Genomic DNA, 57,671 nt, shown 5'->3' on the forward strand with positions numbered 1-57,671 from the left:
CATTTGACAAGTGCACGCTGTTGAGTCATTTGACAAGTGCACGCTGTTGAGTTCTCAAAGATCGGACGCACCCGCATTCCAGCTTCACAGCCATCACCGCAGGGCAACTTCACTATCTTATCCCATCGAAGCCATCCGTCAGACCGACCGGAGCTCTTCGAGCAGGATACCCATCGTCCAGCACGCAGAGCGTCTTGGAGGTGATGGGGGCGGTTCGCTACTTGAGGGGAGCCAGACCCTGAGGCCTTCCGCTCTACCCTTTGGGGCGAACAAGAAGACTCTACCCCGTGAATGCGGGTTCGCACAAATCGACGCTCTGCACGGCTGCTCGCCCCCTGCGGAGACCTCCCCGAGGGCCCGATTCCGTCGCGATCGAACCTGTCCCACACGCAGATCAGCCCTGCACGTAACAGGGCTGATCTGGTGAAGATGGGGCTGACGGTGGGATGTGAACTCACAGACCCCGACATCCGGAACGATCAGATGGGTCGGTTCACGTTGATTCAGGCGGGATCAGGCATCCGCATCGATCAGCGCGGAAGGATGTGGATCAGCGTCGATGTCGGATTGCGTTGCCACACACAGAGGACGCGATGCGCTCTATGGCGTGACGATCGGGAAGGCCGGATCGAAGTCGTCCAATACTGCGGCGAGTTCGACAAGCTGATCGGTGTCGCCGTGGAGCGCGATCTTCCCGCCCGCGGCGAGCTGCGGTGCGACGCTCGGTTTGAGAAGCACGCCGACCATCAGGGGCTTCGGTGCGCTCACGGTGAGGGGGGCATCGGTCGAGTGCCCTCGCCGCGCGTTGAGCACGCCCCGCGCGATCCAGAGATTCCACTGTTCGGCGCTGTCGGTGAAGTCCAGATTGATCCGGATGTCAGCATCCGCCGCCTTCGGGCCGTTCACGTGCACGGCGGCGAAGTCGAACAGGATGTCGATCGGCATCCCGAGCAGAGTGTCCTCGCTGGCCGTTGTGAACGCGGTCGGCTGAATCCCTTCGCGAAGCTCTCGAGCGGCCGTGAGGAAGATCCCGCGCCACTGCGGACCCTCGGCCTGGAAGCCGAGCTGCTCATACGCATCGGCCTGCAGATCCCGCGCCTCGACGTCGCCCGGGTCGGCGAAGACGAGCTTGTGCAGGATCTCCACCGCCCACCGGTAGTCGGCAGCTTCGAATGCACGCTTGCCCTCTTCCAGAACCTTGTCGCGGCCGATGAAGGCTATGTATCGCTTCGCGGATTCCACAGGCGGGTGCGGATGCAGCGACACGGGGTCGCCATCCCACATGCCGAGCTCCTTCGTGAAGACTGCGCGGACGTCGTGATGCACGGTGCCGTGGTAGCCGTGGTTGAACCACTTGCGGTCGAGCTCGTCCGGCAGGCGGATCTCCTCCGCAGCCTCCAGAGGCGTGTACCCCTGGTTCGCGAGACGGAGCGCCTGGTCGTGGATGTACTTGTACGCATCACGTTGCGAGGCGATCATTGCGGTGACGTCGGCATTGCCCCAGACCGGCCAGGTGTGCGGTCCGTAGTGCACCTCGGCCTCATTGCCCCAGCGCTCGAGTGTTTCGTCGAGGTAGCGGGCGAAGTTGCGGGCATCCCGCGTTCGCGCGCCGCGGAGTGTCTGGATGTTGTGGAGCGAGTGGTTGGCGTTCTCCGCCGTGGTCAGAGCCTTCAGCTCCGGGATCCAGATGTGCATCTCCTCCGGCGCCTCCGTGTCGGGGGCATAGAGGAACTCGAACTCGATGCCCGCGATGGTGCGCTTCTCCCCCGTCGTGCGGATGCCGTCAGTCGGTGAGATATAGGAGACGGTCGGGTTCTTCGTGGTGAGCGTGCCGATCCCGCAGCTGACGAACCCGTGCGGGCCGTGCTCCAGCAGTCCACCGAATGCGTACTGGGCGCGTCGGGCCATCGCGTTGCCGGCGACGACGTTCTCGCCGATGGCGAACTTGTCGAACGAAGCGATGGTTCCCGGCGCGAGAATGGGCACCTTGCCCGACCGCACATCCTCTTCCGAGACCACGCCCTTCACACCGCCGTAGTGGTCGATATGGGTATGGGTGTAGATCACCCCGGCGACAGGTTTGTCGCTGACGTGCTCGCGGATCAGCGCCATGCCCTGGCGAGCACTTTCGACCCCGGCCATGCAGTCGATCACGATGAGCCCGTCGACGCCCTCGACGACGGTGAGCTGCGCGATGTCGTTGCCACGCACCTGGTAGACGCCGTCAACCACCTTGAACAGGCCACCCTGGCGGATCAGCTTCGACTGCCGCCACAGACTCGCATCGACCGAATCCGGCGCGTCTCCGTCGATGTAGTCCATCGCGTGCAGGTCGAAGATCACATGACCGTCATCGCCGAGCACTGATTCGGGCAGAGGTGCGATCAGGCCACGCGCAACATCCGTGAAGTCCTGCACATCGTCCAGCGGATAGCGTTCCCGCGCTGCAGCGAGAGCGGCAACAGTGGCAGGTGAAGCTTCCTGGGGTGAGCGGGCCATCATTCTGCTTTCCGTAAGGAGTTCGAGCCGTGGGGTCACGCCTTCGATCAGCCTGGCGCACGGGCGCACTGTGTGCAAAGCGGCCGGCGCCGTCACCCCGACGTCCGAGGTCGCATCCGCACAAAGCGAAACCCACTCAAGTCGATCAGACTGATCAGCTTGAGTGGGTTTCAATGGCGGTGACGGTGGGATTTGAACCCAAAGAGGTTCGATCCATTCCAATCTGCGTCAACCGCGAGCCGCGGAATTCCGCGGCTTGCGACCTATCAGAATCTGCTGTCGTTCCTACTGAGTCCCTGCCAACCAACCTCGTCCGTGGGCACCATGTGGGCACGAGTTCCGAGGCACGGGCGCCTGGGGGTGTGCCAGCGCAATATCGAACGGCTTCCGGCCAAGGGTGGGATCGTCCTGATGGACCGGTCTTGGTGCATCAACCGGCGCGTCGCGTGATTCGCGGGCAGCGTTGTCCCGCGTGAGGCCTGACTGGCATTCCGGCTAGCGCGAGTCATACGCGGTTCGCGCCGTGATGACCTCCTCGATGTGCTGCTCGGCCCATCGCCCGAGCGCCGTGAGGGGCTCCTGCAGGGTGCGCCCGAGATCCGTGAGTTCATACTCCACACGTGGTGGCATCTCGTCATAGGCCGTTCGAGTGACGACACCGTCGCGTTCGAGATCGCGGAGTGTGTCCGCCAGCACTTTCCCCGAGATGCCATCGACGGCTGTGCGCACTTCGCCGAACCGCAGCGGGCCACCGCTGAGAGCGATCACGATCATGGCGGTCCACTTGTTTGCAATGCGTGCCAGCGACGTTCTCGACGGGCAGGAAGCGAGCATCACATTCCACTCGGGCTGAGTCACCTAGCCCTCCTCCCAGTTACCTTGAGGTAACAAGTTACCAGGTGAAACTATATGTGAATTGTTCACTATGAAGGAGACGGACATGAGCGTACAAAGTCCTGCGGCGGTTGTCGCTTCCTATTTCGAGGCCCTCGGCCGAGGCGATGTGCCTGCGGCGATGGAGCTGCTGAGCCCGGCCGTGGTGTGGCATCAGCCGGGCGCGAACCGGTTCTCCGGAGACCACTCCGGTATCGACGGAGTAGGCGCGTTGCTGGGCGGCATGATGGCTGCCAGCGAAGGGACGTTCCGTCTTGACGTGACCGGTCCCCCGATGGTCAACGGCGAGCTCGTCGCCGTGCTTGTGCGCTTCTCCGGCAGCCGCTCGGACGCGGCCATGGACATGGCAGGAGTCGACCTGCTCACCGTGCGGGACGGGAAGATCGTCGAAGTGCACCTGTTCTCGGAGGATGGGGCGACCGAAGACACGTTCTGGGGCATGCCGTAAGGGCCGCTGGCCCTCGTCGACGTGCGGGGGGCAACCTCGTGCTTTCTGGCCAGGGAGCAGCGAACAAGTCCCCGACGCCCTGACCCTCGCCTTCGCCCCCAGCGCTCAGGGCTCCCCCGCCCAGAGGAGCGAGCGCATGACTGTGCTCACTCACGTTGGCGATCATCGAGATCCGTGCCGGGCTCGATCACCAATGCGGCCGTATCCCATCGAGCGGGGCGATGGGAATCTGTATGTGGCGAACTTGTGATGAACCACGTGGAGGTTCGATGGACAGCGAACAGGCCGGCTACCCCGAGCAGGGCGCTCCGCTGGTCACCGAGGTGCGAGGCGCCCGGGTGCACAACCTCAGGAACATCGACGTAGACATCCCGTTGCGGCAGCTGGTCGCGATCGCCGGGGTATCAGGGTCGGGGAAGTCGTCTCTGGCGATGGGGGTGCTCTACGCCGAGGGGTCCAGGCGGTACATCGAAGCGTTGTCGACGTACACGCGCCGGCGCATGTCGCACGCAGCTCGCGCCACGGTGGACTCTGTGCGGCATGTCCCAGCGGCCTTGGCGCTGCGCCAGCGCCCTGGGGTTCCCGGCGTGCGGTCGACATTCGGGACGTCGACAGAACTGCTCAACGTGCTGCGTGTGATGTACTCGCGGCTCGGCTCGCACCTGTGCCCGAACGGTCACCGGCTGTCGCCGACGATCGACGTGGCAGCGAACAAAGACCTGACCTGCCCGGTCTGCGGCGCGGAGTTCTCCCCGCCGGGAGCGGAATCGCTGGCGTTCAACTCCGACGGGGCATGCCCGGCCTGTTCAGGAACCGGCACAGTACGTGACATCGACGACGCGACGCTGATCCCCGACCCTCTGCGGTCGATCGAGGACGGCGCCGTCGCACCTTGGGCGATGTTCGGGCTTTCAGTGATGCCGCAGGTCGCCGCCGCGTTCGGTGTCCGCATCGACGTCGCGTACGCAGAGCTCACCGCGAAGGAGCGGGAGATCGTGCTCGATGGTCCCGCCGAGAAGCGTGAGATCAAGGTGCCGTCGAAGACCGGGAAGCTGTTCGATCTGAACTTCACCTATCGCAGTGCGCGTCAGGCCGTGCGGGAAGCGATGAAGAACGCCACCAGCGAGAAGGGCCTGGCCCGTGTCGAGCGATTCATCACCGCGCACACCTGCCCAGCCTGTCACGGCACCCGCCTGTCCGAAGCCGCGCGCGGCACCGAGGTGGATGGCATGAATCTGGCGGAGGCAACCGCACTCACGCTCACCGAGACGATGCGGTGGATGCCGACAGTGTCGGCCACCCTGCCTGCGAACATGCGTCCGATGGCGGAGATGATCACCCGGCAGTTCACCGAGATGGGGCGCCGACTCACCGAGCTCGGCCTGGGATACCTCACCCTCGACCGGGCCAGTTCCACCCTGTCGACCGGGGAACGGCAGCGAGTGCAACTGGCACGAGCGGTCCGCAACGAGACGACCGGGGTTCTTTTTGTGCTCGACGAGCCCTCCATCGGACTGCACCCATCGAACATCGAGGGCCTGATCGGCGTGATGCGGGACCTGCTCGAAGGCGGAAACTCCGTCGTTCTCGTCGACCATGACGTGCAGGTGCTGCGCGAAGCCGACTGGATGATCGAGATCGGCCCAGGCTCCGGCTCCACCGGCGGCACGATCCTCGCCCGAGGCAGCATCACGGAAATCCAGCAGAACCCCGCATCCCTCATCGGGAAGTTCCTCACCGGCGACGAAACGGCGGTGGTCCGCGACCGTGCGACCGAAGCCGACATGTTCTCCGACGGAAGAATCGAACTCAAGACCTCACCCATCCATACCGTCGGCGCACTCGAGGCCGCCATCCCCAGAGGTCGGCTCACGGCAGTGACCGGCATGTCCGGGTCGGGGAAGACGACGTTCGTACTGGACAGCCTCGTACCTGCGTTGGCCGCCATCCACGACGGGACGCCGCTCCCCGCGCACGTCGTCTCCCTCGACGCGGCGGGTGTGACACGAGCCGACGTGGTCGATGCGACACCGATCGGCACGAACGTGCGCTCCACGGTCGCCACCTACAGCGGTGTCCTCGACGATCTCCGCCGTGCCTTCGCGGAGACCCCCGCAGCAAAGGACAGCGGGCTCACCGCAGGCGACTTCTCCTACAACACCGGCTCACTCCGATGCCCGCGCTGCGAGGGCACCGGGCAGGTCGTCCTCGATGTGCAGTTCCTCCCCGACATCGACATTCCCTGCCCCGACTGCGGCGGCACCCGCTACGGACCCGAGGCATCCGGATTCCGCCTCCCCGCGCCCGGGCACCTGTCGCTTCCAGAACTGCTCGCAATCACCGTCGCCGACGCCGCGCAATTGCTCGTCGAACGCCCCAGAGTGCGCAAGAAGCTGCATACCCTCGTCGATCTCGGCTTGGGCTACCTGACTCTCGGGGAGGACACCCCCGCCCTATCCGGCGGCGAAGCACAACGGCTGAAGCTCGCCGCCGAACTCGGACGCACCCACACCGGGACGATGTTCGTCTTCGACGAGCCGTCCGTCGGCTTACACCCCCTCGATATCCGCACTCTCCTGCGCGTGCTCGAGCGACTCCTCGCCACGGGCGCGACCGTGATCGTCATCGAGCACGACCTCGACATGATCGCCAACGCCGATTACATCGTCGATCTGGGGCCCGGCGGCGGCATCAACGGCGGACGGATCATAGCCACCGGCACGCCAGAAGCCATTGCGGCCAACCCTGCGAGCATCACCGGCCGCTTCCTCGCCCCTAGCCTGCATCAGGGGACCACAGGCCCCGATCGGGCAGCTGGCCTTTCTCACGGTGATCGACGCTAGGGCCGCGGTGGTGTGGGGCGGGATCGAGTGCAACGCGATGGGCGCCCCTCATCGCGCGCTTGCGCGACGAGGATGCCGCAGTCGACGAAGGGCCGCTCAACCGGATCGTCTGGCGAGAGTCGACAGGGCAAGCTCCCGGCTCCTAGTCTCGGGCTGCGCGCACCGCGTCAACGAAGGGCTGCACGGGTATCCGGTACGCGCCTGTCTTCGAGAACCCAATCGATCGATCCACGCCGCGAACGCGCGCGCGGTTCCGTGCGGTGATCGCTTAGCGGCTTCATTGCCCTCGAGGAGCGAAGGTTCATATCCGACCTCGGCCACTACGGGAACGCTATGCCACCGCGAAATTCCGCGGCTGCGACCGCGTGACGGAGATGCGCGAGATCTACGCCGATTCCCTGGTCACGATGGTGAAGAGATCCGCAGCGTCGGCGACGGCGGGGGGCTCATCGCCGGCGACTGCCGCGGTGACGGTCTCCACGATGCGTCTCGCCTCGGCGACATGGTCGATGGCGATTGTCGTGAGGGGCGGATACGTCAGGGCTGCGGCAGGGATGTCGTCCGCGCCGATCACCGCGAGTTCGCCCGGGATGTCGACACGCGCGAGGCGAGCACCGGCGATCAGCGCTTGGGCGACCTCGTCGTTGTAGGCGCACACCCCGGTGACGGGCAGGGGCAGAGAGCGCCAGTGCTCGATGGCGGCCGCGGCGGATGCTGCGTCCAGGGCGACGGTGCGGACGTCTGGCGAGGCGAGGCCAGCGTCGCTACAAGCGGCCCTTGCGCCTTCCAGACGGGGCCGTGCGAAGTCCTGAAGCGAAGGAAACTCCGGATAGGCGTAACCGATGCGCGAATGGCCGGCGCCGATCAGATGCTCGGCCTGCATGCGACCGATTCGACTGTCAAGTCGGACAACTTGAGCTCTGCCGTCATGGTCGGCAAAGAGGACGGCCACGGATTGGACGCCGAATGCGCGCATGGCACGCTCTGCCTCCGGGTCGACGGGTTGATAGGACAGCACGGCGGCCGGGGAGATCTCGTTCCAGACGTTGTCGAGGCTACGGACACTTGGGTCCTCGATGTGTGTCACGAGCGTCAGCCCCTGCCGACCGAACGCGGCCGTCAGTTCGGCCAAGAGCGCTCCTGCAGCTGAGCCGAGCGGCCATGGCCGGAGGATGCAGAGCACGACGTCGGAGCGGCCTCGCGTCAGCGTGCGGGCGGCTGCCGACGGCATGTAGCCGAGGCGCGCGGCGGCATCGAGAACGCGTTGACGAGTGGTGTCGGGGATGGTCTGATGCGGAGTCCGGTTCAGGACGTAGCTGACTGTCGAGCGAGCCACCCCGGCTTCTCGTGCGACATCCGCGCTCGTGACCCTCCTCTGCACCTTCGTCGCCATCGCGCTCTCCCCGGCTAGCCGACAAATTGACGTCTCTGCGGCTCCAGTGTAATACTGACAGCTGTCACTGACGCGCGTCAGTGACAGCTGTCAGTAACAGCCCTTTACAGAGCAGTAGAGAACATGACCGGCGCGTGACCACCATCTCGTACCCTCATCAGGATCCGTCTGTGGCGCCAGAGAAGCGAGCCGACGATCTCCTCGCTCGGCTCCCTCTCGGAGACAAAGCCGGCCTGATGTTCCAGCCGCTCGCGGGAGTCGGCGATTTCGACGCCCCGGGTCCGATCGGCTACCCGTCGACCCAGACGCTGCTGGACCGCCGGATCAATCACTTCAACACGCTGCAGGCCCCGGGCGCCCGAGAGCTGGCGGAGTGGGCGAACGCGGTGCAGGAGGAAGCGCGCACGCAGCCGTTCGCGATCCCGGTCACAATCTCCAGTGATCCGCGGCACGCCTTCGGGAACAATCCCGGCACGGGTCTCGCTTCCGGTCCGTTCTCACAGTGGCCGGAACCGCTCGGCTTCGGTGCCCTCGACGATGCCGAGCTCATGCAGCGGTACGGCGACATCGTGCGACGAGAGTACCGCGCAGTCGGCATCTCTCTCGGGCTGCATCCGCAGATCGACCTTGCAACCGACCCTCGCTGGTCTCGGGCAGGCGGGACATACGGCGAGAGCGTCGAGATCACCCGCCGCCTCGGCGTGGCCTATGTCCGCGGGCTCCAAGGGGAGCGGCTCGGCCCCGATTCGGTCGCTGCTATGGGTAAGCACTTCCCCGGTGGCGGGCCGCAGCTCGACGGCGAGGATCCGCACTTCGACTACGGCAGGGAGCAGGTCTACCCGGGCCGGATGTGGGATCTGCACCTGCAGCCGTTCAAGGACGTGATCGCTGCGGGTATCTCACAGATGATGCCGTACTACGGCGTCCCGATGGGCACGGAGTACGAGGAGGTGGGGTTCAGCTTCAACAGGAAGATCGTCAACGACCTGCTCCGTCAACAGCTCGGCTTCGACGGCATCGTGTGCAGCGACTGGGGCATCATCGGCGCAACCCCGTGGGGCGTGGAGCACCTGACCTTCGAACAGCGGATGATCAAGGCCCTCGACGCCGGCATCGACCAGTTCGGCGGAGAAGCCATCCCCGACGTGCTCGTCGGCCTCGTACGCGCAGGCAAGTTGAGCGAGGCGCGCATCGACGAGTCCGCCCGGCGCCTGCTGCGGGAGAAGTTCACTCTGGGCCTGTTCGACAACCCTTTCGTCGACGCGGAACGAGCCGAAGCCGTCGTCGGCGCGGCCGATGCACGCGAGACCGGGCTCGCCGCCCAGGCGGCGGCGCATACGCTGCTCGTCAACAGCCCGGGAAGCGCACGACTGCCCCTGCGACACGGCATCTCGGTGTATGTCGAAGGCATGGACCCGCTCGCCCTGGCGGGCCGGGCGAATGTCGTGGCGACACCCCAGGAGGCGGACGTCGCCATCCTGCGCACCGCCGCGCCGTTCGAGCAGCGCGGCTACCCCGGCGACCTCGAGTCCTTCTTCCACGCCGGTTCCCTCGACTTCCCGGACGAGGACGTACAGCACCTGCAGGAGATTGCGTCAGCGGCTCCCACCGTGGTCGGTGTGTACCTCGACCGCGGCGCGATCCTCACCCCACTGCTCCCTCACGTCGACTCCCTGATCGCCGAGTTCGGTGCCAGCGATGAGGCGTTCGCGCGCGTGCTCTTCGGCGAGGCGGAACCGCGGGGACGCCTACCGATGGAGCTCCCGTCCTCCATGACGGCTGTTCGAGCAAGTCGCCCCGACGTCCCCTCGGACTCCGAGAATCCCGCGTTCGAGTTCGGGTTCGGCCTGCGATACGAGGACTGGCGGCCCCGCCCGCATCCCACGGAGGAGGAACAGTTCGCGACCACGCTTGCTCGACGCAGCGGGGGCCGCTATCGCCTGAACCGGACGAGCATCGGACTGCTGCTCAAGGATCCGGACGCCCGAACGATCCTCGCCGAGGGCGTCCCCGAGCTCCTCGACCACCCGATGCTGAACGTCGCCCTCGGCATGGACGTCCGCTCCGTCCTGACGATGGTCGTCGGCGGCGCCGACGAGTCCAGGCTCCAACGCACCCTCACCCGCCTGTCGATGCTCTAGATCCACACGACGCCCCGCAGAAAGGAATCGGATGACGTCCGATGCACCACCCACCTCAGCCGCAGCGATCGTCCGACGGGTCGGCGGAGGCTTCATCACGCTCTACGTCCTCGCCTACATGGGCGTGTGGCTGGCGCTCCTCGCACCCGTCCTGGTGACGCTGCCCCTGAAGATCAACAGCCCCGTCGGGCCTGAGGCGGCACCGGCCGCCCTCGGCCTGGTCACCGGAGTCGGAGCGCTGCTCGCGCTCGTCGGCAATCCGTTCTTCGGGCGCCTCAGCGACCGCACGACAGCGCGGCTCGGTATGCGCCGCCCCTGGATGATCGTCGGCCTCATCGGGGCCACCGCCGGCCTCGTCATCGTTGCGATGGCCCCCACCGTATGGGTGGTCGTCGTCGGCTGGTCGATCACGCAACTCGCCTTCAACGCACTCCTTGCGGCGGTCGTCGCGATCATGGCAGATCAGATCCCGGAGAAGCAGCGGGGCGCGGTCTCCGGTGTCCTCGGCATCTGCGCCCCGATCGCACTCGTCGTCGGCGCCTACGTCGTCCAGCTCGTTGCACCGCTCGGTCAGCTGGCGATGTTCATGTTCCCGATGGCGATCACCAGCATGTTCGTCATCGTGTTCATGCTCGTCCTCAAGGACAGACGACTGTCAGGCGACGACAAGCCTGTGTGGTCGTTTCGCGAGTTCGTCTCGACCTTCTACACCAGCCCACGGAAGGCACCGGACTTCGCCTGGGCCTGGATCAGCCGCTTCCTGTTCGTCATGGGACAGTCGTTCCTGCTCACCTACCAGGCGTTCTACCTGCTCAACAAGATCGGGATCTCCGAGACCGAGCTTCCCGACAGCATCTTCATCGCGACCCTGGTGTCCTCGGTGTGCTGGGTGCTGTTCAGCCTCGTCGGCGGCAAGCTCTCCGACATGTCAGGCCGCCGCAAGATCTTCGTCCTCGCCTCGGCCCTCGTCTACGGCATCGGACTCTTCGTCGTCGCGATCTCGACGGAGATGACCGGGTTCCTGATCGCCATGGCGATCACCGGCGCCGGGATCGGCATCTACTTCGCCGTCGACCTCGCGCTCGTCACCGACGTCCTCCCCGACCGCGACAACGCCGCGAAGGACCTTGGCGTGTTCAACATCGCCAGCGCCCTCCCGCAGTCCATCGCACCGGCCATCGCGCCCGCAATCCTCGCCGTCGGCGGCGGGGACTACTCGGTGCTGTTCTTCGTCGCCGGCGCTTGCACGATCATCGGCGCACTCGCAGTCCTCAAGGTGAAGGGAGTGCGCTGAGATCCGGTTCGGAATACGCGGCGGGGATATCGTGGTTCCAGCAGTGGTAATACCCCCTATGGGTATCAGAATCGCGACCGAGGAGTTCTGACCGATGACTGTGCGATCCACAGAATCCGCTCGACAGACCGCAGACGACACGTCAGACAAGAGGGTGCTGATCCCGATGCTCGTCGTCTCGGGCGGGCAGCTGCTCATCGTCCTCAACGACGTCATCGCGAACGTGGGACTGCCCGCCATGCAAGCGGACCTGGGCATGTCCGCGGGGATGATGCCCTGGGTGGTCAACGCGTACATCCTGCTGTTCGGCGCCCTGCTGTTGTTCGGCGGACGCCTCGGCGACCTCTACGGCCGCCGCCGTCTGCTGCGCATCGGGCTCGTCGTGTTCATGGCCGGGGCATTGATCGCCGGCCTCGCCACCGGCGGGACGATGGTCATCCTCGGCCGCGCCGTGCAAGGCGTCGGCGCAGCCTTTATCGCACCGAACGTGCTCGCCTCGATCAACTCCACCTTCCCGGCGGGGAAGCATCGCAATACAGCACTCGCGCTCTACGGGGCGATGTCGGGCCTCGGAATCGCCGTCGGCCTGCTCGCCGGCGGCGTGCTGGCCGGCACCTTGGGCTGGAACTGGATGTTCTACCTCAACATCCCCATCGGTCTGCTCCTGCTCGCCGGCACCCGAACCCTGGTCGAAGCCGACCGCCACCAAGGAAGGCTCGACGTCGCCGGCGCGGTTCTCGGCACCGGCGCCATGGCCTCTCTGGTCTACGCCATCACCCGTGGCGGCGATCACGGCTGGGCTGATCCGGCGACCCTCGCGTTCCTCGCCGCGGCCGGCGTCCTTCTGCTCGTGTTCCTCGTCGTCGAGTCGAAGATGAATGACCCGATGCTGCCGCTGCGCATGTTCAAGAGCCGCAACCGGTCCGGTGCGTACTTCGGGATGCTCATGGTCTCGTTCGGCCCGCTGGGTATGTTCTACCTGCTCAACCTCTACATGCAGTACGTCCTCGACTTCGAACCCCTGCAGACCGGCTTGGCCTGGCTGCCGTTCGCGGTGGGCATCGTCGCCGGCGCGGCGATCAGCTCCAAGCTCGCCGCGACACTTGCGCCACGTTGGATCATCGGCGCCGGGATGCTGCTCGCCGCCGGCGGCCTGTTCTCGCTGACCTTCATCAGCACGAGCACCCCCTACTGGGCGCACCTGCTGCCGGCGATCTTCGCCACCGCATTCGGATTCGCGCTCAACTTCGTGCCCCTCACCTCCGCTGCAGTCAGCAGCGCCGCTCCCCAGGACCTCGGGATCGCTTCCGCGCTGCTCAACACCGCCCAGCAGATCGGTACGGCCCTGGGCATGGCCGTCACCTCCAGCATTGCCGTCGCCGTCACCACACGTCATCTCCCCGACGCCCTCGCCATGCTGACCCAAGGCCGGCAAGACGGCGACACCCCATTGGTCACGGAGGCCTCGCAGGCGCTCGTGGACGGCTACACCGCCGCACTCACCGTCGGCGCGGTCTCACTGGTCCTGGCGGCGATCATCACCGCGACCGCCATCAACACCCCAAGGCCCACCCAGGCCCACCCCGTCAAGACCTGAGCAAACAACGCGGAACCGAGTCTCCGCGCAATCCATCCCGCGGTAGTCCGGCACTCGGAGCCGACCGCAGATCAACGCACACCACGAGAGGAACACATGCACTCCCACGACGAGGAAGCAACGTTTATGGCCGACATCAAGGCAGCCGCACCGGAGATGGTCTCGGCATTCTTCGGATTCGACAAATCCGTGTTCAGTAAGAACTCCGGCAACCTTGACCTGGCCACTCGCGAGCTCATCGCCGTCGGCGTCGCTGTGACCACCCAGTGCCCGTTCTGCATCGAGGACCACGCAAAGCGCGCCATCAAGGCCGGCGCTTCTAAGGCCGACGTCGCGGAAGCCGTCATGGTCGTCGCAGCCCTGCGCGCCGGCGGCGGAGTCACGCACGGGTGGAAGGCGATGAAAGCCATCGCCGAGAGCGACTGACCGCTTCCGGTCATCTCGGTCATTCGCTGTTCGTCCAGAGGAGGCACTCCACGCAGCGTGCGTGTCTCGAGCTGCGCTCCCCTGCATTGCGTGGACTCCCCCGCTGACCTTGCGGTCGCGGACGCGGATAGAATCCAGCCGGAGGTACAAGCATGGCAACGGCCAGCGACGTGGCGAAGCTCGCCGGAGTCTCGCAGAGCACCGTCTCGTACGTGATGAGCGGCACTCGGACGATCTCGCCGGAGACTCGCGCACGCGTCGAGGCGGCCATGCGCGAACTCTCATATCACCCCAACGCAGGAGCCCGAGCCCTCGCCGGGAGCCGCACGAACGTCCTCGGTCTGGTCACCCGATTCACAGCGACCACCGAGGTCGGCGCGTTGCTTCCGTTCATCGACACGATCACCGGCTATTGCCGCGAGCGCGATTACGACGTCGTGCTCGTCACGGCAGACGAGGGACCCGCAGGTCTCGAGCGGCTGGCCGGAAGGGCCATCGTCGATGGCATCGTGTTGATGGACATTCGCCGTGACGATGATCGCGTCGCGACCGCACGAGAGCTCGACGTCCCGGTCGCGCTCATCGGAATCCCCGACGATTCCGCCGGCCTCGACTGCGTGGACTTCGACGTGCAGGCCGCGGGCAATCTCGCCGTTGAGGAACTCGTCGCCGCTGGGAGTTCGCGCATCGTGCTGATCGGAGAGGCTCCCGAGGTGCGTGCTCAGGGCTTCGGGTTCGTGCATCAGTTCGCGGACGCAGTTCAGGATGCCGCGCTGCGCGCCGGACTGCGATGCGACACCTTCGAACCCAGCGCGGAGGGCTGGGTGGGCTTTGGAGCCTTCGGCGGTCTCGTCGCGGATATCCGAGCGGACCGGGCCGGGATCGTCGCGCGCACGCCTCAGGCGATTGACATGACGATGCAGATCCTGCTGTCGGACGGCGTAACACCGGGTCGTGAGGTACCACTCGTCGGACTGTGCCCCGACGATACGGCGGAGGCGTTCCGCATTCCGGTGACGAACGTGTCGCCCGAACCGCGCGACGTTTCGCGACTTGCTATGGCGACTCTTTTCTCTCGACTCGGCGGGAGCGACGCACCTCGCGAGGTGCTCCTGGTCGCCCCGCGATTGACGCGACGCGCGACCACTGCGGCGACATCCGACTAATCGTCACTTGTTGATTCGACCGTCTTGGTCTAACCTGTCGATGCGCATCGAATCGATGCGCATCGACACACTGACGCACCATTTCGCCGCCGCCGCCGCCGCGGACGGCACGGAAGGACAATCCGATGACTCAACGTCGAGCCGGGACACGCATGGCCGCCGCCGCCATTGCCCTGGCAACCGCATCCATCTCGCTTGCCGCCTGCTCTTCGGGTGGAGGTGAGGTAGGCGGTGCCGCGACTGTCACGATCGCCTCGTGGTACGAGGAGAACGTGATCGGCACGTCCCTCGAAGCCGCGAACGACATCCTCGCGGAGGAGGACATCACGCTGGAGTACACACAGATCCCCCTGGATCAGTACAACACCTGGCTAAGCACACAGCTCGCGTCAGGCGAGGGTCCCGACATCATCATGGACGGTGCGAGTTTCCCGGCCCGTGTTGCAGCCGGCAACCTGGTCGACATCAGCGATGACGAGGTCGTGGCCAACTTCACTGCAGAAGGTCTCGCGCTGTCCACTGACGCGAACGGCGCGGTGTATGGAGTCCCCTCCTACGGGTGGTTCTCCGGCGTCTTCTACAACAAGAGCCTCTTCGAACAGGCGGGCGCCGAAGTTCCCAGCACGTTCGACGAATTCCTCGACGCGGCGGACACCCTCGCGGACGCCGGCATCAAGCCGATGGCCGCTGGCCTGGCGGACAGCGACAAAGCCGTGCACTCGCTGATGGGATTCCTTGAGAACGCGTACTACCACAACGGTGATGGCAGCCCCGAGATCGACTCTGAGTTCGCGTTCGGCGAGACCACGCTGGACGGCAATTGGAACGACGCCGTCGAAGAGTGGAGCCAGGTCATCGATCACGGCATTCTCACACCCGAGATGCTCGGCACCCCTCTTACCCAGGCCGTGGCGGAATTCACGAGCGGATCGGCCGCCATGTTCATCAGCGGCGCGTGGGACTACGAAACCATCAAGGAATCGGGCATCGACTTCGGAATGTTCTCCCATGTCGGAAGCGATGCCGGCAATCAGTGGCTGCTCGGCGGCCCCGCCGCCAGCTTCGGCGTCAACGTCGACAGCAAGCACCCTGAGGCAGCGCTCGCGGCTCTCCACGCACTCGCCTCGCCTGAGGCGATGCAGGCGATCCTGGACTCCAACCCTGGCGCCTTCAGCTATTTCAACGGCGTCGAAGGATCCTTCCCCGCCGAGTACGAGCTCGTCGCGCCCCTCCTCGCGGAGGGCCACGTTGCCGTCGCTTGGGACCGCTGGGGAGTGAACATGCCCGCCCAGACGATGATCGACACGCTTCTCAAGGGTCTGCAGAGCGTCGTGGGGGGCCAGGAGGGCACCGACGACCTGATCACTCAGCTCGACGATCAGGCAGATTCCATCCGCTACTGACCCGGAAGGCGTGCGCCCGGACCGCCGGGCGCACGCCTCGGACAGGACTCACATCATGCGTTCCACCACAGCGCCGCCGCGCCTAGGCGCGGAAGTCGGCACGACGGATGCGTGGACGCCGCCACGTCGCCCGAACACTCGGACGACGCGTCGGCGGATGCCACTGCCGGCTCGACTGCGGTCTCGGCTGCCATACATCCTGATGGTGGCGCCGGCCCTGATCATCTTCGGGGTCTTCTTCATCATCCCGGTGATCCGCACGGCCGTGCTGAGCCTGACGGACCAGAGCAACCACAGCCGCGAGGTCAACTTCGTCGGGCTCGAGAACTACGTCGAAGCACTGACCAGTCCGCAGATGCTGGCCGGCATCCAGCATTCACTCACCTATGCCGTCGTCGTCGTCGTTCTGCAGAACCTGATCGCCTTGCCGATGGCGCTCCTTCTGCACTCGAAGATTCCGTTCCGAGGTGCCTTCCGCACCATCTTCTTCGGCCCGGCCGTGCTCAGCGTCCTGGTCGTCGGGTACCTGTGGAGCTACATCTTCTCCTCGAACGACTTCGGCCTCATCAACACCGTGTTGCGCTCGATCGGGCTCGCCAACGTCAACTGGCTGGGCGATCCCAACCTCGCGCTGGGCACCATCATCGTCACCCAGGTCTGGCAGTGGTTCGGTTACCAGATGGTGATCTACCTCGCCGCACTGCAGACCATCAACAACGACCTCTACGAGGCCGCTGCGCTCGATGGCGCAGGCCGGTGGAAGTCCTTCCTCACCGTCACGCTGCCGGGCCTCCTCCCCGCCTTTCAGATCACCATCGTCACCGGCCTCATCGCCGGCCTGAAGGTGTTCGACATCGTCATCTCCATGACCAACGGCGGACCGGGATACGCCACCGAAACAGTGCTCACCCTCATGTATCGGAAGTTCTCCGAGGGCAACTACGGTGTGGCCGCCGCCTTCGGCATCCTGTTCCTCATCGTCAGCCTGCTGATCGGCGGCTTGCTACTGCGCGTGTTCCGTCGACTCGAGGCGAGGTACTCATGACCCCCACCGCCACCAGGCTGACGTCGATGCGACGCACCCGTCGCCGCACCAACACCCTCGTTCTCATCGTGCTGATCGCATTCAGCATCGTGATGCTGATTCCCATCTACTACTTGATCGTCACGACGTTCAAGACGACTGCCGAGGCGGCGGCGAATCCGATGGGACTGCCGTCCTCGTTCGACTTGTCGATCTACGTCGACGCGTTCATCCGGATGGACTATCCGCGCGCGTTCCTCAACACATTCATCATCACAGCGGGATCCGTCATCGGCGTCGTCCTCTTCGCATCGATGGCCGGGTATGCGCTGAACCGCAAGGCGAACAGTCGTATCGCTGCGATCGCGTTCCTCGTCCTGCTGTCCGGGCTGATGTTCCCCTACCAGATGTCGATCCTGGGGCTATACGAGGTGATCAAGTCGCTCGGGCTGATGAACAGCCTGCTCGGCGTCATCCTGATCAACGTCGCGGTCAACCTGCCGTTCGCCACGCTTCTCTTCTACGCCTTCACCTCGACGATCCCGAGAGAACTCGAAGAGGCCGCGAGCATCGACGGCGCCGGGGTGCTGCGCACCTTCGCGACAATCGTGTTCCCCCTGCTGCGACCGGCGGTCGTCACTGTCGCGATCCTCAACACGCTGAGCGCATGGAACGACTTCATGGGCCCGCTGTACTTCCTGCAGTCCCGCGAAAAGCAGGTGATCCTGCAGGAGGTCTACCGCAACATCGGCCAGTTCTCCATCGACTGGGCGTCCCTCTTTCCGATGATGGTGCTCGGGGTCCTTCCGCTCGTCGTCTTCTACGTCATCCTGCAACGCCACGTCATCGGCGGCGTCGCCGGCTCGATCAAGGGCTGACGCCCGTCACCGGAGAACATCACATGACTGTCACCCATACTCCCGCCCTCGCCTCACCGTCCCTCGTCGAGACGACGATCCACACCGACACGACAATTCCGACCATGGCAGTGGAGACCACCACGCTGCGGCTCGGAAATGGATCGGTCACCATCGACGCTGCCCTCGGCGCGCCCATCCAGTTCACCGCCCCCGACGCTCCGAACCGGACCTTCCTGTTGGATGCGACCATCCCATGGCACTCCGTCGAACATGCGTGGGGAACCGGCTACGTCATCAGCGACACCTTCGCCGGGCGGTGGAGCACGCCCGCCTCGATCAAGACGACACCGGATTCTGTGATGACCCAATATCGCGTCGGCGATCACCTCGCCGTCGAGATCGAACGCCACGGTGGCGACGTCCTGCGCGAGACCTACCGGTTCCGCAACACCGGGGACCAGCCGATGCGCATCACCAGCCTCGGCATCCAAACGCCCTTCGCCGACCTCTACCCCGGCGCCCTCGATGCACTCAGCCGACGCGTCCACGCCCACATCTTCACCGGAGGCGCCTGGTCCTGGGTGGCCGCCCAGCCCATGGATGGGACGGGGCGCATCCTTGGACTCACCGTCCGCGAAGGCGCTCTCTGGGGCTACTCGGTGGAGACCCGCAACACCACCACCATTTCGAACGCGCGCGGACACCTCGTCCTTCACGTCACCGACAATGCACGCAATCCCAACGCCTTCGGTGGGCAGCCCGTGATCGAACTCGCACCCGGAGCCGACTACCTGCTGTCGTGGGATCTCGCCTGGTACGAAAACATGTCCGCCCTGGAAGCCGGGACGCGGGCCCCCGCTCAGTTCTCTTCGTTCAGTGCCACCGTCGGCGATGTCATCACCGTGCATACCGACCGCACGGTCCGCGCAGAGCACGGGGTGGAAGTCAGACCCACGCAGGAGGGTGCGAGCCTCACGTCGCGAAAAGCCGGAAACTACTGGGTCCAGATCGGCGATGACGCACGCACCGAGGTGCTGTTCCACGAAGGGGTTGAGGCGACGGTGCGAAAGCGCAGCGCCTACGTGCTCGACCATCAACTCAGCAATGAGCGGCCAGGGCTGCTCACTCACGCCATCGTCCCGGTCGACACGACCACCGGACTCACCCAGACCACGAATGGATGGTCGGATTGGAGCGACGGCTCCGAGCGCATCGGCGTGGCAATCATGCTTCAACAGGCACTACTGCGGGGGTGGCTCGACGCCTCTGTCGACGTCGAACTGGATGGCTGGGCGGCGTTCGCGCGCACTCACCTCATAGACGCCGACGCCGCACCCCGGCGCGGCTCGCAAGCCCAGCACTCCGGCATCCGGCTATACGACTCGCCCTGGCTCGCACGATTCTTCCTGCTACGCCACGAGCAGCACCTCCGCCGCGAGGACCTCGATCTCGCCGCACGACTTCTGGAGCGTGGATTCGAGCTCGGCATCGGCCGCTTCCTCACCATCGGGTTCTCCGAGATCGTCGTCGACGTCGCCGCAGCCTTAACGGCATCTGGAGACCAGACTCGGGCCGCGGACCTGCGGGAGGCACTACTGGACAGTGCCCGTCATTTCACTGAGATCGGCACGAATTTGCCCGGGCACGAGGTCGCTTACGAACAGTCGATGGTCGCACCTTTGCTGAACCTGCTAATCGACGCCCACCGCCTGTCCGACGACCCCATCTTCATCGAGGCCATCCGCGCGCGTCTGCCGTGGCTGGCGGCGTTCGGCGGACCGCAGCCGCATGCCCGTCTGCACGGTGTCGCGGTCCGCCACTGGGACGGGTACTGGTTCGGCCAGCGCCGGCAATGGGGAGACGTGTTCCCGCACTACTGGAGCGCGCTCACCGCGACCGTGCTGCTCAGACTTCCTGAACCGCTCCGCACGGACCAGACCCAAGCCCTCGGATACGCGATCCTCCGCGCCAACATGGCGAACTACTTCGCCGACGGCTCCGCGACCTGCGCCTTCGTGATGCCCACCTCGGTCGACGGGGTTCCGGCGCACTCGGCGGATCCGCTCGCGAACGACCAAGACTTCCACTTGGCGCTGTGGCTGCAGCTCGAGGCCGACGGATACGCATCACTCGCCTGAACCACGAACCTCATGCGCCACGTAACCAGTCGGCGCCGAAGCCGCGACTGAGGGCGCAGCAGCGTTGAGCGGCGGACCTGCCGTGGGCAATCGCGCCACATGAGAAGTTGTGGGCGATCCGTGGGCACGGCCCATCTCGGCGTCGTTCTCGATCGCCGTCGATCCGCCTCAGCCGCCCTCGACCCGCTCCGGTCCTACGCCGGCGACGTCGGCCCGCTCAGCAAGAAAGCCCTGACCAGGGGGTGCCCACATCCGAGGCTGATCGAGACGGAACTAAGGGAATGGGCCAGATCGAGACCGTCCGAGAAGGACGTCGATCTGGCCCAAATTGGCGGTGACGGTGGGATTTGAACCCAAAGAGATTCGATCCTCATCGATCCGTTCGCGTCGTTGAAGCGCGGGAATTCGCGCTTTCGACCAGTCCAGGCGTCGTTCTGAACCCGCCTCGTTCGTGCTCGATCCCTGACGGACGTGGGCACGATGTGGGCACGCGCCTCCATCGGTGTGAAGTCTGCGCAGGTAGTCGCCGTAGGCGAAGGGCGCTCGTGCGCTGCAGTGTCGGCCGGGCACGCGATGTCATGCAGGGATCGTTGCCTCAAGTTCGTGAGCCCAGGGCAAATCAGCGCCGGTGCGCGAGACGGTGATTGCCGCGGCGGCTACCGCGGCCCGACCGACGTGCTCCAAGGTTGGGCGGTCGAGGTTTTCACTGCCGATGCCGAGGACGGCGTGGATTAGTGCGGCCATGAATGTATCTCCGGCACCGATGGTGTCGACGGCGGTAACAGGCAACGCGGGGATCCGGACGCGATGTTCCGCGTTGGCAATGATCGCTCCCTCCGATCCCAGAGTGATCGCAACCATGCGGGCTCCCAAGCCCAGCACGGCGTCCAGGACGTCGTCGGCTGCTAATTCGGGATACAGCCAGACGGCGTCTTCGTCGCTCATCTTGACGACGGTGCCCAGTCGGGTCATTTCCTGGAAGACAGCGAGGGCAACCGTGTGCCCGCCGATCAACGCGGGACGGATGTTGGGGTCGAAGGTGACCTCTTTTGCCGCGGTGTGGCGCAGGAGGTCCTGGACGGTCGTTGCTCCTGGTTCGAGAAAGGCCGCGATGGAGCCGGCATGCACGACGCGTGGGTTCACCGCATCGGGTGCCCGGACATCCCACATGACGTCGAAGTCGTACTCGGCTTGTCCGTCGGGACCGATTGTCGCCACGGCCGTTGACGTAGTTGCAGCGCTGATCGACTCGGCGAGTATGTGAACGTTGGAGGCTTCGAGGTGCCGAACGATGGTGTGCCCACGTGGGTCGTCGGCCAGGTGAGTGAGCAGCCCCACCTTCGCGCCCCGGCGTCCCAACCCGAGCGCGACGTTGGCCGGGCTCCCTCCGACGTGTTCAGTCCGGCCGGAGCCGGACTGGACGATGTCGATGAGAGCCTCGCCGATGACCAGCACGTCGAGGCTTTGCCTGTGGATCATCCTGTTGTACCCCTAACACCACTTCTGGCTCGTCCTGATGGTCGTTGAGTCATCCGATCAGTGCGCGTCAGGCACTCGACGGTTCGCGTCGCCCGTCGCCATGTCAACTCAGCGCGAAAAGCTCGACATCTCCTCGGTCCGCCGCGATCTGAAGCGACGTACCGCCGAGATCCGTCGGCAGGCCGAGGAGGCCACCTGCCGAGGACAGTTCGAGGATCGGCCCGTCGATAACCACTCGAACGGCCCCCGAGACCGGCACAGAGCACGTGGTGTTCAGAGCGTGCGCGGTTCGTTCGACCACTGTTGCTTCGCCCGGCTTCCACAGGATGCTCACGACCGCCTCGGTTGACGCGATCGTGAGTTCTCCGCCTTCGCCGTCGCTCCAGACCACGTCGGCTGCGGTCCCTTCGACTCGCACCGACTCCGCCCGACCGCCCCGGTGCTTCTCGACGTCCGGGTGGACGCTGGCCACGAGTCGGTCGTCGTCGAGGGAGAGGAGATACGGAATGCTGTGCGCGCTCGCCCATTCCGCTTGCTCGTCCGCAATCCCCCGCATCCAGAACAGCAGACAAGGGCGGCCTTCTGAGTCGGAGAACAGCGAAGGCGCGTAGTAACTGTCACCGAACGTCAACCGTCCCCAGTTGTCGGCGACGAATCGGCCGTCGTTGTATGAGCCGACGGCGTACCCGGCGTAGTGCAGCACGTCGTTGTCCCAAATGGAAGAGACCATGATGGCGCGGCCGTCGATGCTCAGAATCTGCGGGCATTCCCAGAGCGCCCCCATCCAGACGGGTTCGGTCTCCGCGGTGGACCGTTGCAGCGCGATGCCCGAGTACGTCCAGTGCTGCAGGTCGTCCGAAATGTACGAGAGCGCGACGGCTGTGCCGTCTCGCAGCGCACCGCCGACGAACATCCTCCAGCCTGTCTCCTCCCGCCGGACGAACGGGTCGCGATAGGCGATGAGGTCGAGGTCTGCAGGAGCCTCCACGACGAACTCGTCTTTCGACCACGCCAGCCAATCATCGTCGACGGGTGTAGCCACGCGGATCCGGCCGATTCCGAAATCCGGTGTTGTCGTCGAGGTGTAGAAGGCTCGCGTGTTGTCCTCGTCATCGGTGACCACGCATCCCGTCCAGATGCCGTCATCGCCGTCGCCGGGGACGATCGCGACAGGGAGTTCGCGCAGACTCAGCAGATCCGGACCGGCGGCGTGGCCCCAGTGGCAGTTGGGTCCCCATACCGTCTGGCCCGGAACGTACTGATAGAACGCGTGGTACTGGCCATCGCGATACGTGACACCGTGAGGGTCGTTGATCCATCCGCTGGTGGCGGTGAAGTGCAGTGCGGGTCTCATCCGCGTTCCTCTCTCAATGCGGCGCCAGTGGAGGCGCATCGGCGTCAGCCGACACGCGAACCTTCCGGGTGGTGAGCGGCGGCGCTGCCGTCACGGCGACCCCGGGGCCCGCGTGGCTCAGATGTGTGTACCGGCGGGCGGTGGCGCTACTGACTCCCGCTCCACGAGCGGGCACGCCAACACCGTCGGGTGCGCGGCCAGCAGGGCTTCTTCGCCTTTGCCGTGGACCAGCGCGGCCAATGTGGCCACCGCCCAGGCGCCCATCTCGTAGTGCGGCAGCGATACGGTCGTGAGCGTCGGGAACAGGCTGTCGGGGATGGGCGCCTGGTCGTCGAATCCGACGATGGATAGATCGGTGGGGATGACGAGTCCGCGTTCCCCGGCCGCGCGGTAGGCGCCGATCGCCATGCGGTCGTTGTAGCAGAACACCGCGGTGGGGCCGCGGTCGAGCAATTCGACGGTGGCGCGGTATCCGCCCCGCGCGTCTGCAGTGCCCGACAGGATGAGGTCCCTGGTCGACAGACCCGCCGCCTGCATTGCGTCGCGGTATCCCAGCAGGCGACCCCGGGTGGCGGGGACGTCGTCGCCGCTTGCGGCGAACGCGATCCGACGGTGGCCGGCCCGTGCGAGCATTTCCACGACCGCGGCTGCACCGGCGCGCTCATCTGGGAGCACCGCGGGGATGGTTCCTGCAGCGTCTCGCGCGCCGATCAGCGCGGCCGGCCGCGACCGCATGTTGTCGGGGGCGATGATCTCATCGTGGTAGACCGTCGCGTAGATGATGCCGTCGACCTGTCGATCCAGGAAGGCCTGGATCGGTGCCGACCCCACTTCCGGGTCTGGATTCAATTCGGAGTTGATGATGGCGAGAGTGAGGTTGCGGCGGCTCGCCTCCTCCTGCGCGCCGAGGATGATCCGGCCGGCGTGCGGGGTCGTGGCGATCTCCTCCGTGAGCAGACCGATCATGTCCGACGCCTGGGTGCGCAGCCCGCGGGCAAGCCGGTTGGGGCGATAGCCCAGTTCCTCCGCCGCCGCACGGACGCGGGCCGCGGTGTCTTCGCTTACCCGTGTATGCGGGGTGGCGTTGAGCACGTGCGACACGGTCGTCTGCGAGACGCCGGCGTGTGCCGCGACGTCTCGGATCCCGGCGGTCTTCTCCGTCACCCGGCTTCCTGTCATCGATTCCCCCTCACGTTCGTACCACTTTTCGGGCGGCCTCGTCGGCCGCGAGAGCCGCGGACCCGAGCGACGGCGTGGCACGGAAGGCGTTCACGGCCCGGTTCAGGACGACCTGATCGTCGCGACCGGAGTCGAGGATCGTGTTCCTGGTGGATGCGGCATCCACCATCACGGTGGTGACCGCGAGAGCCTGAGAGGATCCGGTCGTGAGCAGCGCATCAACCTGCGCCTCGAATGCGGAGTCGCTCGAAGCGGTGGCGACATCCTTCGCCACGACATGGTTGGTCGCGACGTGGTTGTCGTTTCCGCGGAGGATCCGGATGATGACCGGGCTGGCGTCAGCCGGCTGGATGCTGCGCGAGTCGACGACTTCGGAGAAGTGGTTGCCGATGACCGAGTTGTCGCTGCCATCGATGGCCAGCAGCCCGGCGAGGTCGTCCACGCCGTTGTCGACGCCCAGGAACGGCGTCCAGGGTTCGTGGTCGCGCAGGAAATGATTGGACGCCACGAGATTCTCTGAGCTTCCCGCCGCCAGCACCACCATTCCCGGGTAGAACGAATGCAGGCGATTGTTGGTCACGCTCGACCGGGTGACCCCGTGAAGGTGAACGCTACTCGAACCCCTGGGGAAGACGTTGTTCGCGGTGATCAGCAGCCCGCCGTGGTTCTCGGCATAGATCGAGCGGCCCTCGGGCCCGGCTCCGATCAGGTTGTCAGAAATCTTGGATGCCTGACCCCAGCCGCGCAGTTCAATGCAGCTGCCGCATTCGGCGACGAAGTTGTCGTGGATGGACAGTGCGTCCGCGTTGTAGATCGTCAGGGCATGCTCGAGGTAGACGAACCCCATGCCGGTGACCCGGAACGAGTCGTTCGCGTCGGCGATATAGATACCTGTCTTGCCGTTCGCGTAGGAATTTTCCGGGTTGTTCGCCGGGCCTTCAGCGGTGAAGTGCAAACCGTCGATGCAGAAGTTGGAGAACTCGACGGAGCTGATCCGCGGGCTTCCGGTCCTCGCAACGAGGAACGCCGCGCCCTCGGATTCGTCACGGGCATGGTCGACAGGGATGTCGACGAGGATTCGGCTGCCGCCCGGCCACAGTTCATGCAACCCGGGCCATTCCTCTTCCGGGACGTTGAACCGGATGCTCGACGATGTGAAGCCATGCCCTGACCCGTGTACCCGCAGGAAGCTGATGTCGATCAGCACCTGCGTGCGAAGGCGGTAGTCCCCAGGCGGAATGTAGATCACCGCCCCTGGCTTCCCACCGTCATTCACATCGGATGCTGCCTGCCTTGCCTTGACATCAGCGATGATGCTGTTGAAGACCTCGCCGATGTCGTCATGGGGATCGCCATGAGGCCACGTGGTCACGTCGTAGGTGTTGTCGTTCGACATTCTTTTCTCCGTTCGCGTCTGCGGCCCTCAGCCTTTGACTGCGCCGAGGGTGAGGCCCGCGACGATCTGGCGTTGGAGGAACAGGGTGAGGAGGATGACCGGGATGGAGTAGACCGCTGCGAGTGCCGTCATGCCGCCCCAGTCCAACCCGAACTGGCTCTGGAAGTTCGCAATCACCACAGGGGTGGTCTGTGCGCGGACGGAGGTCAGCAGCAGAGCGAAGAGGAACTCGTTCCAGGATGCGAGGAATGCGAAGATCGCCGTCACCGCGAGCCCACCCGATACCACCGGCAGGACGACACGCCACATCGCCTGGAGCCGGCTGCACCCGTCCACTTCCGCGGCTTCGCTGAGCTCGTCGGGCACCGCCTCGAAGAAGCTGGCCATCAGCCAGATCGACAACGGCAGCGAGATGGTGGTGTGTGCGAGCGCAAGCCCGAAGGACGTGTCGGTCAGACCGAGAGTGCGCATCACCTCGATCAGCGGGACTCCTACGGCGATCGTCGGGACCATGCGTGTGACGAGGGCGGCGACGATGAAGACGCGCCCGCTCGGTGTCCGGAACCGGGTGATCGCATATGCGGCGGGCACAGCGAGGACCAGTGACAGCGCGGTCGAGATCACCGCTGTCACGACGCTGTTGATGAGTGCGGCCGGCACGCCTTCGCGGGTGAGTGCAGACACATAGTTGTCGAGGGTCCACGTCTCCGGCCATACCGATGGCGGCACGGCGATCGCGTCGAGCGGTGGCTTGAACGACGTCAGCAGCAGGTACAGGAACGGGAATCCGTAGAGGATGATCGCTGCGGCGAGGAGAGCCCACAGCAGGATGCGGCTCTTTCCCTGGGTGACTAGAGGATTCATCGCGTGCTGCTCCCTGGGCGCCAGATCAACATGATTGCGGTGATTGCCACGGCGAGCATGACGATGAGATAGACGGTTCCCATGGCGCTGGCGAGCCCAGGGTCGCCGAAACGTGTCATGGTCCGGTAGATGAGAAGGCTGAGGGTGGTCGTGCTGCCCTGTGGGCCGCCGTCCGTCTGGATCAGGATGATGTCGAATGCTCGAGCGGCGTCGATTCCACGGATGATCAGCGCGACGGCGATCACGGGTCGCAGCAGCGGGATGATGATGCTGAACAGGATCCTCGGGTAGCGGGCACCGTCGATGCGGGCTGCTTCGATCACGTCGCCCGGGATGTTCTGCAAGCCGGCGAACAGCACCAGTGTGATGAACGACGTCGTGAGCCAGATGTCCGGGATCGCGACGGAGAACAGCGCGATGTTCGGATCACTCAGCCAGTGGATCTGATCCGGGCTCGAGAGGAGGTGCGCCTCGTAGAGCAACTGGTTGACGATGCCGAAGTTGTCGATGAGGAGGAACCGCCACAGCAGTCCAGCGACGACGGGCGCGATCATGAGCGGGTACATGAAGGCGGTGCGGAACACCGCGGACCGTTGACCGAGCGCCGTGAACAGCAGCGCGACGGCCAGCCCGAGCACGAACTCGGCGCCGACCACGAAGACGGTGTACACGATCGTGCGGATCGATGCGGACTGGAACGCTTCTGACGCGAACGCGGTCACGTAGTTCGCGAAACCCACGAACTCGCGTGGGGCACCCGCGAACGGTGAGATCTCGAAGAAGCTGTCGTAGACGAACCGGATGAGGGGCCAGAGGACGAAGGCGGCCAGGAACAGCGCGGCCGGCGCCATGAGCAGCAGCGCGAACCGGCGGTCGCCGCGTTCCTTGCTGACATGCCGACAGGTGTGTCGGGTCCCCCGCGTCGGGGCGGCCGAGGCCGCCCCGACGCGGGTGGGAGAAGTTATTGTCTCCATGGAGTGCTTCCTGAAAGGGACCGTCTACTCGACGATCGACTCGATCTGGGACTTCGCGTCCGACAGCAGCTGCGCGGTATCCGCCCCAGGCTCGACGGCCTTCTGGAGCATCGGGATCAGCACCGAGTCGACGATCTCCTGCCACTGCGGGGTCGCGGGCCGCGGCAATGACTGGGGGGCCTCCAGCGTCGCTACGAGCGCGGGGTAATTCTCGAATCCGGCTTCAGCCTCTTTGCTCTCGAAGGCGCTCTTACGGGCGACGAGCCCGAGGGAGGTGTCGGCCGAGAGATCGTTGTGCTCGTATGCGAACTGGATGAAGTCCTTCGCGGCGTCCTGCTTGTCTCCAGATGCCGGAACGGAGAGGTACCAGGCTCCGGGAACTCCGGCCACTCCGCCGGACCCGCCGATCATGGGCGCGACGCCGATCTGGTCCTTGATGGGTGAGTCGTCCGGCGTCTGCCGGTAGGCGTGGCCCCAGAACCGCATCATCGCGAGCTTGCCCTGGTAGAAGAGGTTTTGCGCTCCAGCCCAGTCCAGTTGTGCCGCTCCGGAAGGAGCGTAGGGAAGGAGACTCACGTAGAAGTCCAGTGCCTCTTTGTGCTCGGCATCATCGATCGTCACCTCGCCAGCGTCGGCATCCAACACCATGCTCTCTTCGCCGGCCTGAGACACGGTCGCCAACCACTCCGTCTCGACCGCACCCTTCACGTCGGTGCCGTACAGATCGATCGCACCGTCGCCATCGGTGTCGCGGGTGAAGAACTCTGCGATATCGCGGTACTGCTCCCAGGTCGTCGGGGCGGCCAGCGCGTACCCGTACTCTGCCTCGAAGTCGGCCATGTTGGCGGGGTCCTCGAACAGATCCGTCCGGTAGAACAGGATCTCCGAGTTCGTCCAGACGGGCATGCCAACGAAGGTCCCGTCCACCTGCGCTTCGCTGACCAGTCCACCGAACAGGTCCGACTCGACTTCATCGGTGTACAGATCATCGAGGGGCGCCAGCCCGGGGGCGAATGCGGGCAGCCAGATCGCATCGAGCGCCGCGACATCGAACGATGGCTCTCCGGCCTGCAGCTCCGACGAGATCCGGTCGTACAGCCCTGCGTACGGCAACTCCACCAGAGTCACCTCGGTGCCCGTCTCTTCTTCATAGAGATCAGCGATCGGCTGCAGCTCAGCCTTGCCGCCTCCCTCGACGACAACATTCAGACCAGCGCTGTCGGATGCGTCGTCTCCGCCGCCTCCGGCGCCGCAGCCGCTGAGAGCAAGAGCAGCTGCACTCACCGCTGCTGTCGCGACCAGGGCGCGGCGCGCGCGCCCGGTCAGTTGCATGCGAAGCTTCATCACTTCGACTCCATTCGTTGATGTGTGGTCAGGGTTGGAACTTGGTGCCAATACGATTTGCCAAATCGTCTTGGCATGAGAATAGCCGCCGAACTTGGAGGCGTCAAGACGACGATCTCGACCACAGGTGTCCGCGGAGGGACGCGCGGAGCCGGTGAACACTCGCCAGTAAGCGCCTCCGCGCCCAGCAACCTCGGCCAAGGCCATCGCGTGTCGCGTCTTGGTCGCGCCCTATCGACCAATGCGCCGTCGGCGGCTCGGCCGCTACCGAACGGCGAGGATCAGTCGGTCGAACGGTCGCGTCCGCGACGGAATCCGCGTCGCGACCGTCCACCCGAATGGGTCGATCAATGCACGCGGCACGATCTTCAAGTGCAGCTACCCGATGCGCGGGAAAGACGTCGACCTCGCGTGCGAAGCCGGCGGCATCATGATCTTCGACGACCGCGGCACGCCCGTCGCCGAGCACAACTGGCCAGCGCGAGGCGTCACCTACATCAGCAACGTCAAGCCCCGAGGCCCCAAGAGCAGGAGGTGTCACCGATGTCGTTGACACCCTGCGGTTGGCCGGATGCCCACGGTAGGGACGGCGGATCACAGCCGCCCGTGCCCGCGTGCGATCAGCGGCATGATCTCAGACTCGCGGAATTCCGCGGACCGAGGCGGAAGATCCGTTCGATGAAGCCCGGCAACCGGCCGCGGAGGATCGCCTCTGAGGCGGTGGAATCGCGGCAAAATGTGGGCGCGGTGTGGGCACTCAGCGGTTACGCAAATGGAAAAACCCCTGACAATCAGGGGTTTTTCTGGCGGTGACGGTGGGATTTGAACCCACGGTAGGGGGTTACCCTACACAACTTTTCGAGAGTTGCACCTTCGGCCGCTCGGACACGTCACCGCCGACAAGCTTACGACACGTCGGCGGATGCTGCGAATCGGCGCCTTCCCCACTCCGCCGGCAGCATCGAGCAGAAGCGACGGCCGCCGTGTCGCCGTGTCGGTCTAGCGTGGGAATCGTGACCGACGAGCACCCGGGCGAGGCGCCGACATCCGTCACAGGCCGCATGGCCACGACGCAGCGGTACGTGCTCTGGATCGCGGTGCTCGCGTCGTTCGTGGCCTTCCTCGACGGCACGATCGTCAACGTCGCACTGCCGGCGATCAGTGAGGAGCTCGGCGGCGGCATCACGACGCAGCAGTGGGTCGTCGACGCCTACCTCATCACCCTCGGGGCGCTGATCCTCGTGGCGGGATCCGTGAGCGATGCCTACGGTCGGGTGCTGGTGCTGCGCATCGGGCTCATCGGGTTCGGCATCGCCTCCCTCGCGATCGCCGCGGCTCCGACCGCGGAGTTCCTCATCGTCGCGCGGGGGTTCCAGGGCGCGGCCGGTGCGTTCCTCGTGCCGAGCTCGCTCGCGCTCATCACGTCGAACTTCAGCGGCTCGGCGCAGAGCCGCGCCATCGGCATCTGGACCGCCATGACCACGTCCGCCATGATCGTCGGCCCGCTGATCGGCGGCATCCTGGTCGACTTCGTGTCGTGGCGCTGGGCGTTCCTCATCAACGTCGTGCCGATCGGCGTCACGCTCATGCTGCTGGCGCGCGGCGGCTTCCACGACACCCGGCATCCCGATTCCTCGATCGACTGGATCGGCGCGGCGCTGTGCACCTTCGGTCTCGGCGGCATGGTCTACGCCCTCATCGAGCAGCCGGACCAGGGCTGGGGATCCCCCGCGATCTGGGTGCCGCTCGCCCTCGGCGCGGTGCTGTTCGTCGCGTTCGTGCTGCGGCAGCGCACGGTGCGGCATCCGATCCTGCCGCTCGATCTGTTCCGGGTGCGCAACTTCTGGACCGGCAACGTCGCGACGACCTTCATCTACGGGGCGCTGGCACTCAACGGACTCGTCGTGGTCGTGTACCTGCAGGAGGGCGCCGGACTCTCCGCGACGCTGGCGGGGCTCGCGAGCCTGCCGATGACGATCCTGATGATCCTCTTCAGCTCGCGTGCCGGAGCGCTCAGCGGGAGGTGGGGTCCGCGGTTCTTCATGACTGTCGGACCGATCACGATGGGGATCGGCGCTCTACTCCTGCTCACCGTCGGCACGGACTTCTCCTATTGGTGGCAGGTGCTGCCGAGCATGATCGTGATGGGCGCGGGCCTCGCGCTCACGGTGGCTCCGCTCACCTCGGCGATCCTCGGGGCGATCGGCCCCGAGCGCTCGGGCATCGCCTCCGCCGTCAACAACGCGGTGGCGCGCGTCGCAGGACTGATCGCCATCGCCCTGCTCGCCACCATCGTCGGCGGCGCGCTCGACCTCGACGGCTTCCACCGGTCGGCCATCGTCACGGCCGTGCTCATGATCGCCGGCGGGATCACCTCGTTCTTCGGGATCCGCAATCCCGAGCGCCCACCCAAGGATGCATAGACCCGGCGATCCACGCTGGCCCGAGGCACGGGCACACTGCAAGACTGGCCGCATGGCCGTCATCGAGAACTCGAAAGTCACCATCGTCGGAGCCGGCAGCGTCGGCTCGAGCGCCGCGTATGCCGCGCTCATCCGCGGTTCCGCCCGCCACGTCGCCCTCTACGACATCGCCACCCAGAAGGTCGAGGCCGAGGTGCTCGACCTCGCACACGGCACGCAGTTCACGGGCACGAGCGACATCATCGGCGGCAGCGATCTGTCGGTGGTCGAGGGTTCGCACGTGGTCGTGATCACAGCGGGCGCCAAGCAGAACCCGGGCCAGACGCGCATCGAGCTCGCCGGCGTGAACGCCGGGATCATGAAGAAGATGATGCCGCAGCTGCTCAGCGTCGCGCCCGACGCGGTCTACGTCATCGTCACGAACCCCTGCGACGTGCTCACGGTCCTCGCGCAGGAGGAGACCGGCCTGCCGCCCGAGCGCATCTTCGCCTCGGGCACCGTGCTCGACACGTCGCGGCTGCGCTGGAAGCTCGCCGAGCGCGCGGGCGTCTCGACCTCGAGCGTGCACGCGTACATCGTCGGCGAACACGGCGACACCGAGTTCCCGCTGTGGTCGAAGGCGACCATCGGCACCGTTCCGATCCTCGAATGGGTCACGCCTGGCGGCGACCGCCTGTCCGTCGAGGAGCTCGACCAGATCGCCATCGACGTGCGAGACGCCGCCTACAAGGTGATCCAGGGCAAGGGGGCGACGAACTACGCGATCGGCCTGTCGAGCGCGCGCATCATCGAGGCCATCCTGGGCGATGAGCGCGCGGTCATGCCCGTCTCGCCGGTGCTGCGCGACTTCCACGGCGTCGACGGCGTGGCGCTGTCGGTGCCCTCGGTCGTGAGCGCGGCCGGTGCCGTGCCGATCCGCGAGACGCAGTTCGACCACCAGGAGCTCGAGCTGTTCCACGCCTCCGCCGACGCACTGAAGCAGGTGGCCGACTCGCTGCGCGGCTGAGCTCTCACTCGATCGCGGAGGGCGACCGCCGCCCGCGGGCGGAACCGGGCTCCCGTGAGGAGTCCGATGTCCGCCCGCGGGCCGTCGCGAGGAGACTGGCGATGATGGTTGCCGCCAGGGACAGGATCACGAACAGGAGCGGCCACACGTCCGAAGGCTCGGTCACGAGACTCCGTGGCTCTCGGCGCGGGCGGTCGTGGCCCGAGCGTGCGCCGTGGTGGGGATGGGCGCGAGCACGATCGGGCCGTGTGCGCGCCGGCGCCACCAGAGGTAAGCGCCACCGATCGCGAGGCTGAGGCCGATCGTGATGAGCGCGCTCCACTGCAGCAGCGGCGAGTCGCCCTCGAGATCGTAGATCTCGGGCCGCGGCCACACGAGGTTCACGATCATCGCGATCTGGAACGCGACGGCGACGGCGTTCACCGATACACCCCAGCGTCCGAGGGTGAACAACGGCTTGCCGTCCTCGTCGACGCCCGAGGGCAGGCCTCCGGTACGGCGCTGACGGATGCGGGCGATCAGCAGCGGGGCGGTCACGCCGAGGTACGCGATGTAGATCATCGCGATGCCGATGCTCGAGAGCGCCGTGAACAGCGCGGGCTGGCCGAAGTTCACGGCGAGTGCGATCGCGGCGCCCGCCCCCACCACCACCGATGCCGTGATCGGAGTGCCGGTGCGCGGCGAGACGCGACCGATCGCGCGGTGGAACGGCAGGGCGCGCTCGCGCGACATCGAGAACATCATGCGTGCGCCGGCGGTCTGCACGGCGAGGGTGCACGCGAACACCGCGACCGCGACGGTGCACAGCATGAGGCGTCCACCGGTGTCGCCGAGGACGGCGGTGATGACGTACGAGAGTCCGTAGATCGCGAGGTTGCCGTCGGTGAGGCTGGGTGCGGCGAGCAGGGCGCCGACGATGAGGAGCGCGCCGCCGAGGCCGGAGAACACCAGCGCGCGCAGGATCGTCCGGGGCGTGGTGCGGCGCGGATTGTGGGTCTCTTCGGCCAGTTCGCTCGCCGAGTCGAAGCCGACCAGCACGTACGCGGCCATGAGCGACGACGCGAGCCACGCGAACAGGTACGGCTCGGTGCCGACGCGGCCCTCGGTGGTGAGGAGGATCGACGGGTCGCGCTGCGGCAGCAGGAACAGGATCGCGATGAGCACGATCGCGCCGATGATCTCGACGACGACACCGAACGACGTGATCCGCGCCATGAGCCGCACGCTGAGGATGTTCACCGTGGTGGTCGCGGTGAGCATGATGATGCCGAGCACGATGGCGTTCGCCGCACCGGTCGGAGACGCGATCGATGGATCGGCGCCCGGGCCGCCGACGATCTGGAAGCCGTCCCAGATCGCCGGGAGCACCGCCTGCACGGCGATCGCCGCGACGGCGACGGTGATGATCTGGCCGATCACCATCGTCCAGCCCGCCATCCAGCCGAAGACGGTGCCGGCCAGGCGGCTGGACCAGTGGAAGATCGCGCCCGAGATGGGCCACCGCGCCGAGAGCTGAGCGAAGTTGAGGGCGACCATCAGCTGACCGAGGAACACGGCCGGCCAGGTCCAGAAGAAGGCCGCTCCCCCGAGCCCGAAGCCGAGCGCGAAGAGCTGGAAGACGGTCGTGAGGATCGAGACGAACGAGAAGCCGGCAGCGAACGACGAGAACGAGCCCACCCCGCGGTGGAGCTCCTGCGTGTAACCGTGGTCGGTGTCGGCACCGGAGTCATGCAGCGAGGATCGGCGAGCGGTCAATGCCATGGCGGGCCCTTTCGGAGGTGGCGTGCTGATGCGTCCGGACAGGCGATGGAGCCCGATACCTGTCAGGCGATAGTTATCGTTGGTTCGAGTGTGAAGGCCCGCGATTCCACACCGATTGCCGCCCCGTTTCAGGCGTGTAACAGTGTTCCGGCCGTGGCCGGATGCGCGCCGGAGAGCCCTCGGAACGGGCTCAGCGCCCGGTGGCGGCGGCGATCGCGGCGTCGTCGAGGCCGCACAGCCGCAGGCAGGCGTCGGCGATGCGGACGGCGTCGATCATCTCGCCCTCGCGACGCAGCGGGATCACGATCTCGACGAGATGGATGATCGCGGCGCCCAGTTCGGCGAGCGTCCAGGTGGCGCGCAGCGCGTCGGTCGCAGCATCCATCGCGAATGCGCCGTAGGCGTCACGCAGCTCGCGCCGCGACGCACGGAAGCCGTCGAAACGGTCTCGGTTCGCCTCGGGCAGCAGATAAAGCGTGCCGATGTTGTGCGGTGCGGCGGCCAGAGTCCCGACGTCGCGAACGGCCAGCATGTGGAGCGCGGCAGCGGAGGCGAGCGACGGATCCTCGCGCAGCGTCTTCGCGAACTCGACGCTGGGACGCACGGTGCGCTCCAGCAGTTCGACGAGGATGTCGTCCTTGCCGGCGAAGTGATAGTAGAGGGACGCCTGACGGATGCCTATCCTCTCGGCGATCGCACGGGTCGTGGTGGCGGCGAACCCGTTCTCGACGAAAAGCGCCGCGGCGGCATCGAGGATCTCGTCGCGAGGTGCCAGCTGGGTGGAGCCGGCGGTGGCCCGGGGCCGGCCCACGCGGGCTCGGGGCGTCGTGCTCATACCGGCATCCTCGCACGATCGCGCGAGGATGCCGGTCGAGCGGATCACGCCCTGGCGAGGTGGGCGCGCCAGCCGCCGAGTGCCGAGATGTCGGTGGCACCCTCGAGCGCAGCGGGCGTGGCGAGGAAGCCGGCGACCCTCGTGCCGTCGTGGAGCAGCACCGAGCCGATCGCGAGCGGCGGGGGCACGGCATCCACCACCGCCGCGAATCCGGCGGCCGGGAGGTCCCACACCTCGCCCGCGATCGACGTGCCGCCCGCGCCGATGTGCACGAGGCCGGGCTTCGCGGGCGTGGTGGCCAGCGCGTGGAACGTGTATTCGGCTGCGGTGGACGCTACGCCGATCAGGCGCCCGCCGGCGGCGACGAGCTGACGGTTGAGCGGCTGGCCGCTGAGGTGCGCGCCGACCACGAACAGGTGCCGCGGCGCCGCGGCGATCCGCTGCGCGATCTGCGCGAGCACGCGATCGGTGAACGCGGGTCCGGTCAGCATGATGCCGAACGGCAGGCCGTCGACGACGCCGGCGGGAAGCGCGAGCGAGGCCAGGTCGAGGAGGTTCGCGAAGTTCGTGAACCGGCCCATGCGCGAGTTCGCGCCGACCGGATCGGCCGCGACCTCGGCGAGCGTCGGGTGCCAGGTCGTCGTCGGGGTGAGCAGCGCGACGCAGCCGTCGAGCGCCTCTGCCCCGCGCAGGCGCAGCGCGTCGAGCCGCTCGAAGTCGTCGAACAGCTCGTGCGCCGTCGGCGCCGCGCCGGCGAGGATGATGCCCGCGACCGTCTCGTCGAGGTCTGCGCCGATCAGCTCGCGGTGCGCCGCGATGTGCGCGCCGACGGCGCTGTACCGCTCGGCAACGAACGCGCCGTCGTACAGCAGCCGCGCCGCATCCAGCAGCGCCGAGATGTCGCGCTCGACGACGTCGAAACCGGCGGACCGCGCCACCTCCGCGGCAGCGCCGAAGGCTTCACGCCAGCCGTCCGCGAGTCCCTCGAGCTGGGTCGGCAGCGGCACGGCGAGCCGTGCGTGCGCGGGCAGCGCCGCGTGCGCAGCATCCGTCCTCGCAAGCGGATCCCGCCCGTCGACACCGGTCATCATCTCGACCGCCGACCTCGCGAGGTCGAGGTCGCGGGCGAACACGGTCACCACGTCCTGCGTGCGGCACGCGGGCACGACGCCGGTCGTGGGCACGAGCCCCTTGGTCGGCTTGACGCCGACGATGCCGTTGAGCGCCGCCGGGACGCGGCCCGAGCCGGCGGTGTCGGTGCCGAGCGCGAGGTCGACGATGCCGAGGGCTACCGCGACGCCCGAGCCCGACGACGAGCCGCCGGAGATGCGCGTCGGATCCCATGCATTGCGCACGGCACCGAACGGTGAGCGCGTGCCGACGAGTCCCGTCGCGAACTGGTCCAGGTTCGCCTTGCCGACCACGATCGCACCCGCGGCGCGGAGGCGGGCGACCGCGGTCGCGTCGACGACGGGTTCATACGCGAAGGATGCCGCTCCCGCCGTCGTCTGAAGGCCGGCGACGTCGATGTTGTCCTTGACCGCGACGGTGAGGCCCGCCAGCGGCAGGTCGTCACCGGCCGCGACGCGCGCGTCGACGTCGACGGCTTCCGCGACCAGATCGGCCGCGGGCCGCAGCGAGATCCAGATCTCGGGTCGGTCGACCTCGGCGATCCGGGCGAGGGAGCGCTCGACGGCGGCGCGGGCGGTGGGCTGGTGGCGGGTCATGCGTGTGCGCCGATCGCGGCGAGGATCTGACCCGGGACGACCTGCTCTCCGGGTGAGGCGTACAGCTCGAGCACTCGGCCCGCGCGCGGGGCGACGACCTTGGACTCCATCTTCATGGCCTCGACCGACAGGATCGGATCGCCCGCGGCGACCGCGCTGCCGACGTCGACCGACAGCTGCCACACGGTCGAGGCGAACGGCGCGTACACCGGCTCGGCACCGTCGGGGATCGTGATCTCGGCGGGAGCCGGCGGTGCGGGCGGCTCGTCCGAGCGCTCGAACTCGCCCGCGAGGCGCCAGCGCTCCCGCTCCTCGGCGAACGCCGCGCTCTGGCGATCGCGGAACTGCGCGATCGAGGCGGCGTTGTCATCGAGGAACCGCGAGTACTCGGCGATCGAGAAGGTGCCGTCGACGGTCTCGTACTCGCCGCGGCCCGCGTCGGTCTCGGCGCGCAGCTCGAGCAGCTCCTCGGCCGAAACCGGGTACCACTCGATGCGGTCGAAGAAGCGCAGCGCCCACGGGTTCTCCTGGAACAGCCCGCCGCGGCGGAAGCGGTTCCAGATCTGCACGGTGCGGCCGACGAACTGGTAGCCGCCCGGGCCCTCCATGCCGTAGATGCACATGTACGCGCCGCCGATGCCGACGGAGTTCTCGGCGGTCCAGGTGCGGGCGGGGTTGTACTTGGTCGTGACGAGCCGGTGGCGCGGGTCGAGGGGGGTCGCCACCGGGGCGCCGAGGTAAACGTCGCCGAGTCCCAGCACGAGGTAGCTCGCGTCGAACACGGTGCGGAACACGTCGTCGACCGAGTCGAGGCCGTTGATGCGGCGGATGAACTCGATGTTCCACGGGGTCCACGGGGCGTCGTTGCGGACGCCGTTCATGTACCGCTCGATCGCCAGCCGCGTCGCGGGATCGTCCCAGCTGAGTGGCAGGCGCACCGTGCGCGAGGGCACGACGAGCTCGCTCGTGGGCGGCACCTCGGCCTCGAGCTCCTGCAGGAGCGCCGCCATCTTGGACGCGGGCAGGACATCCGGGTCGGTGTGCACCTGGAGGGAACGGATGCCGGGGGTGACGTCGACGATGCCCTTCGGGGCGTGCGCGGCCAGCGTTTCCTGCAGAGCGTGGATGCGCATGCGCAGCGCGAGGTCGAGCTGCATCGGGCCGTACTCCACGAGCACGTTGGAGTCGCCGTCGCGGCGGTAGGTGACGCTCGGACCGGTCTCGGTCTCCGCGCGGCGCGCGTACACGCCGTCATCGCCGTCGCCGCCCGCCGTGACGAGCGTCGGGGCGGCGCGCCGCGTGATGAGCGACGGCGCCTCGGCCTCGACGACCGGCGCGAACCGCACGCGGTCGCCGGGGCGCAGCTGCCCCACCTTCCAGAGCTCGCCGCTCGCCACCACGGCCGGGCACACGAATCCGCCCAGCGACGGGCCGTCAGGCCCGAGGATGATCGGGGTGTCACCGGTGAAGTCGATCGCGCCCACGGCGTACGGGGTGTCGTGGATGTTCGACGGGTGCAGCCCCGCCTCTCCCCCGTCGGGCCGGGCCCAGCGCGGCTTCGGCCCGATGAGCCGCACGCCGGTGCGCGCCGAGTTCAGGTGCACCTCGTAGTCGGTGGCGTAGAACGCATCGAGGTCGTCGCGCGTGAAGAACTCGGGCGCGGCGTGCGGACCCTCGGTCACACCGATGGTCCATGCGTCGGTGAGCGCCGGGCGGCGGTCGGCCGGGGTCTCGTCGCCGAGCTCGGCATCGACCACGGGCGCCTCGACGCCGCCGAGGCGCAGCACGTCGCCGGCCAGGAGCGCCCGGCCGCCGTGGCCACCGAAGCCGCCGAGCGTGAAGGTCGACGCGCTGCCGAGGTAGGTCGGCACGTCGAGCCCGCCGCGCAGGGCGACATAGGTCCGAAGCCCCGGGCCGCTCGCGGGCCCGATCGCCAGCGTCGCACCGGCAGGCACGCGCACCGGCTCCCACAGCGGCACGCGCTCGCCGTCGACCGTGACCGCGGCCGGAGCGCCGGTGACGGCGACGACCGCGGCGTGCGAGAACCGCAGGGTCGGCCCGGTGAGCGTGATCTCGAGCGCTGGTGCGCCTTCGGGGTTGCCGACGGCGAGGTTCGCCTCGGAGAACGACACGCGGTCGAACGGGCCGCTCGGCGGAACGCCGATCTGCCAGTAGCCGACGCGACCGGGCAGGTCCTGCACCGTGGTCATCGCACCGGGCGCGATGACGTCGATGCGCGGATCGGGATCCTCGGTGACGTCGAGGGTGGAGGTGCTGTGGGTCGCGTCGACAAGCGCGGGTGTCTCGGCGAGCGCGCGCAGCAGCCCGAGGTTCGTGACGATGCCGTCGACGCGGCTGGCGTCGAGCGCATGGCCGAGCAGCTCGAGCGCCGCGGGCCGGTCGCCGGCGTGCGCGATCACCTTCGCGAGCATGGGGTCGTACGACGCCGTGACCTCGGTGCCGTCCTCGACCCAGCCGTCGATCCGCACCCCGGCGATCGCTTCCGCACCCTGGCCAGGGAACGCGGCACGCGTCACGAGTCCCGTCGAGGGCAGCGAGCTCTTGCCCGGGTCTTCGGCGTACACGCGCGCTTCGACGGCGACTCCCCGCGGCATCCAGTCCCGCGTGAACACGTCTTCGGCAAGCCCCGATGCACCGTCGCGGGCGAGGGTGAGCATCATCGCGACCAGGTCGACACCGAACACCTCCTCGGTGACGGGATGCTCGACCTGCAGGCGCGTGTTCACCTCGAGGAACGACGCCTCCTCACGCACCGGGTCGTACACGAACTCGACGGTGCCGGCACTCCGATAGGAGACGGATGCTGCGAGCTCACGCGCCGATCGGTGCAGCAGGTCGCGCACGTGGTCGGGCAGGGCGGGCGCGGGGGCCTCTTCGACGACCTTCTGGTTGCGGCGCTGGAGCGAGCAGTCGCGGTCGCCGAACACCGCGACGCGGCCCTCGCCGTCGCCGAACAGCTGCACCTCGACGTGACGGGCTGGGCGGACGAAGCGCTCGAGGAAGATGCCGGTCGACCCGAAGTTCGCCGCGGCGAGCGCCGCGACCCGGGCGAAGGCGTCGCGCACCTCGGTGGCGCTGAAGCAGGCCTGCATGCCGATGCCACCACCACCGCCTGTGGCCTTCACCATGACGGGGTAGCCGATCGCGTCGGCGGCCGCGACGGCCTCGTCGGCGTCGGCGAGCAGGCCCGTGCCGTGGAGCATGGGCACCCCCGCGCGCTGCGCGAGCTCACGGGCGGTGTGCTTCTCGCCGAACGCGGCGATGTGGTCTGCCGAAGGCCCGACGAACCGGATGCCCGCCCCCTCGACGGCGGCCGCGAACGCGAGGTTCTCGGACAGGAACCCGTAGCCGGGGTGGATGAGCCCGGCGCCGGCGGTGAGTGCCGCCTCGAGCACGGTGTCGGCGCGGAGGTACGACTCCTTGGGCGCGGCCGGGCCGAGGCGCACCGCCTCGTCGGCCTCGCGCACGTGCGGCGCGGCGCGGTCGGCGTCGGAGTACACGGCGACGGTGCGCATGCCGAGGTCGCGGGCCGAGCGGATGACGCGCCGCGCGATCTCGCCGCGGTTGGCGATCAGGACGGTGTCGCGCGAGAGAGCGGTCATCGGGGGGCCTCCTCGGTGCCGGCCGCTTCACGCGGCTCGACCGTGATCACGCGCAGCGGCGTGGGGTTGAAGTCGTTGCAGGGGTTGTTCATCTGCGGGCAGTTCGACACGATCACGAGAACGTCGCGCTCGGCGCGCAGCGCAACGCGTTTGCCGGGGGCGCTCATGCCGTCGACGATGCCGAGGCTGCCGTCGGCCTCGATGGGGACGTTCATGAACCAGTTGATGTTCGAGACGAGGTCGCGCGCGCCGAGCCCGTGCACCGCCGCCTCGGTGAGGAAGTTCTCGCGGCACGCGTGCTGGAACGCGACGTGGTGCCCGTAGCGCAGCGTGTTGGACTCCTTGGAGCACGCCCCCCCGATGGTGTCATGACGGTCGATCTCGTTCACCACGACGGTCATGAGCGGCAGCGACTCGTTCGAGAGCAGCACCGACCCCTCGCGCAGGTAGGCGTTGCCCTGCGCGACGAGGGTGTCGGGTGCGCTGTAGCGGTGCGCGGTGTCGTGAGCGTCGTACACGAGGAAGTCCGCTGATTGGTTGCCGCCGACGTCGACGATGGTGAGCACGTTGCCGGCGGCGACGACGGCCGACCACGACGCGTTGGACGCGACGCGCTCGTCCGCGACGATACGGCCGGGGATGGCGCTGGAACTCCAGTCCAGCGCCGAGTCGGGAGCGGCGACGGCGCCGACGGGCACCGCGCTTTCGAGGGGCGTTGCGACGAGGGTCATGCGCGGGCCTCCGCGTAGTCGAGGGTGTTCAGGTAGGCACGGCGCGACTCGGGCGAGGCGTCGAATCGCGGGCTGCCGGGCAGGGTCGGCGAGCCGCGCCACGCGTGCACCCGCAGCGGGCCGCTGCGGTAGCCGGGCGCCGGGTCGGCGGGATGCATGACGTTCGCAATGAGCACGATGAGCGGCAGTTCGGCCACGAGCGTGACCGAGGTGCCGGGTCCGGCCGACCCGAGCCACTCGATCGCACCGTCCGGCCCGACCCTCACGCCCTGGAAGAACGAGATGTTCGGCGGCAGGTCGCGCGCGGCGAGGCCGTGCTTCGCGGCCGCCTTGAGGAACAGCGCGCGGCCCGACGGCGCCGGGCCCTCCGGACGTGCCTCGCCGAACCGCGCCAGGTTCGCAGCATCCGTCGACGTTCCGAACAGTGCGTCATGCCGCCCCGAGGTGTCGGCGACGATCGTGGCGAGCGCACGGCCGTCGCCCGAGAGCAGGGGATGCCCCGTCCCGAGGTAGGCCTGCCACGGGATCTTGACGGTGTCGGCGGCGTTCAGGCGTTCCCACGGCTCGTCGGCATTGAACAGCAGCACGTGCGCGTTGGCGTCGCCGGTCGGGTCGTCGAGACGCAGGTGGGTGCCCCGGGCGATCACGCGGTGGGTATAGCCGCCGGGTGCGACCGTCTCGGCCCACGTGAGCGTGGCCGGGTCGACGCCGGCGGGGACGTAGGGGGAGGCGGATGCCGGCAGGTACGGCATGAAGTCGCTGGTCAGGCCGGTCTGCGCGCGGGCATCGGCGCGGGCGCTGCCGACGGTGTCGGTGACGTGGAGTGTGGTCATTCCCGGGGCTCCTACCTATATCTGTCGAACGACAGGTATTCGAAGTATGGGACGGCCCCGTGTCGGCGCGATTGTGCTCACGTTTCGCCCGTGTAACGGATCTGGGCGAGGGATGCTGCGACTGCTCGCCTTCGTCCCGCGCGGGCTCAGCGGGGCTCGGCGGCGATGTCGCGGGCCGGACGTAGGCTCATCGCATGCCCGCTGCCCGACGCCCGACGCAGACAGCCCCCTACCGGTGCACCGAGTGCGGCTGGACCACGCTCAAGTGGGTCGGGCGCTGCGGCGAGTGCCAGCAGTGGGGCACCGTGGTCGAGGCCGCCGAGCAGACCGGCATCCTCCGCTCCGTGACGCCGGTCTCCCCCGGTGCGGGGCGCGCGGCGCAGCCGATCACGCGCATCGACACGTCCGACGCCCCGCGGCGCACCACGGGCGTCGGCGAGTTCGACCGCGTCCTCGGCGGAGGTCTGGTGCCCGGGGCTGCGATCCTGCTCTCGGGCGAGCCGGGCGTCGGCAAATCGACCCTGCTGCTCGAGGTCGCCGCGCAGTCCGCCCAGGCGGGGCGGCGCGTTCTCTACGCTTCGGCAGAGGAGTCGACCGCTCAGGTTCGGCTGCGGGCCGAACGAACCGGCGCCCTCCATGACGAGCTGTACCTCGCGAGCGAGACCGATCTCGCGACGATCCTCGGGCACGTCGACGATGTGGCGCCCGACCTGCTCATCGTCGACTCGGTGCAGACGGTGTCGTCCGCGATGTCGGAGGGCATGGCGGGGCATCCGTCGCAGGTGCGCGAGGTCGCCGCGACGCTCATCCGGGTCGCGAAGGATCGCGGACTGCCGACGATCATCGTCGGCCACGTCACGAAGGACGGCTCGATCGCCGGTCCGCGCATCCTCGAGCACCTGGTCGATGTGGTGTGCCAGTTCGAGGGCGATCGGCAGACGTCGCTCCGGTTCGTGCGCGCGCTCAAGAACCGCTTCGGGCCGACGGACGAGGTCGGGTGCTTCGACATGACGGGCGCCGGCATCGCCGAGGTGCCCGACCCCAGCGCCCTGTTCCTGGGGCACGGCAGCACCGAGCCGGGCACGTGCGTGTCGATCGCGCTCGAGGGCCGCCGCGCGCTGCCGGTCGAGGTGCAAGCCCTCACGATCGACAGCAAGTCGGGCAACCCGCGCCGGATCGTGAACGGCGTCGATGCGGCGCGCGTCGCGACGGTGCTCGCCGTGCTCGAGAAGCGGATGAAGATCAAGACCTCGGATCAGGACGTCTACGTCTCGACCGTCGGCGGTGTGAGGTTCGCCGAGCCTGCGGCCGACCTCGCGATCGCGCTCGCCGTCGCCAGCGCGGTCGAGGGCTGGACGATTCCCCGACACATCGCCGTGGTCGGCGAGCTGAGCCTGGCCGGCGAGGTGCGGCCCGTCACGCAGGCGGCTCAGCGACGGAGCGAGGGCGCGCGTCTCGGTTACCGCGACGTCATCGACCACCGCTCCGGATCGCTGGGCGGCGCCGTCAGCGACGTGCGGGTGCGCTCGAAAGGCCGACCCGGGGAAGACATCCCGGAGTTCTGATCCCGGCCGGTCGGCTCAGCGTCCGCGAGGCCGGCGTCGACGCCCAGGGTCGACGTACCCGAGCACGATGGGGATCACGAGGCCGGCCGCGCACACGATTCCGACGAGCAGGAATTCCACCCGGCGAGTCTGCCCCGTCGTCCCCGGCGACGCAAACCTGTCGCCCGGAGTGTCGCCGGGTCGTCGAACGAGGGCACTTGGTCGGGGGGGCGTCGCGTCCCGACCGCGGTCAGGCGTCGAGGGCGGCGATCAGGTCGGCGGGCGAGGCCTGCAGCGGGTGGGGCCCCGCGATGTCGAAGAAGACAGTGGTGATCTCGTCCTCGTGCGCGCCGAGGAAGGCGCGCAGCCACGTCGGCGATTGCAGCGCGACGCCCGGCGGCAGCGTCTCGGGCTTATGGGCGGCGTCGCTGAACAGCAGCAGCGCGATGTCACCGGTCTTCGCGTCACGGTAGGTCCACACCTCGCCGACATCCAGCGGGTTGTCGCGGTGCCCGGGCCGCATCAGCGGCACGACGGTGGGGCCGTGACGCAGCGCGAAGGCGACGGCTGCCATGTCCTGCGTCTGGAGCGCGTCGCCGAGCTGAGGATTGCGGAAGTCCGCCGCTGCGGCCTTCTTCACGCGCTTCTTGCCTGCCACCTGTCCAGCGTAATCGCCCGACGCAGTGGTGACGCGGCGGTCAGTCAGGCGAGGAAGCCGCGCAACAGGGCCTCCGAGCCGGCGAGGTGTTCGAGGATCGCGGCTTCCGCAGCATCCGGTCGCCCCGCGAGGATCGCCGTCACGATGCGCTCGTGCTGCACGTTGGAGTGCTCGATGTTGCGCGGCAGCAACGGGAACGTGTCGAGCCACTCGTTCACGCGCGCGCGGTTCTCGGCGGCGAGCGCGACGAGCGACGGGATGGCGGCGAGCTCGGCGATCGTCAGATGGAGCAGGGTGTCGAGCCGGCGATAGTCGGCTTCGGATGCCTCGGCCACGACCTCGTAGCGAGCCCACAGCTCGTCGCGGGCGGCGGCGTCGAGCGTGCGTCCGGCGGCGGCGCGCGCCGCGCCCGCCTCGAGCACGCGGCGAAGGCCGAGGACGTCCTCGAGCTCGGCGGCCGTGACGTCGCGGGGGTGCGGCGGCTGCGGCAGCGGGTCCGCGACGAACGTGCCGCCGTAGCGGCCCCGGCGCCGCACGAGGTAGCCGGTGTCGGCGAGCTCACGGATCGCCTCGCGCACCGTGTCGCGGCTCACGGCGTAGAGCACGGCGAGCTCGCGCTCGGACGGGAGCGACTCCCCCGGCGCGACGACGCCGAGCCGGATCGTCTGCACCAGACGCGCGACGGTGTCTTCGAGCGCGTTGCCCTCGCGCACCGGCCGGTAGACGGCCTTGCGCACCTCCTGCAGCGGGGCATCGGTCATGGCGAGACCTTACAGCGGGGTGACGTAGGCGTTCGTGATGCCGCCGTCGACGACGAACGTGCTCGCGGTGATGAACGACGCGTCGTCCGACGCGAGGAAGGCGACCGCGGCCGCGAGCTCCTCGGGTTCGGCGAAGCGGCCCATCGGCACGTGCACGAGCCGGCGCTGCGCGCGCTCGGGGTCCTTCGCGAAGAGCTCCTGCAGCAGCGGGGTGTTCACCGGACCCGGGCACAGCGCGTTCACGCGCACTCCCTGCCGCGCGAACTGCACGCCGAGTTCGCGGGTCATGGCGAGCACGCCGCCCTTGGACGCGGTGTACGAGATCTGCGATGTCGCCGAACCGAGCAGCGCCACGAACGAGGCGGTGTTGATGATCGAGCCCGTGCCGGCCGGCACCATGTGCCGCAGCGCCGCGCGCGAGCACAGGTACACGCTCTTGAGGTTGACGTCCTGCACGCGATCCCAGGCCGGCAGCTCGGTCGTCTCGATCGAGTCGTCGTCGGCGGGTGAGATGCCGGCGTTGTTGAAGGCGATGTCGAGGCGCCCGAGGTCGCCCGCGACCGAGTCGAAGAGCATGTTGACGGATGCCTCGTCCGCGACGTCCACGAGCCTGAACAGGCCGTCCACCTCGGCGGCAGCACGCTCGCCCGTCGCGGGGTCGAGGTCGGCGATCACGACGCGTGCGCCCTCGGCGGCGAACCGCCGTGCGGTCGCGAGGCCGATGCCGGATGCCCCGCCCGTGATGACGGCCACCCGGTCCTTGAGCCGCTGGGTCAGATCCATGCTGTTCCCTTCCATTTCAGCCGTGCGAAGTCCGGACTTTGCAGGATTCCGCGCCCCGCAGGCCGCGAAGTCCGGACATCGCAACGGTGGTGAATGCCGATCACGAGGCGTCCGTCGCGAAGAAGACGTTCTTGGTCTCGGTGAAGTGCTCGGCGGCGTCGGGGCCGAGCTCGCGGCCGAGCCCCGACGCCTTCATGCCGCCGAACGGGGTCCAGTACCGCACCGAGGAGTGCGAGTTGACCGACAGCACGCCGCTCTTCACACCCCGAGAGACGCGTACGGCACGGCCGAGGTTCTCCGTCCAGATCGAGCCGGCGAGACCGTAGATCGTGTCGTTCGCGAGACGGATCGCTCCGGCTTCGTCCTCGAACGGCAGCACCGCGACGACGGGTCCGAAGACCTCCTCGCGCGCGATGCGGTCGGCGGGGTCCGCCAGCACCACCGTGGGCGCGAACCAGAAGCCGTCTCCGGACGGCGCGGACCCACGGAACGCGACGTCCGCACCATCGAGGAACCCTTCGACGGTCGAGCGATGCGAGGCCGAGATCAGCGGGCCCATCTCTGTCGCCTCGTCCGCGGGGTCGCCGACGCGCCAGGCCTGCACCGCGGGCTCGAGCAGCTCGAGGAACCGGTCGTACACCGATCGCTCGACGAGGATGCGGCTGCGGGCGCAGCAGTCCTGCCCGGCGTTGTCGAACACCGCACCCGGTGCCGATGCCGCGGCCTTCTCGAGGTCGGCGTCGGCGAACACGATGTTGGCGCTCTTGCCGCCGAGCTCCAGGGTGACGGGCTTGAGCTCGCGCGCACAGCCGGCCGCGACATCCGTCCCCACCGAGGTCGAGCCGGTGAAGACGACCTTGCGCACATCCGGGTGCGAGACGAACCGCTGCCCGACGACCGAGCCCGACCCGGTGACGACCTCGAACAGCCCCTCGGGCAATCCGGCGAGAAGCGCGAGCTCCCCCAGCCGGATCGCCGTGAGCGGAGTCAGCTCGGCGGGCTTCAGCACGACGGCGTTGCCCGCGGCGAGCGCCGGCGCGAACCCCCATGACGCGATCGTCATCGGGAAGTTCCACGGCACGATGATGCCCACGACCCCGTACGGCTCGTGGAACGTCACGTCGAGCCCGCCGGCGACCGGGATCTGCTGCCCCGACAGCCGCTCGGGCGCCCCGGCGTAGAAGTTCAGCACCTGTGCGACGTGCGACGCCTCCCAGCGCGCCGAGCCGATCGGGTGACCCGAGTTCAGCACCTCCAGCTGCGCCAGCTCCTCGATGTGCGCCTCGACCACCCGCGCGAACGACCGCAGCGCGTCGGCGCGCGCGACCGGCGGCAGCGACGCCCACGAACGCTGCGCGACGACGGCCCGCGAGATCGCAGCATCCGTCTGGTCCACGCTCGCGCGAGCGACCTCATGGATCGGCAGCGCGGTCGCCGGGTTGATGACGGTGAACACGCTCATGCGCTCGGCACTCCTCGCGATGCATAGACGGATGCCTCGGCCACGAGCCCCGCGAACAGCCGACGGTCCTCCTGGTTCTGCTCGGGGTGCCACTGCACGCCGAGCACGTAGCCCTCGCCGTCCGACTCGAACGCCTGCACGAGTCCGTCGGTGTGGGCTGTCGCGACGAGTCCTTCGCCGAGGCGGTCGACGCCCTGGTGGTGGTAGCTGTGCACCTCGAGCGCACCGGGTCCGACGAGCTCCGCCAGACGCGACCCTTCGTCGACGATGACGTCGTTCGTCGCGAAGATGCCCCCGCCGACACGGAATCGTTCGGTGCCGAGCGCCTCAGGCAGATGCTGATGCAGTGTGCCTCCGCGCGCGACGTTCACGAGCTGCAGGCCGCGGCAGATCGCGAGCACCGGAAGCCGGCGCTGCTCCGCGCCTCGGAACAGCGCGAGCTCCCAGGCGTCGCGATCCGGACGCGGAGCGTCGGTGCGCGGATGCCGCTCTGCCCCATAGAGCTCCGGCTGCACGTCGAGCCCTCCGGTGAGGATCAGGCCGTCGAGCCCGTTCAGCACAGCTTCGGCGGCGATCTCGGGGTCCGGCTGCGGCGGCAGCAGCACGGCCACACCGCCCGACGCCGTCACGGAGTCGAAGTAGACCTGCGGGAGGAACGCCGCACGGACGTCCCACACGCCCTGCTTCGCCTGCTCGAGGTAGGTCGTCAGACCGATCACGGGCTTGCGTCCTTCAGAGGCGTTCGAAGCCACGGACCCTCTCCCAGTCGGTCACGGCGGCGTCGTAGGTCTCGACCTCGATGCGCGCCTGGTTCAGGTAGTGGTCGACCATGTCGTCGCCGAACGCCGCCCGGGCGATGGCCGATTCGTCGAAGAGCTGCGCCGCCTCGCGCAACGTGGTCGGCAGGTGGTCGACGCCGGCCGTATAGGCATTGCCCTCCAGCCGGTCGGGCAGGGGCAGTTCGTGCTCGATGCCGTGGAGGCCTCCCGCGATGATGGCGGCGATGCCGAGGTACGGGTTGACGTCGCCGCCCGGCACGCGGTTCTCGACGCGCAGCGACGAGCCGTGGCCGACCACCCGCAGCGCGCACGTGCGGTTGTCGACGCCCCACGCGACGCCGGTCGGGGCGAACGAGCCCTTCGCGAAGCGCTTGTACGAGTTGATGTTGGGCGCGTAGAGCAGCGTGAACTCCCGGAGAGTCGCCAGGACGCCGGCGATCCAGTGCTCCATGAGCGGGCTGAAGCCGTGCGCGCCGTCGCCGGCCATCACGGGGTCCCCCGTCGCCGAGCGCACCGACAGGTGGATGTGGCAGCTGTTGCCCTCCCGCTCGTTGAACTTGGCCATGAACGTGAGCGACTTGCCGTGATGTCCGGCGATCGCCTTCGCGCCGTTCTTATAGATCGCGTGCTGGTCCGCCGTCTGCTGCACCTCGGCGAACCGGAACGCGATCTCCTGCTGGCCCAGGTTGCACTCGCCCTTGACACCCTCGGTGTAGAGGCCTGCCCCGTCCATCGACAGGCGGATGTCGCGCAGGAGAGGTTCGAGGCGGCCCGAGGCGAGCAGGTCGTAGTCGACGTTGTAGTCGGTGGACGGTGTGAGATCGCGATAGCCCTTGGCCCAGGCATCCCGATACGTGTCGTCGAAGACGATGAACTCGAGCTCCGTCCCGGAGAAGGCCACGAGACCGCGGTCGGCGAGCCGCTCGCGCTGGCGGTTCAGGATGTCGCGCGGCGACTGCACCACCGGATCGCCGTTCTCCCACGTGAGATCGGCCATGACCATCGCGGATCCGGGCAGCCACGGAATGCGTCGGAGGGTGGAGACGTCGGGCCGCAGCATCATGTCGCCGTAGCCGGTCTCCCAGCTCGACATCGCGTAGCCGTCGACGGTGTTCATATCGACGTCCACCGACAGCAGGTAGTTGCACGCCTCCGCACCGTGCGGCAGCACCTCCTCCTGGAAGAGCCGCGCCGATACCCGCTTGCCGACGAGCCTGCCCTGGGCGTCGGCGAACGCGACGATGACGGTGTCGATGTCACCCGCGGCGATCGCGGCGTCGAGATCGGAGACGCTGAGAGGGGCCTGGGCCGTCATGAGTCCTCCATTGGTGGGCAAGGCGTCCTTTTCGCCCCGCCCATTCCACCGTATCGGGCGTCGCGCGGGACGAAGTTGCTTCTAAAGGTAGACACGAAGTACCTTTCGCGCCATTCTCTTGCCCAGAGGCGATACATCCGTAGAAATCGCGCGCGCTTTCCCGAGAGCGAGGAGCCCGTCATGTCAGATTCCCGATCCGTCGGCGGCGTCACCTACACGCAGGCCGGCAGCGAGTACTTCCAGAAACGCCAGCTCACCCGGGCAGCCGGATTCTGGGGTCTGTGGGGCCTCGGCGTCGCTGCGGTCGTCTCGGGCGACTTCTCGGGCTGGAACTTCGGCCTCGGAGCCGCCGGCTGGGGCGGGCTGCTGATCGCGACGCTGATCATCATCGTCATGTACTTCGGCATGCTCTTCTCGATCGGCGAGATGTCGGCGGCGCTGCCCCACACGGGCGGTGCCTACTCGTTCGCCCGATCGGCGATGGGCCCCTGGGGCGGCTTCGTCACCGGCTTCGCCGAGACCATCGAGTACGTCTTCACCACGGGCGTGATCGTGCTCTTCTCCGCCGACTACCTGAACGGCATCTTCTCGATCCTCACCAGCGGGGCGTTCGACCTGAAGGCGGCGGGACTCCAGTGGGTCTGGTGGATCGTCCTCTACGCCGTGTTCATCGGTCTCAACACGGCGGGGGCCGCGATCTCGTTCCGTTTCGCCGTCGTCGTGTCGATCCTGACCATCGGCATCCTCGTGCTCTTCGGCGTGCTCGCGTTCGCGAACGGCGCCGTGGACTTCTCCCGCGTGTGGGACATCGCGCCCGATGAGTCCGTCGCCGGATCGTCGGAGTTCCTGCCCTTCGGTGGCATGGGCATCCTGTTCGCCCTGCCGTTCGCGATGTGGTTCTTCCTCGGGATCGAAGAGCTCCCCCTCGCGGCAGAAGAGGCGCACAACCCTCAGAAGGACATCCCCCGCGCGGGCATCTGGGGCCTGCTGACGCTCATCTTCACCGGCGCCATCGTGCTGTTCCTGAACCCGGCGGTCACCGGCTCGGCCGCGATCGCGGCGAGCGGCGAACCGCTGCTCGACGGCTTCCGAGCGTTCCTGCCGCCCCAGCTGGCCGCGGTGCTCGCCCTGTTCGCCCTGATCGGCCTGCTCGCCTCGCTGCAGGGCATCATGTTCGCGTACGGACGCAACATGTACTCCCTGTCGCGCGCGGGCTATTACCCCAAGTTCCTGTCGCTCACGGGCAAGCGCCAGACGCCGTGGGTGGCTCTGCTCACGGGCGCGATCATCGGCTTCGTCGTGCTCGTCGGCGTCGACCTCATCACGAAGGCCAACGAGGACATCGGCGCCGTCTCGAACGCGATCGTGCTCAACATCGCGGTGTGGGGCGCTGTCATCTCCTACCTGCTGCAGATGGTGTCGTACATCGTGCTCAAGGTGAAGCTGCCGAACGTCGCGCGCCCGTACCGCAGCCCGGTCGGCATCGCAGGCGCCGCCATCGCCGGTGTCATCGCACTCGCGACGTTCATCGGCCAGTTCATCAATCCCGGATACACGGCCGCGATCATCGCGATCGGCGTGCTCTATGTCATCGGCCTCGTCATCTTCGCCCTCGTCGGCCGCCACCGCCTCGTGCTCTCTCCGGAAGAGGAGTACGCGCTGTCCGGCGGCCAGCACCGCGATCCGCAGGCGGAGGGCTACGACGCGATGGAGAAAGAGGTCTTCGACAACAAGCCCTAGGTGTTCGGCCAAAAACACCTTGTGCAGGGGAAGAGGAGCGGGGCGGCCTGGGGGACGCCCCGCTCCACTGCGTCACACGGACGATCTGGAACACGGATGCTGTGCCCCGCGGCATCCGTCATCGGTCCGAGGTGTGCGTCAGTAGAGCAGGAACTGCTTCGGCTCGGTGGAGGGGATGCCGCCGATCTCGACCGACAGGTGGTACGAGGCGCCGCCGCCGGGAGCCATCGGGCGGTTGCCGTCGGCGCAGGTGCCGACCGCGGAGCGCGTGCGATCCCACGAGAGGGCCGTCGCACTCGACACCGTCTGCCCGGCGGCGATCAGCACGATCATGTCGCTGGGCTCGCTCTGGCAGTCGGTCGAGCGCCACCAGATGTCGTCGCCGCTGGTGACCGTGAACGACTGGGCGCTCGTGCCGACGTTCATCGTGCAGTCGGGACCGTTGTTGGTGAGCGTGATGGTGAACTGCGGCTGCTGATCGCCCGCATAGGTGTCGGCGCTGGTGACCGGCTCGACCGTGATCTCGCTCGCGACACAGGGCTGCGCAGTGGGAGTGGCGCCGGGCGTCGGGGTCTGCCCTTCGACGACAGCACCTTCGACGGCCCCGGTGGCGGTTCCCCCGGTCGTCGCCTGCGACGACGGCACCGGCAGAGCCTCGGCCGTGTTCTTCGCCGGGGACTTCTCGTCGGACGAGGTCGTCGCCGCCCCCGCCCACGGCTGCGCGATGAGCAGCCAGACCACCGCGGCGATGACCAGCAGCCCGATGATCAGCACGAGCCGCCGGCGACGGTAGACCGCCTGGGAGGGGCGACGTCGGGGGCTGGTGCCGGTCATGCTCAACAGGCTAACGGCGGGCGTCGCCTTCTCCCGTCGGCGCGCCCCGGATGCCGCGACCCGGCGGCCGCGCGAGCGTCAGAGACGCTTGATCATGCGGGTGTTGCCGAGGGTGTTCGGCTTCACGTGCGCGAGATCGAGGAACTCCGCGACACCCTCGTCAGGAGAGCGGATGAGCTGCGAGTACACGTCGGGGTCGACGACCTGCTCGCCGATCTGCTCGAACCCGCGACGCGTGAAGAAGTCGACCTCGAACGTCAGGCAGAACAGGCGAGAGAGGCCGAGCGTGCGGGCGTTCGTCTCGAGGCCCTCGACGATCGCGCGACCCACACCGTGGTGCAGCCAGCCGTCGGCGACGATGAGGGTGCGGACCTCGCCGAGGTCCTCCCACATGACGTGCAGCGCGCCGCAGCCGATCAGGTCGCCGTTCGCATCCTCGGCGACGAGGAACTGCTGCGTCGCCTCGTACAGCACGACGAGGTCCTTGCCGAGGAGGATCCGCCGCTGCACGAACGGCTCGAGGAGCGCCTGAATGCGGCGGACGTCGCTCGTGCGCGCCGGCCTGACTGTGAACTCTGCCACCCGTCCAGCGTAAGACCCCCCGCTCGCCGACGAACGCACCCACGAACGACGAAGAGCGGATGCCGCAGCATCCGCTCTTCGTTCCGATCAGGGTTTACGCGTTCGCAGCGAGATCCGGCGTCGCGGTGATCTCGCCGTTGTGGACGACGCCGACGGCGACCTTGTCGCCGCGCGGGCCGTGCTCGAAGACGAACTCGCCGTTCTGCGCGTCGACCTTCACGTGGTCGCCCGCATCGAGCTCGCCGTGCAGGATCTTCTCCGACAGACGGTCTTCGACCTCGCGCTGCATGGCGCGGCGGAGGGGACGGGCGCCGAGCGCGGGGTCGAAGCCGATCTCGATGAGCTTGTCCTTCGCGGCATCCGTCAGCTCGATCGTCATGTCACGATCCAGCAGACGCTCACCGAGACGCTTGGTGAACAGGCCCACGATCTGGCGCAGCTCGTCCTTATCGAGCTGCGGGAAGACGATGATGTCGTCGACGCGGTTGAGGAACTCGGGCTTGAAGTTGCGCTTCAGCTCCTCGTTGACCTTGCCCTTCATGCGCTCGTAGGTCGTGCCGCTGTTGCCCTCGACCTGGAAGCCCACGGGGCCACCGGCGATCGCCGACGAACCGAGGTTCGTCGTCATGATGATCACCGTGTTCTTGAAGTCGATGACGCGGCCCTGACCGTCGGTCAGGCGACCCTCTTCGAGGATCTGCAGGAGCGAGTTGAAGATGTCGGGGTGGGCCTTCTCGATCTCGTCGAAGAGCACGACCGAGAAGGGCTTGCGGCGCACCTTCTCGGTGAGCTGGCCGCCCTCTTCGAACCCGACGAACCCGGGAGGGGCACCGAACAGACGCGAGACGGTGTGCTTCTCACCGAACTCCGACATGTCGAGCGAGATGAGTGCGTGCTCGTCGTCGAAGAGGAACTCGGCGAGCGCCTTGGCCAGCTCGGTCTTTCCGACGCCCGTGGGGCCGGCGAAGATGAACGAGCCCGACGGACGCTTCGGGTCCTTGAGGCCCGCGCGCTGGCGGCGGATCGTCTTCGAGAGGGCGGCGATCGCCTCCTCCTGGCCGATGACGCGCTGGTGCAGCGCCTTCTCCATGAAGACGAGACGGCTCGACTCCTCCTCGGTGAGCTTGAACACCGGGATGCCGGTCGCCTGGGCGAGCACCTCGGCGATCAGGCCCTCGTCGACGACGGCGTGGCTGGCGACGTCACCCGAGCGCCACTGCTTCTCGAGGCGCAGGCGCTCGGCGAGCAGGGACTTCTCCTCGTCGCGCAGCGACGCGGCCTTCTCGAAGTCCTGGTCCTCGGAGGCGCGCTCCTTGTCTTCGCGCACCTTGGCGATCTTCTCGTCGAACTCGCGCAGCTCCGGCGGGCTGGACAGGATCGACAGACGCAGGCGGGCGCCGGCCTCGTCGATCAGGTCGATGGCCTTGTCGGGGAGGAACCGGTCCGAGATGTAGCGGTCGGCGAGGTTCGCCGCCGCGACGATCGCGCCGTCGGTGATCTGCACCTTGTGGTGCGCCTCGTAGCGGTCGCGCAGCCCCTTGAGGATGTTGATCGCGTGGGGCAGGCTCGGCTCGGCGACCTGGATCGGCTGGAAGCGACGCTCGAGCGCAGCATCCTTCTCGAAGTGCTTGCGGTACTCGTCGAGCGTGGTCGCGCCGATCGTCTGGAGCTCGCCACGCGCGAGGAGCGGCTTGAGGATGGACGCGGCGTCGATCGCTCCCTCGGCGGCACCCGCACCCACGAGGGTGTGGATCTCGTCGATGAAGACGATGATGTCGCCGCGCGTGCGGATCTCCTTGGTGACCTTCTTCAGTCGCTCCTCGAAGTCACCGCGGTAGCGGGAACCGGCGATGAGCGAGCCGAGGTCGAGCGAGTAGAGCTGCTTGTCCTTGAGCGTCTCGGGCACGTCGCCCTTGACGATGGCCTGGGCGAGGCCCTCGACGACCGCCGTCTTTCCGACACCGGGCTCGCCGATGAGGACGGGGTTGTTCTTGGAGCGGCGCGACAGGATCTGCATCACGCGCTCGATCTCCTTCTCGCGCCCGATGACCGGGTCGAGCTTGTTGTCGCGCGCGGCCTGCGTGAGGTTGCGGCCGAACTGGTCGAGCACCTGCGAGCCGCCCTGCGTCGTGCCCTGGGTCTGCTCGCCGGCGCCGCTTGCGACACCCGCGGGCTCCTTGCCCTGGTAGCCCGAGAGCAGCTGGATGACCTGCTGGCGCACCTTGTTGAGGTCTGCGCCGAGCTTGACGAGCACCTGGGCGGCCACGCCCTCGCCCTCGCGGATGAGGCCGAGGAGGATGTGCTCGGTGCCGATGTAGTTGTGACCCAGCTGCAGGGCCTCGCGGAGGCTGAGCTCGAGCACCTTCTTGGCGCGCGGCGTGAAGGGGATGTGGCCGGTCGGCTGCTGCTGGCCCTGGCCGATGATGTCCTGCACCTGCTCGCGCACGGCGTCGAGCGAGATGCCCAGGCTCTCGAGCGCCTTGGCGGCGACCCCTTCGCCCTCGTGGATGAGACCGAGCAGGATGTGCTCGGTGCCGATGTAGTTGTGGTTCAGCATCTTCGCCTCTTCCTGGGCGAGGACGACCACACGACGGGCACGGTCGGTGAATCTCTCGAACATCGTTCACTCCTCCAGGGCGGTGTGGGTCTGCTGAGCCCATCTCGCCTTACATCGAGGGTAGCCAGCGGGTCGGGAGCGCACGGCCGTGTTCGCCGTGGGCATAGCGCTCGCGAAACGGAACGGATGCCTTGCGCCGCAGCATCCATCGGGCTTATCGTTTTTCGATAACAACGTTTATCGATATGGAGCGAGCGATATGGATCCACTCTCCGCGAACCTGCTGACGATCGCGGTCCCCGTGGTCGCGGTGGTCGGCGCCGCGTCGCTGTTCATGGTCCGCCGCAAGCGAGCCGGTGCGAGCGGAGGCCTGAATCGCGCGGAGTCGTGGATCGCGTCGCTCATCGGTGCGGGAGCGATGATGAATGCCCTCCTGTGCGCGCTGGCGCTGTGGGGCAACGCCTCCTGGATGTTCACCGTCGAACCCTTCCGCGTCGACGGTCTGCACTACTCCGGAGTCACCACGCCGGAATCCCTCGAGGGCGTCGACCACGTCGCCGCCGCGGGCTACCAATCCGTCTGGATCGACGTGATGGGACTTCCCGACGGCACGCGATGGCTCTTCTACATCGAGGAGGGGCTCCCGCTCGCCGCGTCGCTCACGATCAGCATCGTCGTCGCCTGGCTGTCGTTCACCGTGGTGCGGGAGCGCCCGTTCGCGCGCGCGTTCCCGATCGCGATCGGCGTAGCGTCGATCGCCGTCATGATCGGCGGGCTCGGCTCGCAGTTCGCCGGCGCGCTCGCGCGATCGTCGGTCATCGAGTACCTCGGCGCGGACCGACTCGTGAAAGACATCAGCACCGCACCGGCAACCGAGTCGTTCGCGACCTTCTGGGTGAGCCTCGACCTCTCACCCGTCGGCTGGGCGTTCGGGCTGCTGCTCGTCGCGGCGGCCTTCCAGATCGGAGTCCGCATGCAGAAGGACACGGAGGCCCTGGTCTGATGATGACGGAAGCCGCAACCAAAGGCGCACCCGGCGCACTCGATCTGGTGCTGTACTCGGTCGCCGTCGCAGTCGGCGCGGTCGTCTGGGCTGTGATTCGCATCGCCGCGGTGTTCGACCCGGCAGGAGTGCCGTTCGCGCTGCCGGTGACCGACACCCCGGTCGACGTGCAGCTCGAGGGTGAGGCGTCGCCTGCTTCGCGGGTGCTCACCCAGGCCGCGGTACTCGTCCCCGACCTCGACGTCACCGGAATGGTGTTTCTGGTCGTGTCGGCTGTCCTGACGGTGATCGGAACGCTCGTCGTGGTCGGTGCGCTCATCCGAGTTGCGCTCGCCTTCCGCGCCGGCGACTTCTTCGCCCGCCGGGTGACCCGCGGCCTCACCCTCATCGGCGCGACCGTCTTCGCGACGGCCCTCCTCGTGATGCTCAGCGACGCGATGGCCCGACGCAGCGCGATGGAAACGCTCGGGCTGGTCTACGAGCCGCTCGGCATGCTCGACCTGGTCGCGTTCGCGCCGGCGTGGATCGCGGCGATCGTCTTCGGCGTGCTCGCAGGCGCTTTCGCCCACGGCGAGCGGCTCCAGCGCGACGTGCGAGGCCTCGTGTGACTCCCGCCGACGACGACGGCCCCTCCGGGGTGCACTGCCGGCTCGACGAGCTGCTCGAGGAGCGCGGCATGACCCTGACACGGCTGTCGGAACTCGTCGGGGTCTCGGTCGTGAACCTGTCGATCCTCAAGAACGACCGCGCGCGAGCGATCCGCTACTCGACCCTCTCGGCGATCTGCCGAGCGCTCGACTGCGAGATCGGCGACCTGCTGGTGCGGGCGGATTGAGGATTCCAGCCGCCCACCGCCGCAGCATCCGTCCCCGCTCCGCCCCCGTCCCCCACACCCGTTCTGCCCCGTGCCCCGTCCCGTCCCGCCCGCTCCGCAGTCACTTTCGGTCACTTGACGGTGCAGCGATCGACCCGAAGTGACTGCGGAGCGGCGGCAGCGGAGGTCGCCGTCGGCGACGGGAACGGATTGCCGACCGCACGCGGCGGACGAGGCCCGCCCGCCCGTCGAACACGTCGTTCTTCGTGACACGGATCACGAACCAGCCGGCGCTGGCCAGCGCCTCGTAGCGAGCGATGTCCTTCGCCCATTGCTCGGGATCGCGAAGATGGTGTTCGCCCTCGTACTCGATGGCGATCCTCAGCTCGGGGTACGCGAGGTCGACGACTCCGATGAGTCCCCCGATCGAGTCGAACACTGCATGATTCAGGAGTGGCTCGGGCAGACCCGCGTCGACGATGATCAGCCTGCAGCGCGTCTCCGTTCGCGACGCCGAACGGGTGCGCACACGGGGCAATGCCTCCCTCAACGCCCTGATGCCCACCCTCCGGCCAGACCGCACCGCCGATTCGAGCTCGGAGAGAGTGCCGAGCGGCTGCGCGTCCCCCGAGAACATCTGCTCGCGGACGACCCCGTCGGCGAGGGCTACGAGGTCGTACTCGTCGCGCACGACCGCCGCCAGCATCACCCACGTGAATGCGGGACTCGTCAGCGGAACGCCGTGGGTCGCGTGATCGACGACCGCGACGCTTCGCTGCTTCACCTGGTGGCCGAGAACTCCGTCGTGCCGCGGATGCCGCAGCGGAGCCCGCACCGCGATGTCGAGCATCCGGGGACGACCGAACGCATCGGTCAGGACGCGAGACGGAAGTGGCAGCTCCCACAACACTGCAGCGGTCACGTGCGAGAAGAACTGATTCGCGGGCATCACCCGCGCGTAGAGGAGGGCACGTTCGCGAATGGCTGCGGTCGCCGCCTCCGCCTTGGACCGCGTTCCCGGCGACGCGGGGGCTGCGTCGCACACCACGCGGAGCCCGCGGAAGGGGCTGTCGAGGTCGAGAGCCCGCAGCCTCGACCTCGGGACACCGGCACTCCTCGCCTCCGCGATCGTGAAGACCGTCCCGAGACCGTGTGGAAGCGGCGTTCTGCGCATGCCGCCCGAT

The 57,671-nt window shown here is 67.6% G+C and carries 44 protein-coding genes and 1 tRNA gene; 18 read left to right on the forward strand and 27 right to left on the reverse strand.

Features of this window, described 5'->3' with window-relative positions:
* Positions 1-600 precede the first annotated feature (600 nt).
* Complete coding sequence (locus ASF40_RS19850; RefSeq protein WP_200919541.1) at positions 601-2,595, reverse strand: alkyl/aryl-sulfatase; 1,995 nt, start codon at positions 2,593-2,595, stop codon at positions 601-603.
* Between the two features lie 399 nt (positions 2,596-2,994).
* Complete coding sequence (locus ASF40_RS19855) at positions 2,995-3,357, reverse strand: winged helix-turn-helix transcriptional regulator (RefSeq protein ID WP_235560301.1); 363 nt, start codon at positions 3,355-3,357, stop codon at positions 2,995-2,997.
* Positions 3,358-3,424: 67 nt separating this feature from the next.
* Here ASF40_RS19855 and ASF40_RS19860 point away from each other — a divergent pair, with 67 nt between their 5' ends.
* Positions 3,425-3,841, forward strand: a complete 417-nt coding sequence (locus ASF40_RS19860) for a nuclear transport factor 2 family protein (protein ID WP_200919542.1) — start codon at positions 3,425-3,427, stop codon at positions 3,839-3,841.
* A 155-nt stretch (positions 3,842-3,996) separates the two neighbouring features.
* A complete protein-coding gene (locus ASF40_RS19865) occupies positions 3,997-6,684 on the forward strand; it encodes an excinuclease ABC subunit UvrA (protein WP_235560302.1) in 2,688 nt (895 codons plus the stop codon).
* Between the two features lie 385 nt (positions 6,685-7,069).
* Here ASF40_RS19865 and ASF40_RS19870 read toward each other — a convergent pair whose 3' ends face one another.
* Entirely contained in the window at positions 7,070-8,077 is a 1,008-nt protein-coding gene (locus tag ASF40_RS19870) for a LacI family DNA-binding transcriptional regulator (protein WP_056372421.1), read from the reverse strand.
* A 236-nt stretch (positions 8,078-8,313) separates the two neighbouring features.
* Here ASF40_RS19870 and ASF40_RS19875 point away from each other — a divergent pair, with 236 nt between their 5' ends.
* From ASF40_RS19875 to ASF40_RS19915, 9 genes are all read left to right on the forward strand, one after another.
* Complete coding sequence (locus tag ASF40_RS19875; protein WP_200919543.1) at positions 8,314-10,218, forward strand: glycoside hydrolase family 3 protein; 1,905 nt, start codon at positions 8,314-8,316, stop codon at positions 10,216-10,218.
* Positions 10,219-10,249: 31 nt separating this feature from the next.
* Positions 10,250-11,512 carry an MFS transporter gene (locus ASF40_RS19880; protein WP_056372423.1) on the forward strand — a complete coding sequence of 421 codons (1,263 nt, stop codon included), beginning with the start codon at positions 10,250-10,252 and terminating at the stop codon, positions 11,510-11,512.
* Positions 11,513-11,606: 94 nt separating this feature from the next.
* On the forward strand, positions 11,607-13,109 hold the full coding sequence (locus ASF40_RS19885) for an MFS transporter (protein WP_056372425.1): 1,503 nt from the start codon (positions 11,607-11,609) through the stop codon (positions 13,107-13,109).
* Between the two features lie 126 nt (positions 13,110-13,235).
* Positions 13,236-13,535: a carboxymuconolactone decarboxylase family protein gene (locus tag ASF40_RS19890; protein ID WP_056372427.1), complete on the forward strand. Its 300-nt coding sequence runs from the start codon at positions 13,236-13,238 to the stop codon at positions 13,533-13,535.
* 152 nt (positions 13,536-13,687) lie between these two features.
* A complete protein-coding gene (locus ASF40_RS19895) occupies positions 13,688-14,701 on the forward strand; it encodes a LacI family DNA-binding transcriptional regulator (RefSeq protein WP_056372429.1) in 1,014 nt (337 codons plus the stop codon).
* Between the two features lie 152 nt (positions 14,702-14,853).
* Positions 14,854-16,104 carry an ABC transporter substrate-binding protein gene (locus ASF40_RS19900; protein ID WP_056372431.1) on the forward strand — a complete coding sequence of 417 codons (1,251 nt, stop codon included), beginning with the start codon at positions 14,854-14,856 and terminating at the stop codon, positions 16,102-16,104.
* A gap of 202 nt (positions 16,105-16,306) precedes the next feature.
* Entirely contained in the window at positions 16,307-17,149 is an 843-nt protein-coding gene (locus ASF40_RS19905; RefSeq protein WP_200919545.1) for a carbohydrate ABC transporter permease, read from the forward strand.
* Positions 17,146-18,006 carry a carbohydrate ABC transporter permease gene (locus tag ASF40_RS19910; RefSeq protein ID WP_056372435.1) on the forward strand — a complete coding sequence of 287 codons (861 nt, stop codon included), beginning with the start codon at positions 17,146-17,148 and terminating at the stop codon, positions 18,004-18,006. Before ASF40_RS19905 ends, ASF40_RS19910 begins: the two co-directional genes overlap by 4 nt.
* A 23-nt stretch (positions 18,007-18,029) precedes the next feature.
* Positions 18,030-20,126, forward strand: coding sequence for a hypothetical protein (locus ASF40_RS19915; protein WP_157549850.1), 2,097 nt, complete (start codon positions 18,030-18,032; stop codon positions 20,124-20,126).
* A 576-nt stretch (positions 20,127-20,702) separates the two neighbouring features.
* Here the strand turns inward: ASF40_RS19915 and ASF40_RS19920 are convergent.
* The 8 genes from ASF40_RS19920 to ASF40_RS19960 all read right to left on the reverse strand — a co-directional run bounded on the left by ASF40_RS19920 (position 20,703) and on the right by ASF40_RS19960 (position 29,611).
* On the reverse strand, positions 20,703-21,605 hold the full coding sequence (locus tag ASF40_RS19920; RefSeq protein ID WP_056372439.1) for a carbohydrate kinase family protein: 903 nt from the start codon (positions 21,603-21,605) through the stop codon (positions 20,703-20,705).
* A 103-nt stretch (positions 21,606-21,708) separates the two neighbouring features.
* The gene (locus ASF40_RS19925) at positions 21,709-22,998 is read right to left on the reverse strand and encodes a glycoside hydrolase family 32 protein (protein ID WP_082497232.1); all 1,290 of its coding nucleotides are present in this window, start codon (positions 22,996-22,998) and stop codon (positions 21,709-21,711) included.
* Between the two features lie 78 nt (positions 22,999-23,076).
* Positions 23,077-24,138: a LacI family DNA-binding transcriptional regulator gene (locus ASF40_RS19930; protein WP_056372443.1), complete on the reverse strand. Its 1,062-nt coding sequence runs from the start codon at positions 24,136-24,138 to the stop codon at positions 23,077-23,079.
* A 10-nt stretch (positions 24,139-24,148) separates the two neighbouring features.
* Positions 24,149-25,534 carry a NosD domain-containing protein gene (locus ASF40_RS19935; protein WP_056372445.1) on the reverse strand — a complete coding sequence of 462 codons (1,386 nt, stop codon included), beginning with the start codon at positions 25,532-25,534 and terminating at the stop codon, positions 24,149-24,151.
* A 27-nt stretch (positions 25,535-25,561) separates the two neighbouring features.
* Positions 25,562-26,398, reverse strand: a complete 837-nt coding sequence (locus tag ASF40_RS19940) for a carbohydrate ABC transporter permease (protein ID WP_056372447.1) — start codon at positions 26,396-26,398, stop codon at positions 25,562-25,564.
* Positions 26,395-27,249 carry a carbohydrate ABC transporter permease gene (locus ASF40_RS19945; protein WP_056372449.1) on the reverse strand — a complete coding sequence of 285 codons (855 nt, stop codon included), beginning with the start codon at positions 27,247-27,249 and terminating at the stop codon, positions 26,395-26,397. The genes ASF40_RS19940 and ASF40_RS19945 overlap by 4 nt, the downstream gene beginning before the upstream one ends.
* A 147-nt stretch (positions 27,250-27,396) precedes the next feature.
* The gene (locus ASF40_RS19950) at positions 27,397-28,716 is read right to left on the reverse strand and encodes an ABC transporter substrate-binding protein (protein ID WP_235560303.1); all 1,320 of its coding nucleotides are present in this window, start codon (positions 28,714-28,716) and stop codon (positions 27,397-27,399) included.
* A gap of 804 nt (positions 28,717-29,520) precedes the next feature.
* Positions 29,521-29,611 (reverse strand) — tRNA-Ser (locus ASF40_RS19960).
* A 166-nt stretch (positions 29,612-29,777) separates the two neighbouring features.
* On the opposite strand from ASF40_RS19960, the gene ASF40_RS19965 reads away from it, so the two are divergent.
* Positions 29,778-31,139 carry an MFS transporter gene (locus ASF40_RS19965; protein ID WP_056372571.1) on the forward strand — a complete coding sequence of 454 codons (1,362 nt, stop codon included), beginning with the start codon at positions 29,778-29,780 and terminating at the stop codon, positions 31,137-31,139.
* Between the two features lie 52 nt (positions 31,140-31,191).
* Positions 31,192-32,145: an L-lactate dehydrogenase gene (locus tag ASF40_RS19970; RefSeq protein ID WP_056372453.1), complete on the forward strand. Its 954-nt coding sequence runs from the start codon at positions 31,192-31,194 to the stop codon at positions 32,143-32,145.
* Positions 32,146-32,307: 162 nt separating this feature from the next.
* Here ASF40_RS19970 and ASF40_RS19975 read toward each other — a convergent pair whose 3' ends face one another.
* The 6 genes from ASF40_RS19975 to ASF40_RS20000 form a co-directional block, all read right to left on the reverse strand.
* Positions 32,308-33,906 (reverse strand): APC family permease, encoded by a 1,599-nt coding sequence (locus ASF40_RS19975; RefSeq protein ID WP_056372454.1) that lies wholly within the window; start codon positions 33,904-33,906, stop codon positions 32,308-32,310.
* Positions 33,907-34,096: 190 nt separating this feature from the next.
* Complete coding sequence (locus ASF40_RS19980; RefSeq protein WP_056372456.1) at positions 34,097-34,741, reverse strand: TetR/AcrR family transcriptional regulator; 645 nt, start codon at positions 34,739-34,741, stop codon at positions 34,097-34,099.
* A 44-nt stretch (positions 34,742-34,785) separates the two neighbouring features.
* Complete coding sequence (locus tag ASF40_RS19985; RefSeq protein WP_056372458.1) at positions 34,786-36,468, reverse strand: allophanate hydrolase; 1,683 nt, start codon at positions 36,466-36,468, stop codon at positions 34,786-34,788.
* A complete protein-coding gene (uca, locus tag ASF40_RS19990) occupies positions 36,465-40,091 on the reverse strand; it encodes an urea carboxylase (RefSeq protein WP_056372461.1) in 3,627 nt (1,208 codons plus the stop codon). Before uca ends, ASF40_RS19985 begins: the two co-directional genes overlap by 4 nt.
* Positions 40,088-40,822: an urea amidolyase associated protein UAAP2 gene (locus ASF40_RS19995; protein ID WP_056372463.1), complete on the reverse strand. Its 735-nt coding sequence runs from the start codon at positions 40,820-40,822 to the stop codon at positions 40,088-40,090. The genes uca and ASF40_RS19995 overlap by 4 nt, the downstream gene beginning before the upstream one ends.
* Entirely contained in the window at positions 40,819-41,655 is an 837-nt protein-coding gene (locus tag ASF40_RS20000) for an urea amidolyase associated protein UAAP1 (RefSeq protein ID WP_056372464.1), read from the reverse strand. Before ASF40_RS20000 ends, ASF40_RS19995 begins: the two co-directional genes overlap by 4 nt.
* A gap of 194 nt (positions 41,656-41,849) precedes the next feature.
* Between ASF40_RS20000 and radA the strand changes: the two genes are divergently transcribed.
* Positions 41,850-43,220 (forward strand): DNA repair protein RadA, encoded by a 1,371-nt coding sequence (gene radA / locus ASF40_RS20005; RefSeq protein WP_056372466.1) that lies wholly within the window; start codon positions 41,850-41,852, stop codon positions 43,218-43,220.
* 229 nt (positions 43,221-43,449) lie between these two features.
* Here the strand turns inward: radA and ASF40_RS20010 are convergent, their stop codons facing one another.
* From ASF40_RS20010 to ASF40_RS20035, 6 genes are all read right to left on the reverse strand, one after another.
* Positions 43,450-43,857 (reverse strand): hypothetical protein, encoded by a 408-nt coding sequence (locus ASF40_RS20010; RefSeq protein WP_056372468.1) that lies wholly within the window; start codon positions 43,855-43,857, stop codon positions 43,450-43,452.
* 44 nt (positions 43,858-43,901) lie between these two features.
* Positions 43,902-44,618, reverse strand: coding sequence for a FadR/GntR family transcriptional regulator (locus ASF40_RS20015; RefSeq protein WP_056372470.1), 717 nt, complete (start codon positions 44,616-44,618; stop codon positions 43,902-43,904).
* Positions 44,619-44,627: 9 nt separating this feature from the next.
* Positions 44,628-45,401 carry a 3-oxoacyl-ACP reductase gene (locus ASF40_RS20020; protein WP_056372472.1) on the reverse strand — a complete coding sequence of 258 codons (774 nt, stop codon included), beginning with the start codon at positions 45,399-45,401 and terminating at the stop codon, positions 44,628-44,630.
* A gap of 100 nt (positions 45,402-45,501) precedes the next feature.
* Entirely contained in the window at positions 45,502-46,863 is a 1,362-nt protein-coding gene (locus ASF40_RS20025) for an aldehyde dehydrogenase family protein (RefSeq protein ID WP_056372474.1), read from the reverse strand.
* Positions 46,860-47,615 (reverse strand): gamma-glutamyl-gamma-aminobutyrate hydrolase family protein, encoded by a 756-nt coding sequence (locus ASF40_RS20030; RefSeq protein WP_056372475.1) that lies wholly within the window; start codon positions 47,613-47,615, stop codon positions 46,860-46,862. The genes ASF40_RS20025 and ASF40_RS20030 overlap by 4 nt, the downstream gene beginning before the upstream one ends.
* The gene (locus ASF40_RS20035; protein WP_056372478.1) at positions 47,596-48,957 is read right to left on the reverse strand and encodes a glutamine synthetase family protein; all 1,362 of its coding nucleotides are present in this window, start codon (positions 48,955-48,957) and stop codon (positions 47,596-47,598) included. The genes ASF40_RS20030 and ASF40_RS20035 overlap by 20 nt, the downstream gene beginning before the upstream one ends.
* 180 nt (positions 48,958-49,137) lie before the next feature.
* On the opposite strand from ASF40_RS20035, the gene ASF40_RS20040 reads away from it, so the two are divergent.
* Entirely contained in the window at positions 49,138-50,697 is a 1,560-nt protein-coding gene (locus ASF40_RS20040; protein WP_056372479.1) for an amino acid permease, read from the forward strand.
* Between the two features lie 138 nt (positions 50,698-50,835).
* Here the strand turns inward: ASF40_RS20040 and ASF40_RS20045 are convergent, their stop codons facing one another.
* From ASF40_RS20045 to ASF40_RS20055, 3 genes are all read right to left on the reverse strand, one after another.
* Positions 50,836-51,531, reverse strand: a complete 696-nt coding sequence (locus tag ASF40_RS20045) for a hypothetical protein (RefSeq protein WP_056372481.1) — start codon at positions 51,529-51,531, stop codon at positions 50,836-50,838.
* 78 nt (positions 51,532-51,609) lie between these two features.
* A complete protein-coding gene (locus ASF40_RS20050; RefSeq protein ID WP_056372483.1) occupies positions 51,610-52,113 on the reverse strand; it encodes an amino-acid N-acetyltransferase in 504 nt (167 codons plus the stop codon).
* A 94-nt stretch (positions 52,114-52,207) separates the two neighbouring features.
* Positions 52,208-54,733: an ATP-dependent Clp protease ATP-binding subunit gene (locus ASF40_RS20055; protein WP_056372485.1), complete on the reverse strand. Its 2,526-nt coding sequence runs from the start codon at positions 54,731-54,733 to the stop codon at positions 52,208-52,210.
* Positions 54,734-54,929: 196 nt separating this feature from the next.
* On the opposite strand from ASF40_RS20055, the gene ASF40_RS20060 reads away from it, so the two are divergent.
* The 3 genes from ASF40_RS20060 to ASF40_RS20070 are packed head-to-tail and all read left to right on the forward strand — an operon-like array spanning position 54,930 to position 56,508.
* Complete coding sequence (locus ASF40_RS20060; RefSeq protein WP_056372487.1) at positions 54,930-55,673, forward strand: hypothetical protein; 744 nt, start codon at positions 54,930-54,932, stop codon at positions 55,671-55,673.
* Between the two features lie 2 nt (positions 55,674-55,675).
* Positions 55,676-56,281 (forward strand): hypothetical protein, encoded by a 606-nt coding sequence (locus ASF40_RS20065; RefSeq protein ID WP_157549852.1) that lies wholly within the window; start codon positions 55,676-55,678, stop codon positions 56,279-56,281.
* On the forward strand, positions 56,278-56,508 hold the full coding sequence (locus ASF40_RS20070; RefSeq protein ID WP_056372492.1) for a helix-turn-helix domain-containing protein: 231 nt from the start codon (positions 56,278-56,280) through the stop codon (positions 56,506-56,508). Before ASF40_RS20065 ends, ASF40_RS20070 begins: the two co-directional genes overlap by 4 nt.
* Before the next feature lie 100 nt (positions 56,509-56,608).
* Here ASF40_RS20070 and ASF40_RS20075 read toward each other — a convergent pair whose 3' ends face one another.
* Positions 56,609-57,436, reverse strand: a complete 828-nt coding sequence (locus ASF40_RS20075) for an endonuclease domain-containing protein (RefSeq protein WP_235560304.1) — start codon at positions 57,434-57,436, stop codon at positions 56,609-56,611.
* Positions 57,437-57,671: the final 235 nt, after the last annotated feature.

Source organism: Microbacterium sp. Leaf288 (assembly GCF_001422925.1).
In the GTDB taxonomy this organism is placed as follows: Bacteria; Actinomycetota; Actinomycetes; order Actinomycetales; family Microbacteriaceae; genus Microbacterium.

What these genes read in the sequence shown, in the direction of transcription:
- ASF40_RS20045 (WP_056372481.1), bottom strand. Translation starts at nt 51,531, where the DNA reads ATGACCGGCACCAGCCCCCGACGTCGCCCCTCCCAGGCGGTCTACCGT.
- ASF40_RS19995 (WP_056372463.1), bottom strand. Translation starts at nt 40,822, where the DNA reads ATGACCCTCGTCGCAACGCCCCTCGAAAGCGCGGTGCCCGTCGGCGCC.
- ASF40_RS19940 (WP_056372447.1), bottom strand. Translation starts at nt 26,398, where the DNA reads ATGAATCCTCTAGTCACCCAGGGAAAGAGCCGCATCCTGCTGTGGGCT.
- ASF40_RS19970 (WP_056372453.1), top strand. Translation starts at nt 31,192, where the DNA reads ATGGCCGTCATCGAGAACTCGAAAGTCACCATCGTCGGAGCCGGCAGC.
- ASF40_RS20025 (WP_056372474.1), bottom strand. Translation starts at nt 46,863, where the DNA reads ATGAGCGTGTTCACCGTCATCAACCCGGCGACCGCGCTGCCGATCCAT.
- ASF40_RS19905 (WP_200919545.1), top strand. Translation starts at nt 16,307, where the DNA reads ATGGTGGCGCCGGCCCTGATCATCTTCGGGGTCTTCTTCATCATCCCG.
- ASF40_RS19930 (WP_056372443.1), bottom strand. Translation starts at nt 24,138, where the DNA reads ATGACAGGAAGCCGGGTGACGGAGAAGACCGCCGGGATCCGAGACGTC.
- radA (WP_056372466.1), top strand. Translation starts at nt 41,850, where the DNA reads ATGCCCGCTGCCCGACGCCCGACGCAGACAGCCCCCTACCGGTGCACC.
- ASF40_RS19915 (WP_157549850.1), top strand. Translation starts at nt 18,030, where the DNA reads ATGACTGTCACCCATACTCCCGCCCTCGCCTCACCGTCCCTCGTCGAG.
- ASF40_RS20015 (WP_056372470.1), bottom strand. Translation starts at nt 44,618, where the DNA reads ATGACCGATGCCCCGCTGCAGGAGGTGCGCAAGGCCGTCTACCGGCCG.
- ASF40_RS19910 (WP_056372435.1), top strand. Translation starts at nt 17,146, where the DNA reads ATGACCCCCACCGCCACCAGGCTGACGTCGATGCGACGCACCCGTCGC.
- ASF40_RS19885 (WP_056372425.1), top strand. Translation starts at nt 11,607, where the DNA reads ATGACTGTGCGATCCACAGAATCCGCTCGACAGACCGCAGACGACACG.
- ASF40_RS19870 (WP_056372421.1), bottom strand. Translation starts at nt 8,077, where the DNA reads ATGGCGACGAAGGTGCAGAGGAGGGTCACGAGCGCGGATGTCGCACGA.
- ASF40_RS20065 (WP_157549852.1), top strand. Translation starts at nt 55,676, where the DNA reads ATGACGGAAGCCGCAACCAAAGGCGCACCCGGCGCACTCGATCTGGTG.
- ASF40_RS19900 (WP_056372431.1), top strand. Translation starts at nt 14,854, where the DNA reads ATGGCCGCCGCCGCCATTGCCCTGGCAACCGCATCCATCTCGCTTGCC.
- ASF40_RS19890 (WP_056372427.1), top strand. Translation starts at nt 13,236, where the DNA reads ATGGCCGACATCAAGGCAGCCGCACCGGAGATGGTCTCGGCATTCTTC.
- uca (WP_056372461.1), bottom strand. Translation starts at nt 40,091, where the DNA reads ATGACCGCTCTCTCGCGCGACACCGTCCTGATCGCCAACCGCGGCGAG.
- ASF40_RS19975 (WP_056372454.1), bottom strand. Translation starts at nt 33,906, where the DNA reads ATGGCATTGACCGCTCGCCGATCCTCGCTGCATGACTCCGGTGCCGAC.
- ASF40_RS19860 (WP_200919542.1), top strand. Translation starts at nt 3,425, where the DNA reads ATGAAGGAGACGGACATGAGCGTACAAAGTCCTGCGGCGGTTGTCGCT.
- ASF40_RS19880 (WP_056372423.1), top strand. Translation starts at nt 10,250, where the DNA reads ATGACGTCCGATGCACCACCCACCTCAGCCGCAGCGATCGTCCGACGG.
- ASF40_RS20035 (WP_056372478.1), bottom strand. Translation starts at nt 48,957, where the DNA reads ATGACGGCCCAGGCCCCTCTCAGCGTCTCCGATCTCGACGCCGCGATC.
- ASF40_RS20075 (WP_235560304.1), bottom strand. Translation starts at nt 57,436, where the DNA reads ATGCCCGCGAATCAGTTCTTCTCGCACGTGACCGCTGCAGTGTTGTGG.
- ASF40_RS20020 (WP_056372472.1), bottom strand. Translation starts at nt 45,401, where the DNA reads ATGGATCTGACCCAGCGGCTCAAGGACCGGGTGGCCGTCATCACGGGC.
- ASF40_RS20040 (WP_056372479.1), top strand. Translation starts at nt 49,138, where the DNA reads ATGTCAGATTCCCGATCCGTCGGCGGCGTCACCTACACGCAGGCCGGC.
- ASF40_RS19895 (WP_056372429.1), top strand. Translation starts at nt 13,688, where the DNA reads ATGGCAACGGCCAGCGACGTGGCGAAGCTCGCCGGAGTCTCGCAGAGC.
- ASF40_RS19985 (WP_056372458.1), bottom strand. Translation starts at nt 36,468, where the DNA reads ATGACCCGCCACCAGCCCACCGCCCGCGCCGCCGTCGAGCGCTCCCTC.
- ASF40_RS20060 (WP_056372487.1), top strand. Translation starts at nt 54,930, where the DNA reads ATGGATCCACTCTCCGCGAACCTGCTGACGATCGCGGTCCCCGTGGTC.
- ASF40_RS20000 (WP_056372464.1), bottom strand. Translation starts at nt 41,655, where the DNA reads ATGACCACACTCCACGTCACCGACACCGTCGGCAGCGCCCGCGCCGAT.
- ASF40_RS19980 (WP_056372456.1), bottom strand. Translation starts at nt 34,741, where the DNA reads ATGAGCACGACGCCCCGAGCCCGCGTGGGCCGGCCCCGGGCCACCGCC.
- ASF40_RS19925 (WP_082497232.1), bottom strand. Translation starts at nt 22,998, where the DNA reads ATGCGCCTCCACTGGCGCCGCATTGAGAGAGGAACGCGGATGAGACCC.
- ASF40_RS19920 (WP_056372439.1), bottom strand. Translation starts at nt 21,605, where the DNA reads ATGATCCACAGGCAAAGCCTCGACGTGCTGGTCATCGGCGAGGCTCTC.
- ASF40_RS19875 (WP_200919543.1), top strand. Translation starts at nt 8,314, where the DNA reads ATGTTCCAGCCGCTCGCGGGAGTCGGCGATTTCGACGCCCCGGGTCCG.
- ASF40_RS19965 (WP_056372571.1), top strand. Translation starts at nt 29,778, where the DNA reads ATGGCCACGACGCAGCGGTACGTGCTCTGGATCGCGGTGCTCGCGTCG.
- ASF40_RS19945 (WP_056372449.1), bottom strand. Translation starts at nt 27,249, where the DNA reads ATGGCGCCGGCCGCGCTGTTCCTGGCCGCCTTCGTCCTCTGGCCCCTC.
- ASF40_RS19935 (WP_056372445.1), bottom strand. Translation starts at nt 25,534, where the DNA reads ATGTCGAACGACAACACCTACGACGTGACCACGTGGCCTCATGGCGAT.
- ASF40_RS20055 (WP_056372485.1), bottom strand. Translation starts at nt 54,733, where the DNA reads ATGTTCGAGAGATTCACCGACCGTGCCCGTCGTGTGGTCGTCCTCGCC.
- ASF40_RS19950 (WP_235560303.1), bottom strand. Translation starts at nt 28,716, where the DNA reads ATGAAGCTTCGCATGCAACTGACCGGGCGCGCGCGCCGCGCCCTGGTC.